At 39.9% G+C, this 57,671-nt stretch carries 37 protein-coding genes and 3 tRNA genes (2 of these 40 only partly in view); 29 read left to right on the top strand and 11 right to left on the bottom strand.

From position 1 onward, the window contains the following. Together dnaE and R2Q80_RS11870 are read left to right on the top strand one after the other, a co-directional pair. Window positions 1-194: the 3' end of a DNA polymerase III subunit alpha gene (dnaE, locus tag R2Q80_RS11875; RefSeq protein WP_316799821.1), read on the top strand. 2,806 nt of this gene lie to the left of the window's left edge; 194 of the gene's 3,000 nt are visible here — the last part of the coding sequence; its start codon lies off the left edge, out of view; the stop codon is at window positions 192-194. Between the two features lie 53 nt (window positions 195-247). Beyond that, window positions 248-766 (top strand): YdeI/OmpD-associated family protein, encoded by a 519-nt coding sequence (locus R2Q80_RS11870; RefSeq protein WP_316799820.1) that lies wholly within the window; start codon window positions 248-250, stop codon window positions 764-766. Here the strand turns inward: R2Q80_RS11870 and R2Q80_RS11865 are convergent. The 7 genes from R2Q80_RS11865 to R2Q80_RS11835 all read right to left on the bottom strand — a co-directional run bounded on the left by R2Q80_RS11865 (window position 755) and on the right by R2Q80_RS11835 (window position 8,141). Then, window positions 755-1,495 carry a polyprenol monophosphomannose synthase gene (locus R2Q80_RS11865; protein WP_316799819.1) on the bottom strand — a complete coding sequence of 247 codons (741 nt, stop codon included), beginning with the start codon at window positions 1,493-1,495 and terminating at the stop codon, window positions 755-757. The two genes, R2Q80_RS11870 and R2Q80_RS11865, sit on opposite strands and share 12 nt — an antisense overlap. Window positions 1,496-1,610: 115 nt before the next feature. After that, entirely contained in the window at window positions 1,611-3,092 is a 1,482-nt protein-coding gene (locus R2Q80_RS11860) for a peptide MFS transporter (RefSeq protein ID WP_316799818.1), read from the bottom strand. Window positions 3,093-3,158: 66 nt separating this feature from the next. Continuing rightward, on the bottom strand, window positions 3,159-4,754 hold the full coding sequence (locus R2Q80_RS11855; RefSeq protein WP_082120746.1) for a peptide MFS transporter: 1,596 nt from the start codon (window positions 4,752-4,754) through the stop codon (window positions 3,159-3,161). Between the two features lie 146 nt (window positions 4,755-4,900). Next, the gene (locus R2Q80_RS11850) at window positions 4,901-5,794 is read right to left on the bottom strand and encodes a hypothetical protein (RefSeq protein WP_316799817.1); all 894 of its coding nucleotides are present in this window, start codon (window positions 5,792-5,794) and stop codon (window positions 4,901-4,903) included. Then, window positions 5,795-6,973 carry an acetyl-CoA C-acyltransferase gene (locus tag R2Q80_RS11845; RefSeq protein ID WP_316799816.1) on the bottom strand — a complete coding sequence of 393 codons (1,179 nt, stop codon included), beginning with the start codon at window positions 6,971-6,973 and terminating at the stop codon, window positions 5,795-5,797. It lies immediately after the preceding gene. A gap of 102 nt (window positions 6,974-7,075) precedes the next feature. Continuing rightward, window positions 7,076-7,249, bottom strand: coding sequence for an Arc family DNA binding domain-containing protein (locus tag R2Q80_RS11840; RefSeq protein ID WP_082120747.1), 174 nt, complete (start codon window positions 7,247-7,249; stop codon window positions 7,076-7,078). Between the two features lie 34 nt (window positions 7,250-7,283). Then, the gene (locus tag R2Q80_RS11835) at window positions 7,284-8,141 is read right to left on the bottom strand and encodes an SPFH domain-containing protein (RefSeq protein ID WP_316799815.1); all 858 of its coding nucleotides are present in this window, start codon (window positions 8,139-8,141) and stop codon (window positions 7,284-7,286) included. Between the two features lie 190 nt (window positions 8,142-8,331). Between R2Q80_RS11835 and R2Q80_RS11830 the strand changes: the two genes are divergently transcribed. The 13 genes from R2Q80_RS11830 to R2Q80_RS11770 all read left to right on the top strand — a co-directional run bounded on the left by R2Q80_RS11830 (window position 8,332) and on the right by R2Q80_RS11770 (window position 26,902). After that, window positions 8,332-10,338, top strand: a complete 2,007-nt coding sequence (locus R2Q80_RS11830) for an HDIG domain-containing metalloprotein (RefSeq protein ID WP_316799829.1) — start codon at window positions 8,332-8,334, stop codon at window positions 10,336-10,338. 81 nt (window positions 10,339-10,419) lie between these two features. Next, window positions 10,420-10,506, top strand: a tRNA-Ser gene (locus tag R2Q80_RS11825). Window positions 10,507-10,607: 101 nt separating this feature from the next. Beyond that, window positions 10,608-10,681 (top strand) — tRNA-Pro (locus tag R2Q80_RS11820). Between the two features lie 50 nt (window positions 10,682-10,731). Then, a tRNA-Pro gene (locus R2Q80_RS11815) sits at window positions 10,732-10,805 on the top strand. Between the two features lie 276 nt (window positions 10,806-11,081). Beyond that, window positions 11,082-12,308 (top strand): site-specific integrase, encoded by a 1,227-nt coding sequence (locus R2Q80_RS11810; protein ID WP_316799814.1) that lies wholly within the window; start codon window positions 11,082-11,084, stop codon window positions 12,306-12,308. A 906-nt stretch (window positions 12,309-13,214) separates the two neighbouring features. Continuing rightward, a complete protein-coding gene (locus R2Q80_RS11805; RefSeq protein WP_316799813.1) occupies window positions 13,215-14,087 on the top strand; it encodes a sialate O-acetylesterase in 873 nt (290 codons plus the stop codon). Window positions 14,088-14,540: 453 nt separating this feature from the next. Next, complete coding sequence (locus R2Q80_RS11800) at window positions 14,541-16,247, top strand: hypothetical protein (protein WP_316799812.1); 1,707 nt, start codon at window positions 14,541-14,543, stop codon at window positions 16,245-16,247. A gap of 329 nt (window positions 16,248-16,576) precedes the next feature. Then, window positions 16,577-17,146, top strand: a complete 570-nt coding sequence (locus tag R2Q80_RS11795; RefSeq protein WP_316799811.1) for an RNA polymerase sigma-70 factor — start codon at window positions 16,577-16,579, stop codon at window positions 17,144-17,146. A 111-nt stretch (window positions 17,147-17,257) separates the two neighbouring features. Further along, window positions 17,258-18,349: a FecR family protein gene (locus tag R2Q80_RS11790; RefSeq protein ID WP_316799810.1), complete on the top strand. Its 1,092-nt coding sequence runs from the start codon at window positions 17,258-17,260 to the stop codon at window positions 18,347-18,349. A 255-nt stretch (window positions 18,350-18,604) separates the two neighbouring features. After that, complete coding sequence (locus tag R2Q80_RS11785) at window positions 18,605-22,213, top strand: SusC/RagA family TonB-linked outer membrane protein (protein ID WP_316799809.1); 3,609 nt, start codon at window positions 18,605-18,607, stop codon at window positions 22,211-22,213. Window positions 22,214-22,304: 91 nt separating this feature from the next. Continuing rightward, window positions 22,305-23,717, top strand: coding sequence for a RagB/SusD family nutrient uptake outer membrane protein (locus tag R2Q80_RS11780; RefSeq protein WP_316799808.1), 1,413 nt, complete (start codon window positions 22,305-22,307; stop codon window positions 23,715-23,717). 100 nt (window positions 23,718-23,817) lie between these two features. Continuing rightward, entirely contained in the window at window positions 23,818-25,803 is a 1,986-nt protein-coding gene (locus R2Q80_RS11775; RefSeq protein WP_316799807.1) for a TlpA disulfide reductase family protein, read from the top strand. A 1-nt stretch (window position 25,804) separates the two neighbouring features. Further along, window positions 25,805-26,902: an alpha/beta hydrolase family protein gene (locus R2Q80_RS11770; RefSeq protein ID WP_316799806.1), complete on the top strand. Its 1,098-nt coding sequence runs from the start codon at window positions 25,805-25,807 to the stop codon at window positions 26,900-26,902. A gap of 535 nt (window positions 26,903-27,437) precedes the next feature. Here R2Q80_RS11770 and R2Q80_RS11765 read toward each other — a convergent pair. After that, window positions 27,438-28,316 (bottom strand): AraC family transcriptional regulator, encoded by an 879-nt coding sequence (locus R2Q80_RS11765; RefSeq protein WP_316799805.1) that lies wholly within the window; start codon window positions 28,314-28,316, stop codon window positions 27,438-27,440. A 526-nt stretch (window positions 28,317-28,842) separates the two neighbouring features. Between R2Q80_RS11765 and R2Q80_RS11760 the strand changes: the two genes are divergently transcribed. The 10 genes from R2Q80_RS11760 (at window position 28,843) to R2Q80_RS11715 (ending at window position 44,437) form a co-directional block, all read left to right on the top strand. Continuing rightward, window positions 28,843-30,792 carry a glycoside hydrolase family 97 protein gene (locus R2Q80_RS11760; RefSeq protein WP_316799804.1) on the top strand — a complete coding sequence of 650 codons (1,950 nt, stop codon included), beginning with the start codon at window positions 28,843-28,845 and terminating at the stop codon, window positions 30,790-30,792. Window positions 30,793-30,830: 38 nt separating this feature from the next. After that, window positions 30,831-32,477 (top strand): alpha-L-fucosidase, encoded by a 1,647-nt coding sequence (locus R2Q80_RS11755; protein ID WP_316799803.1) that lies wholly within the window; start codon window positions 30,831-30,833, stop codon window positions 32,475-32,477. A gap of 80 nt (window positions 32,478-32,557) precedes the next feature. Further along, window positions 32,558-33,805 (top strand): L-fucose:H+ symporter permease, encoded by a 1,248-nt coding sequence (fucP, locus tag R2Q80_RS11750; RefSeq protein WP_316799802.1) that lies wholly within the window; start codon window positions 32,558-32,560, stop codon window positions 33,803-33,805. Window positions 33,806-33,822: 17 nt separating this feature from the next. Continuing rightward, entirely contained in the window at window positions 33,823-34,164 is a 342-nt protein-coding gene (locus R2Q80_RS11745) for an L-rhamnose mutarotase (protein WP_316799801.1), read from the top strand. Window positions 34,165-34,389: 225 nt separating this feature from the next. Further along, complete coding sequence (locus R2Q80_RS11740) at window positions 34,390-37,410, top strand: TonB-dependent receptor (protein ID WP_316799800.1); 3,021 nt, start codon at window positions 34,390-34,392, stop codon at window positions 37,408-37,410. 16 nt (window positions 37,411-37,426) lie between these two features. Further along, window positions 37,427-39,079, top strand: a complete 1,653-nt coding sequence (locus R2Q80_RS11735) for a RagB/SusD family nutrient uptake outer membrane protein (RefSeq protein ID WP_316799799.1) — start codon at window positions 37,427-37,429, stop codon at window positions 39,077-39,079. A 53-nt stretch (window positions 39,080-39,132) separates the two neighbouring features. Beyond that, window positions 39,133-40,656 carry a glycoside hydrolase family 28 protein gene (locus R2Q80_RS11730; protein WP_316799798.1) on the top strand — a complete coding sequence of 508 codons (1,524 nt, stop codon included), beginning with the start codon at window positions 39,133-39,135 and terminating at the stop codon, window positions 40,654-40,656. Window positions 40,657-40,809: 153 nt separating this feature from the next. After that, window positions 40,810-42,354: an alpha-N-arabinofuranosidase gene (locus tag R2Q80_RS11725; RefSeq protein WP_316799797.1), complete on the top strand. Its 1,545-nt coding sequence runs from the start codon at window positions 40,810-40,812 to the stop codon at window positions 42,352-42,354. A 56-nt stretch (window positions 42,355-42,410) separates the two neighbouring features. Further along, window positions 42,411-43,421 (top strand): aldo/keto reductase, encoded by a 1,011-nt coding sequence (locus R2Q80_RS11720; protein ID WP_316799796.1) that lies wholly within the window; start codon window positions 42,411-42,413, stop codon window positions 43,419-43,421. Between the two features lie 2 nt (window positions 43,422-43,423). After that, window positions 43,424-44,437 (top strand): zinc-binding alcohol dehydrogenase family protein, encoded by a 1,014-nt coding sequence (locus R2Q80_RS11715; RefSeq protein ID WP_316799795.1) that lies wholly within the window; start codon window positions 43,424-43,426, stop codon window positions 44,435-44,437. Window positions 44,438-44,722: 285 nt separating this feature from the next. Here R2Q80_RS11715 and R2Q80_RS11710 read toward each other — a convergent pair whose 3' ends face one another. After that, window positions 44,723-46,156, bottom strand: coding sequence for an arabinose isomerase (locus tag R2Q80_RS11710; RefSeq protein ID WP_316799794.1), 1,434 nt, complete (start codon window positions 46,154-46,156; stop codon window positions 44,723-44,725). Window positions 46,157-46,393: 237 nt separating this feature from the next. Between R2Q80_RS11710 and R2Q80_RS11705 the strand changes: the two genes are divergently transcribed. The 4 genes from R2Q80_RS11705 to R2Q80_RS11690 all read left to right on the top strand — a co-directional run bounded on the left by R2Q80_RS11705 (window position 46,394) and on the right by R2Q80_RS11690 (window position 52,803). Next, window positions 46,394-47,272 (top strand): AraC family transcriptional regulator, encoded by an 879-nt coding sequence (locus tag R2Q80_RS11705; RefSeq protein WP_316799793.1) that lies wholly within the window; start codon window positions 46,394-46,396, stop codon window positions 47,270-47,272. 785 nt (window positions 47,273-48,057) lie between these two features. Further along, a complete protein-coding gene (locus R2Q80_RS11700) occupies window positions 48,058-50,982 on the top strand; it encodes a TonB-dependent receptor (protein ID WP_316799792.1) in 2,925 nt (974 codons plus the stop codon). A gap of 25 nt (window positions 50,983-51,007) precedes the next feature. Continuing rightward, the gene (locus tag R2Q80_RS11695) at window positions 51,008-52,633 is read left to right on the top strand and encodes a RagB/SusD family nutrient uptake outer membrane protein (RefSeq protein WP_316799791.1); all 1,626 of its coding nucleotides are present in this window, start codon (window positions 51,008-51,010) and stop codon (window positions 52,631-52,633) included. Between the two features lie 23 nt (window positions 52,634-52,656). Next, window positions 52,657-52,803 (top strand): hypothetical protein, encoded by a 147-nt coding sequence (locus R2Q80_RS11690; protein ID WP_316799790.1) that lies wholly within the window; start codon window positions 52,657-52,659, stop codon window positions 52,801-52,803. Between the two features lie 1,137 nt (window positions 52,804-53,940). On the opposite strand, the gene R2Q80_RS11685 is transcribed toward R2Q80_RS11690, so the two are convergent. Then, window positions 53,941-56,781: a M16 family metallopeptidase gene (locus R2Q80_RS11685; RefSeq protein WP_316799789.1), complete on the bottom strand. Its 2,841-nt coding sequence runs from the start codon at window positions 56,779-56,781 to the stop codon at window positions 53,941-53,943. Window positions 56,782-57,001: 220 nt separating this feature from the next. Then, window positions 57,002-57,671: the 3' portion of a TlpA disulfide reductase family protein gene (locus R2Q80_RS11680; protein ID WP_316799788.1), read on the bottom strand. Its footprint extends 479 nt past the window's final position; 670 of the gene's 1,149 nt are visible here — the last part of the coding sequence; its start codon lies off the right edge, out of view; the stop codon is at window positions 57,002-57,004.

Below are 57,671 nucleotides of genomic sequence, written 5' to 3'. Positions count from 1 at the left end.
GCACTTTTATAGATGATCAGGGCGATTTCTTTGATACCACCCATTTTCCGAATACTACACCATTGTATCCTTTTAAAGGAAAGGGCTGCTATTTGATCTTAGGTAAAGTAGTGGAAGATTTTGGTTTTCCAAGTATTGAAGTTTTGAAGTTTGCAAAGCTTGAGATTGATCTGAATCCGGTAGCAGTTCGCTAATATCAGCCGATTAATTCATATCTTGGCTCTTGTGATATCCTTGAGATTTAGTCATGATTTACCTTAAAGCAGAAATAGAGCGCTTCGCGCAAATGGGCGAAAAAACAGGATGGAGTTATGTATTCATTCCTGCAGATACGGCAAATGAAATAAAAGCAGGTTGCAAAGTAAGCTTTAGGGTAAAAGGAAAAATTGATGCACTTGAAATAAGCGGCCTGGCAACCATTCCAATGGGCGGGGGGGATTACATCATTGCGCTGCGGTCTGAGCTCCGTAGAAAGCTTAAAAAAGAGGCGGGGGCTGCTATTGAGTTGTGGCTTGAAGAGGATAAAACATTTAAAATCGAAATGCCCGAAGATCTGGAAATGTGCCTTGCCGACGGGGAAGGACTATTAGAGCATTTTCTAAGGCAACCGAAGTCACATCAAGCCTATTTTATTAAATGGATAAATGAGGCTAAAACAGAAGTTACCCGAACTAAAAGACTAACCATGACCATTAGTGCAATGGAAAAAGGGCAGGACTATGGAGCAATGATCAGAGCATCGAAATCCAGGACTTTAGATGGATGATTTCCGGTTATAGTCCCTGAACCAGCTACTTACTTTCATCTGGATGACACCTAAAAATGCTTCACGGAAAATTCGCGTGCTCATCTTTGATGTCCCTTCAGTCCGGTCAGTGAAGATGATGGGTACTTCTACCACATTGAAACCAAATTTGATGGCTGTAAATTTCATTTCGATCTGAAAGGCATAACCCACAAACCGGATTTTGTTCAGTGGAATAGTTTCCAGTACAATCCTGCGGTAGCATTTGAAACCGGCAGTGGCATCCTGAATGTTTATTCTGGTGATAAACCGAACATACATCGAGGCAAAATACGACATCAGCACCCTGCCCATAGGCCAGTTTACCACATTAACACCTTTTACATATCTTGATCCAATCGCTACATCCGCACCTTGTATACAGGCATCACGCAAACGGGCCAGATCGTCCGGATTATGTGAGAAATCCGCATCCATTTCAAAGATGTATTGATAATCCCGTTGCAAAGCCCAGTTGAAACCATAAATGTAGGCTGTGCCCAGTCCTTGCTTCCCCGACCGCTCTTCAATGAACAAATGATCCTGATATTCACCTTGCAGAGATTTTACAATTTCAGCTGTGCCATCAGGCGAGCCGTCATCAATAATTAAAACATGAAAAGGCTGAGTCAAAGAAAATACCTTTCGGATAATCTTTTCTATATTTTCCTTTTCGTTGTAAGTAGGGATGATAACTAAACTGTCTGACACGGTTATTATTATTTTAAACGAAAGCCATTGTAGCTTTCAAGCTGCGAAAGTAAATATTAAAAGTGAATAATCCGTATCCGGAAGTCCAATACGGATTAAATCTTTGCTATAAAGCTTAACGAACCTCGCCCATCAATTTTTTAACCAACTGTGAAAATACAATCAGTCCAACTCCGGCGATTAACGAGTACAATGCTAAAACCTTATACCCTTCAGTGTAAGCTACCAGTTTGGCCATTAATGAAGCATTATCAATACTCGACATTTCTGCGCCTAGTTTCCCTGCTGCCAGCTGCCCGAAGGCACTCGACAAAAACCACAAGCCCATCATCATACCAAACATCTTTTTCGGTGAAAGTTTGGTGATGATCGACATGCCGATAGGACCCAGGCAAAGTTCTCCGAGGGTAAGCAGGAGATAGGCTAATGTGAAAATATTTAATGAACTAATGCCTTCAGCATTCGCAAAGAAACGCGTGGCATAAAAAACGTAAAAGCTTAGTGCCAGCAGCAGAAAACCGATGCCGAATTTAACAACGGTATTAGGCTCTATCTTCCGCTTATGCATGCCAATCCACAAAATACCAATCAGAGGGCTGAAAATAATCACAAAGAGTGAGTTTACACTGTTGTTGACCACGTTAGGGTCGATGTTGAGGAAAACAAGACTATGATCGAGGTTATCTTTTGCAAAAAGAGACAACGAGCCGCCGCTTTGCTCAGATATCGCCATAAAAATAAAATAACAGAATATAAAAATAAAAGCAGCAATCAGTTTATATTTCGCCTGCAGTGTAGGTACCATTGCTGTTTCATAGATGAAATAAATCAGGGCTATTATGCCGATGGTGTACATAAAATAATCTGTATAATCTGTATTCTTCACCATGATGAAGATCAGGGGGATTGATATTAAAGAGCCGATGTAAACTGCAATTTCATAGATCGTACGCTTTTTTTTATCAAGATTAAGCAGAGGAGAATCTCCGATCGGGCCTAAGTATTTTTTGGTAAAGATAAAGGTTCCCAAACCGAACATCATCACCAATGCTGCTGACAGAAAGCAATAGTGCCAGTTGTAATACTTGCCCAGGTAAATACACATGGCGCCTCCCAGCAAACCGCCGATATTTATTCCCGCGTAGAACAAACCATAGCCTGCGTCTCTTCTGTTATCTTTTTCGTGGTAGAGTTCGCCAACCATGGATGAGATATTGGGTTTAAAAAAGCCTGTTCCGATGATCGAGAGCGTAATGCCCGCATAAAAGAAATCGTGCGGAGAAACGGCGAGGATGAGGTTTCCCAAAATCATGAGTGAACCACCCCAGAATAATGATTTTTTGAAGCCTAATACTTTATCGGCAAAAATACCACCTATAAAAGTAAAAGCATACACAAATGCTTGTATTGCGCCGTATTGCAGATTTGATTTCTGGTCGCTCAAACCCAGTTGCTCCACCATGAAAAAGGCGAGTACACCGCGCATACCGTAAAAACAGAATCGCTCCCACATCTCTACAAGTGACAGGTACCAAAGTTGCTTTGGATATTTACCTTCAAAATTCTGAATCTGCGCTAATGTTATTTCTTTTTCCATTACAAGTTTTTAACAGAAAAACCCACCAGTAGTGGCGGGTTTTTAAAAATTAGATTATTTTATTTCCTAGTGTACGCCATGCATCCATTTACGCAATATCGGACTAATAGCAAACATCACGAATCCGGCCACTACCGGAATAATAGTGAATATTAAGAAGAAGGTTGATATAGAATATTCTGCACTGATTTTATCGATTAAAGAACCGGTTGCACCTGCAAGGTAATTTCCAATCGCTGTACAGGTAAAGAAAACGCCAAACATCAGGCCTACCAGATTGGGAGGGGCAAGTTTACTCACGTAAGATAATCCGACTGGGGAAATGCAAAGCTCACCAACAGTATGGAAGAAATAAGCAAAAATTAACCAGAATAAACTTACCTGGGCTGAAGTAGCGCCCTGAGGGATATCTGATCCACCGTAGGCTAAACCCGCAAAACCGATCCCTACAAATATTAACCCTAAACCAAATTTCACCGGACCGCTGGGGTTAAATTTACTCTCCCAGAATTTGGAAAAGATTGGTGCAAGTGAAACAATGAAAAAGCTGTTTAAAACGCTGAACCATGAAGCAGGAACCTCTGTGCTTACAGAACCTAACTCTCTGTCTACTTTCCAGATGGCAATAACCCAGATGATAACAAAGCTTAACAGGGTAAACAGAATGGTTGCCGGATATTTTTTAAATATTTTAGAAGCTAAACTGGCCAATACTACAGTTACCGCAACCAAAGGGAAAATGGTTAAAATACTGTCAATCCATTTAAAAGTTGTCGCTGCACCCCCGGTCAGGTTTCTCAACGTATAATCCTTGGCGAAGATTGTCATAGATCCGCCAGCCTGTTCGAAAACCATCCAGAAGAAAATAGTAAATATAGAAAGGATGGCGATCACCCATAAACGCTGACTTCTCACATGTTTAGGGATTTCAACAACAGTCGGGTCTGCTTTTTCTACTTTTTCGGTTTTATCAACAGCAGCACCGATTACACCGAATATTTTTTGTGCAAAGTAAAACTGGAGCATCCCGAAAAGCATGAAAACTCCCGCTAATCCGAAACCATAATGCCAGCCCACTTTTTCGCCAATATAACCGCACATTAACATACCTATAAAGGCACCTGAGTTGATACCCATGTAAAAAATGGCGTAGGCACTGTCTTTTTTATCGCTGATAGGAGGGTAGAGTTTACCTACAATGGAGGAAATATTTGGTTTAAAGAATCCGTTTCCGACGATAAGCAGTAGTAAACCTAAATAAAAGAAATTGGTACTGATTCCTTCCAGAGCCATTGAAGCATGTCCAAGGGTCATGATAGCAGCGCCAAGGATAACAGCCTTTCTGTAACCTGTAAATCTGTCGGCGATTAATCCGCCCAGTATTGGCGTAAAATAAACAAGTCCGGTATATAATGCATAAAGTTGCAGGGCTTCCGGACGAGGCCAGCCCCAGCCATTTTTACTTAGATCACTGATTAAAAATAAAACTAAAATGGCACGCATACCATAGTAACTGAAGCGTTCCCACATTTCAGTAAAGAACAGTACAAATAAACCTACGGGATGGCTAAATAGTTTCTCACTTGATACGCCCTGACTTGCTAAATGGAGGTCTAACTCCTTATCATGGTCAATGCTAGTCGTTTCACTAGATGTTTGCATAAAACGTTTGTTGGTTTTAGTTTATGAATTCAGAATTTGTGTGTTGTTTAAGCTAGTTTGCAGGGCGCAATATAGTCAGTGATTGGCAAACTCACAAATATTTAGTATACCCGGAAGGTAATGAACTTGTTAGGTGATCGTAAAAATTAAAACTTCCTGATGGGCTTTAGATTTTTCTTCGGATCGGCATAGAGTTCATCCATTGCATTGGCTTCATTCGTCAATTCTACTTCTTCCTGTAATTTCAGTCTGCCTCCTATAAACTTAAAGCCATCGAAAGTGCCGTCAGATCCGTAAAACTCGGGCCTTCCCACCATTTCTGGGTCAAAAGGAGCCAGGTGGTCGAACACAATCATTCCTGCCTTCTGATCGGTTTTAAGAACCATAGCATTCGATTTAGCATACTCGAAAATGATTCTGTTTTTACCCTTCAGTTCTTTGCCATCAAAAACAGGCGCACCAAAAACAAGGTTATCTTTTTCAAATGTCAGTATTTCGATGACTTTTTTTGTGGTGGTTTCGTTGTTCCCTTTCCAGCCCAATAATACATAATAAGGCAGGTGGTTCCCACTCTTAACCGGCACAATTTCATAATACCTGGAGCCATACCATCTCTGGTTATTGTTAATGGCATTTGCATCAGTAAAATTGTCTGTCTGATCAATTAAAGGATAAAGTTTTAGAGCCCCGTTATTCGTATTCATCTGTATCGTTCCGTAATAGCGGTAAGTGCCATTACTTTGCTTCAGGTACCAGCTCAGTACTCTGAACGCTCGATCTGGCGATTGAATGACCGATACATTTTTCAATAAGTCGAATGGATAAGAGAAGGAATTAGGGATTTTTAAAGCCTCTACAAGTGTTTTTACAAAACGCCCGTTAATTTCGGTTTTTACCTCGTCACTTTCAGCAGCAACTGCGGCTGTGGAAATCTTAATAAGGGTATCCTGTAAACTGTTGAGTTTAAGGTCGTGTTGCTGAGCCTTTACTTCAACGATCAGCAACGCCAATATAATGAAGAGATAATATCTGATATTCATTTAATACATTTTCTCAATAACCAGTGCACTGGCACCACCGCCGCCATTACAAATTCCGGCAACACCTATTTTCCCGTTGTTTTGTTCCAGCACCGATAACAAAGTTACAACAATTCTGGCACCAGATGCACCCAACGGATGGCCTAAGGATACTGCACCGCCATTAACATTTACCTGTTCGGGATTGAGATTCAGGTTCTGGTTATTAGCAATCGAAACGACAGAAAAAGCTTCATTGATTTCAAAGAAATCCACAGACGCCAGAGGTGTGTTTGCCTTTTGCAACGCTAAGGGAATGGCTTTTGACGGCGCTGTAGTAAACCATTCCGGTGCCTGTTGCGCATCAGCATATCCTAAAATTCTGGCTATGGGTTTTAAACCAAGTTCCTGTGCTTTTTCTAGGCTCATCAAAACCAATGCTGCAGCCCCATCGTTTAGTGTCGAAGCATTTGCAGCTGTTACAGTTCCATCTTTTTTGAATACAGGTTTAAGACTTGGTATTTTGTCGAACTTCACAGCATAAGGTTCATCGTCGGTATCTATTACAGTGATTTCACCTTTTCTGTCTTTTACTTCAATCGGAATGATTTCTCCTGAAAACTTACCCGATGTTTGCGCAGCTTGTGCCCTTCGATAGGATTCAATAGCAAAATTATCCTGATCCTCGCGGCTGATGTTACACTCCGATGCACAAAGTTCTGCCGCGGAGCCCATATGGTAATCGTTATAGACATCCCAAAGCCCATCTTTTACCAGACCATCCGTTAGCTGACCATGCCCCAGGCGATACCCATTTCTGGCCTTATCCAGGTAGTAGGGTACATTACTCATGCTTTCCATGCCGCCTGCAACAACAATATCCTGATCGCCATTGCCTATACTCTGGGCAGCAAGCATAATGGCTTTTGTGCCTGAAGCACAAACTTTGTTGATGGTAGTGGCGGGTAGGTCAGGAAGTCCGGCAATTTTAGCAGCCTGTGTAGCTGGTGCCTGTCCTAGGTTTGCCGAAAGCACATTGCCCATGTATACTTCCTGAATTTGTGCGGGTTGTAAGCCTGCCTTTTCAATAGCAGCCTTAATGGCAAAGCCTCCAAGCTGTGTAGCCGAAAACTGAGATAATGAACCTCCAAAACTTCCTATGGGGGTTCTGACTGCCGATACAATTACAACTTCTTTCATGAATTAAAAATTTTATGAACTTTTGGTTAGGCTACTAAGTTATATATTTTTTTATCTTCAACTAACGGGTGAAAAGTCATTTTAGCATACCAGTTCAATCGGTTATACCTTGTCCTCTTTTGATTGCCCTCTTTTTCTCAATTTCAAAGCCTGCGTAAGCAAAAATTCAATCTGCCCGTTAGTGCTTCTGAATTCATCAGCAGCCCAGGTCTCAATATCCTTTAGTAAGGCAGGGCTTATTCTTAAAACAAATGCTTTTTTATCTTTCTCCCCCATAGCTATTGCTTAAAGTTTCTCCCGGAAATGCATACTAATTATATAAGGTTCCGGTATTAACTACTGGCTGCACGTGTCTATCGCCACATAGCACTACCAGCAAATTGCTCACCATTGCCGCTTTGCGTTCCTCATCCAATTCCACGATCCCTTTTTGCGATAATTTTTCGAGCGCCATTTCGACCATTCCCACAGCACCCTCAACAATCAGCTTACGTGCAGCAATAACTGCCGTAGCCTGCTGACGCTGCAACATGGCACTGGCAATTTCAGGAGCATAGGCCAAATGCGAAATCCTGGCTTCCAGAACTTCAATACCAGCCCTCGACAGCCTTTCGTTCAACTCATTTTCCAGTAGCTCACTTACTTTCTCTGCCCCGTCTTTCAGCGTGATACTGGTCTCTTCGCCTTCGGAATGATCATAAGGAAAAATATTGGCCAGGTGCCGTACGGCAGCTTCGCTTTGAATGTTTACGTATTGCATGTAGTTTTCCACCGAAAACACTGCTTTAGCGGTTTCATTAACTTTCCATACTACAACAGCAGCAATTTCGATCGGATTACCCAATTTATCGTTTACCTTTAACTGCTGGCCGTTCAGGTTATTGGCTTTTAGTGAGAGTCTTCTTTTTGCCGTTAAAGGATTCACCCAGAAAAAACCATCAGCCTTAACCGTTCCCGTATATTTTCCAAACAAAGTTAAAACCATCGATTGATTGGGATTGATGATTAAGAAACCTGGAAAAATTAAGAAGATATTGATGGCCAATAGGATACCTCCCCAAAGAAAGACTTCTGTAAAAAAACAAAAAACTGATGCACCTAAAAGTGCCAGACTTAATACGAAGGTTAAATAACCTGAGGGCGGACTAATGATTTTTTCCTGATACATGATTGATATTAATTTGATATCATAAAGTAAAATATAAAATGCGGTAAATCCAAACAAAACACTTAAAACTTATATTAGATAAAAATGTTAATTTTGAAAGCACAATAATTCTATCGCTTTGGCCAAAATCAAAAGAAATTCTCATAAAATACTGTACCGCAAATATTCATCAAATCTCAAATATCTGATGATGATCTTTACGGTTTTCATCATTACGCTTTTCCTTCCAAAACAACCCCGCTTCAGGTACGAGTTTGAAAAGAATACAGTATGGAAAAATAAAGACCTAATTTCTCCTTTCAGTTTTGCTATCCTGAAAACTAATCCGCAGGTAAGTACCGATAAGAAGAATGCGCTTAAAGATATTTTGCCCGTTTATCAATATCAGCGGGAAGTAACCAACAATTCGCTTGAAGAATTTTCGAATGAATTTGATATTAAATGGAAATCAACCCAGCTTGGTGAAAAAGACCGGATGGAGTATAAAGCTCAGGCTTATAAAATTCTGCAGTCTGTTTATGATAAAGGAATCATTGGCCTCAACGTCAAACATCAGGCAGGGGGTAAAAATTACGATTTTTCGCTGATGGAGAATAATGTGGCCAGGGAGGTGAATACACAGGATGTATTTACAGTTGAAACCGCATTGGATTATTTTAAAGCCAATTTCAAAGCGCCGAATCAGGTGGTTGTAGATTTAATTGTTAATCTGGCGCTTGATCATATTTCCCCGAACATCGTTTTCGACGAACGCTTAACCCAGACGATTCAAGAAACGACCCTGAATAATATTTCTACAACAAAAGGAATGGTGCAAAAGGGCGAGTTGATTGTCGCTAAGAATGATGTCATTGATGATGATATCTATCAAAAGCTTGAATCCTATAAGTCAACTTACGATGCGCAAACCAAAACCATTGGCAGCCGCGCGCTGGTATATCTCGGGCAGGTGGTATTGGTAAGCTTTATTTTAACCATACTCATGTCGTTTTTGTTCCTGTTTCGTAAAGATATATTTGCCGATAACCGTCAGCTTTCGCTATTGTTGATTGTGACTACCGGAATGTTACTTGCGCTTACCTGGGCGATAAAAATGGAGATCCCAAGCTTATATTACATACCTTTCTGCGTCGTCCCTATTATCATCCGGATTTTATTTGATACCCGACTGGCACTTTATCTCCACATGCTGGTTATCCTGGTTGCCGGTTTCTTCGTAGCCAATAGTTTCGAATTCGTGTTTTATCAGGTTACAGCAGGTATGGTCGCTATTTTTAGTATTAAGAACTTTGTAAAGCGTGAACGTTTTCTGGTTTCTGCCTTATATATCCTGATGTCATATTTTGTAGCCTTTGTTGGTATTGCACTTTTGCGCGAAGGTTCCTTTAGGGAAATTGAATGGATCAACTTTGTGCCCTTTATATTTAGCGTACTGTTATCATTGCTGGCTTACCCTTTAATTTATTTGTTTGAACGTATTTTCGGTATCACATCAGATGTGGCCCTGATCGAACTCACCAATACCAACAATAAACTTTTACGGGAACTGGCTTTTAAAGCACCTGGAACCTTTCAGCATTCATTGCAGGTGGCAAACCTTGCAGAAGCGGCAATATTTAAGATAGGCGGTAATTCTGTATTGGTTAGGGCAGGAGCACTCTATCATGATATTGGTAAAGTAGATAATCCGCAATACTTCATCGAAAACCAAAATACAGCCATTAGTCCGCATGATAAACTGCCATACGAACAAAGTGCGCAGATTATTATCCAGCATGTTCATAAGGGAATAGAGATTTTAAGGAAAAATCAAATGCCTGAAGTGATCATAGATTTTATCCGTACGCACCATGGAAATACCCGGGTCGATTATTTTTATCAGTCGTTTTTAAAAAATACACCGGAAAAATTTGTTGATGAAAACATTTTCAGATACCCCGGACCGATACCTTTTAGCAAAGAGCAAGGGGTGTTAATGCTTGCCGATTCGGTAGAAGCTGCCTCCAGAAGTCTGAAAAATCCCGATGCGCAGAATATAAATGATATTGTTGAAAGGATAATTAATTACAAACTTGAGCAAAATCAGCTCGATGACTGCGATTTGACATTAAAAGATATCGAAACTATCAAATTGATATTCAAGACGATGCTCATGAGTATCTATCATGTGCGCATAGATTATCAACAAATTTTGTAATTTTTTTTTGTAGAATAGGTTGTTTTACTATATTTGCACACCTCAAAACAAGGTCGGTATGACAAAATGATTGAGGAAAACGGAGAGGTGCCTGAGTGGCCGAAAGGAACAGTTTGCTAAACTGTCGTACTGGTAACGGTACCGCGGGTTCGAATCCCGCCCTCTCCGCAAATTGAAATAAAAAGGCAAAAAATAATCGTTTTATAAATTATAAAACATATCTTTGCCACCCCTTGGAGAAGGGAAGTAAAAAAAGAAGATACCAAGTTCGGGATGTAGCGTAGCCCGGTATCGCGCCTGCTTTGGGAGCAGGAGGTCGTAGGTTCGAATCCTGCCATCCCGACAAAAGTTTTAACCTACTTTAAAAAGGTTTACAAAAGGTGATACCTTGTTCGGGATGTAGCGTAGCCCGGTATCGCGCCTGCTTTGGGAGCAGGAGGTCGTAGGTTCGAATCCTGCCATCCCGACAACTACAGATACAGTTTGTATCAAAAACCCTCTAAATGGTGAATTTAGGGGGTTTTGTTTTTTTAGGTGGGGCAATATGGGGCATTATATATCAAATATTTTGCAACCAAATCGTAACCAAAAGTTAACCAAAATTTTCTTTATAAATTTGTGATCTCTTCAAAACTGAAATTTTCTTGTAATTAATTTTTTTTAAAACAAAAAAGCTAATCAAGTCCGCCACGTTTTTTGCTGTTTTTGGTTACGATTTGGTTGCAAATTAAGGAGAAGATTTTATGAAATCTAACCACAGTTTTAGCGTCACTTTCTTTGTTAGACGCAATAGGGAGGCCTTTGGAAGGGCTCCAATTTATGTTAAAATTACTGTTGATGGAAGCAGGGTTTTTATTCCAGTCAAACAGACAGTGGAAGTAGCGCAATGGAACCAAAAAGCTCAAAAGCTAAAGGGGAATTCGTCTGAGAACATTGCAGCTCGTGACCGAATGAGGCAGATATTAAATGAGATTAATCAGGCTTACGATGAGTTACGTTTTCTGAAAGAGGTAGTCACAGCTGAAAAGATCAAGATCAAATTTGAAGGTGAAGATCAGGGTAAGACATTAAAAAACTTGATCAAATATCACTTTGATCAGCCTGGCAAACTTTTAGCCCCTGGAACACTCAAAAATTATTATTCGACTGAACGATTCCTTTTGGAGTTTTTAAAAAGAAAAAAAATATCGGACATTCAATTGGGAAAAATTGATTTCAAGTTTATTACGGATTTTGGAGTCTATCTTCGAACCAAATCTCCAGATAAAGGCCAAAGGCCTTGCACCAATAACACAGTAATGAAGCATATGGAACGGTTTCAGAAGTTGATGGGGCTTGCCTTAAAATTTGGTTGGATAGTACGCGATCCATTTATTCATTTCACTAGGAAATTGATTACCAAAGATAGAGAAGTATTGGATGATCTAGAAATAGCTTCACTCCAAAGCCTGGACCTTCCAAATCATGTAGAGGCAATTGTGAGAGATATGTTTGTGTTTAGTTGCTATACAGGGCTTTCCTATAGTGAAATGAGTACACTTTCCGCGCATCACATCACTACAGATAATGACGGTGGGGTTTGGCTTGTAATGAAACGAAAAAAAACGCTTACAACCAACGAGAAAAGTTTTCATGTGCTAGTTCTTCCAATAGCTCTAACACTTATTCAAAAGTATAAGTTATCGCCGGAGGCAATCAATAGGCAGACTATCTTTCCGTGTCCTTCAAATCAGTATACGAATAGAAGTTTGAAGATAATTGCAAAAAAAGCAAGGATTGATAAAAAGATTTCTTTTCATATTGCACGACATACCTTTGCCACTACTATTACATTGGAAAAAGGAATTTCAATAGAAAGTGTATCACATATGCTGGGACATTCAAGTATTCGTACAACACAGATTTATTCTAAAGTAAAACAGAAAAAGGTCGCAATGGAAATGAAATCTCTTTCTATGGGGCAGCGTTAAGCGGCGGGTTAGTGATTAAATGCTTTCCAATATATAATAATACATTAAATATTGGAAAGCTTAAATCCAGTCAATCTTCCCCATGAAGAAATGATACTTATACCTGGCCTTCTCTATTACTTAACTGAAACATTATGAGTCTATTGTTTTCTATAGGTAACCATATAATATTTAATGTGTATAATTTATCTGTTCAATCTTGAGTGTTGCTCAAGTTTTATTTAATTATGATTTTGAAAGTGTGAGGAATTACCGTTTTTGCCCTTCCATCCTATGATGTAAACAAGACGTTATAAATTAACGTAAATGGTTCTGTTTGGAGAAATCGATTTGAAAATACATGTATACAACGCTTTTCTCAATATCATTAATCTTTCAGGAGAATAGAAATTTTAGAATTTTATCTGGCAAAACTACCATCTATAGGTTAGTGTCTCGTTGGCTATTGGATTTGGCTGAAAAGCAGGGTGAAATTCGATAGAATCAAAAGTACAGGTATAAGAGGAACTTTTAAGTTAGATTTTACAGCAAATACTTTGGTACCTCTCCTGTGTACCTTAGAGTTACAGTGTATGGAAAAATGTTTTGTTTCGCTCAAAAAAATCTCAAGACTAGTTACAGTTTCACCAAAAAGCTCAACATTTTAAGTGTTACATTGGGACAATGCCATTCTGAACAGGACGCGGCAACCAATAAATTAATTTTACGCAGCTTATTGTGAGTATTAGATGCAGTGAATTACCGCTAAAACAATTAAATGTAAAGCTGGAATGAATAAAATTGTTAATCATTAGTTTTAAGTAATTGTAGTTTTTGTATAACAATTAGTCTGATTTGTATAATATTTATCATTAATAAAATCAGAGCTTTAACTTCAAATATTTTTGGAATAACCTTATTTGAATAATGAGATTTTTTTTGTTATGTTTTTTGTTTACATTTTTCAATGACTACCTAAATGCGCAAGAAAAAATTGAGGTTTATCTAATTGGCGGACAATCAAACGCGACGGGACAGGGATATGTCTCAAACTTTAGCGAAGATATGAGAGTGGAGAGCAGTGTCCTGATTTTTCATTCAGGTCCCCCTCATTTACAGTGCGGTTTCGCTTCATTATCGTGGCACCCACTACATCAAGCATCAGAATCTCCAGATCGATTTGGTTTAGAATTAGGCCTGGGGTATAAACTTCATGAGCTTCGTCCTAAAGCAAAAATAGCAATTATAAAACATGCCCATTCAGGAACAAACCTATATAGCCAATGGGATCCGGGTCGTAGTGGAAAAGACTTTTCCGGGCAAGGTGAGCAATACCAAATTTTTATAAAAACAGTAAAGATTGGCTTAGATAGTCTAAGAAAAAAAGGGTATCTACCTGTAATAATCGGAATGGCGTGGCAACAGGGAGAATCGGACGCAGATAAGGGAGGAATCGCGAGCAGTCGATACGGTAAAAATTTAAAAAGATTTATACATCGTGTCAGGAGTGATCTGAATGCAAGAAAAATGCTGTTCGTTTATGGTCATGTCTATCCACCTCCAAATCTAGGAAAGGGTATTTTAGAAGTTCGAAAGGCTCAGAGGGATATCGATCAACAAAGTGGATCATCTTTGGCTACTAAAGGTGCATTCTTAGTAAGCACTGATGGCTTAAGTTTTAGAGCGAACGATAGAAATACGAAGTATCCCAATGATTTCGTCCATTTTGGGACTTCTGGTATTTGGAAACTTGGGTTACGCATGGCTACAGAAATGAATAGACATTTTACGATGCAGTAGTCTGGCAACACTGAAATCAAGTTCGATGTTACAGAGATCACCAAGCATTATTTTACTTTGATAATTTACACTAGGACACACAACGAGTGTTAAAGCAATTTAAATATTCCATTAATTAGGTGGGAAACTTAAGTCACATGAGATCTCCCTGAACTACAAGTCTGATAATCGTGCTTAAAGCATTCAGGTATATAATTAGGAATGTCGGATTTGTATAATAAAAAGTCTTATCTGTTGGGTGTTCATCGTTTGATGAACCTATAACTTTGCTACATACATCATTATCGTAACTAACCAAATATGCATTACTCCGTTATTTCGCTTTCAATAAGAAATCTCCACCGCCTTTCAACCATTGGTACCCATGATTTATCGGTGAGATCTAGTGTAATGATATGTATAATTTCGAATTTGTTGTTGTGCCTTGCAGGTATCTCTTTACAAGCTCAACAGATGCCCCTTGTTTCCAGTAAGCCCCGTTATATTCTAGACATGGTTCATAACAACCCGGGGGAGAAACCTTTCCAAACAAAGTATAATAGCCCTGAGTATCTTAAATCACAAGGTTTTAACGGGATGGTTGCTCACTGGCCGGTGAATTGTGCAATAGTATATCAAGAAGCTGATGGTCACTTATCCTCGGATAGTAACGAACAACTCTGGATTCAAAATAAGGCTAAAGAAATAGACGCAAAGTTATCTGAATGTGTCCTTAATGGTATTGAAGTTTATCCTTTCACGGATTTTCTGGTGTTTCCAGAGTCAATATGGCGCCGCTATGGAAATGAAATGGTTTCCGAGACTGAATTACTAGCCAAACGTCAAGGGCTCAAAAATCGAAAACCGGATATGCAACGCAAACGAACTCAAAAGTTATTAAGGGCACAGATTTCCGGAATATTCAACCGATTCCCATTACTCGGCGGATTAACATTACGTTTTGGAGAAACTTATCTCCATGATACACCCTATCACTCTGGAGCAGGACCTATAAGAGACGGACAGTTAGGTATAGCAGACCATATTACGATGCTCAATATACTTCGTGAAGAGGTGTGTGTAAAAAGAAATAAAAAATTATTTTACAGAACATGGGATTTTGGTTTCAACTTTCACACAAATCCTGAATATTATTTGGCAGTGACGAACAAGATCGAACCTCACCCAAATCTTTTTTTTGTGATTAAATATCAACAGGATGACTTTCACAGGATGACCCCTTTCAATCCCACAATAGGCATTGGGAGACATCAACAATTGATTGAGTCCCAATCAAGGATGGAAGCCTATGGAAAAGGTGCCCACCCTTATTACGTAGGTAAGGGGGTAATTGATGGCTGGCCTGAGACGAAATTTGTAATCGACCGCACAAAACACTCTTTCACGGGGGGCTTTACCAACCAAGGATCTCCAAGAGGACTAAAAGACATTCTCAGTAAGGGATTATTTGCTGGAGTAATCACCTGGTCAAACGGCGGGGGATGGGATGGTCCGTATATAAAAAGTGAATTATGGAATGACCTTAATACTTATGTCGTCGCTAAATGGGCAATGCAGCCGCAGAAAAAAGAGGAGGAAATCTTCGATGAATACACATCAAAGATAGGCCTAAAGGGCTATCAGGCAGATCTCTTCAGGGAGTTATGTTTGCTTAGTATTGAAGGTGTAAGGAAGGGTCAGCTTAATAGTTATGTTTCTAATGCAGTTTGGTGGTCAAGAGATGAATACTTTTCCGCATCAGATAATGAGGGGGTTTTGGCAGAAGCTCTGCAGTTAGGTAAAGTGGATAGGATTTTAAGTGAAAAGGCTGAATCGACTGCGATTTGGTTGCGTATTGAAGCAATCTCTAAGCAGATTTGTTTAAACAGGAAGGAAGATCAGGAAGCTTTAGAAGTATCTTGCCATTATGGAAGAATAAAGTATAGTTTAATAGAGCAGATGTGGATACTGATGTTCCAAAAGGCTTCTGGTGGCTATAAAAAAGAATCCGGTAAAAAGATTGTCGCTCAGTCGATTCGAGAATATGATCGGCTATGGACCGAATGGCATGCACTTAAAGGATCAAGTGAATACTGTGCAACCCTTTACACAGATCTAGCCTTCAGAAAAAAACGCAAGGGAAGTATAGGTGAGTTTGTAGATCTAATGAGGAAATACTAATTTTGATAATAGCAAATATCATTAAAGTGTCTGGTCATTTATCTACTCTCACAAAGCTAAAGTGGAATCCTCTAGCGATCGCAGAAACTTTGTATTGTAAGTATCTCCTTCACCCAACTTTAAGTATTATTGCGTGGCATAAGTATAATGTGATAATGACATAAACAATAGTCATCAGTTAAAAACAATTAAATACAGTACGTAATTAAGATTTGCGCTGCGCTTATGGATGACTACTGTTAAATTAGATACATCACGGCCTTTCTCGCAATCGTGGTCTTGATATTTGAAAATTAGTTTTTGTACCTTTGCTCTGTAAATGACCAATATTGGAGATTAAAACCTACACTGATGAAGAGCTAGTTTCCTTGTTTAACAATGGAGACGAATCGGCATACGAAGAAATTTATCGCAGATATTCTACCATCCTATACCTTTTTTCGCGTCGTCTCCTGAACGAACAAACTGAGGCGAGGGACGTTGTACAGGATGTGTTTATGAATTTATGGGCCCTTTCAGGGAAGTTTCAGATTGAGCATTCATTATCTGCTTTTCTATATGCAGCAGTGCGTAACAGGATCCTGAAAATTTTTCGCAGAAATAAAACCTATCAGAAATATATCGACTCCCTTGATCTTTTCATCAGTTCCGGCGTTTCAGTCACCGATCACTTAGTAAGGGAGCGGCAATTGTCAGAATTAATTGAAAGGGAAATTGCTCTTCTTCCTGAAAAAATGCGCGAAGCTTTCGAACTAAGCAGAAAACACAATCTTAGCCACAAGCAAATAGCTGAACGGATGAATATTGCGGAAAACACAGTTAAAAAACAGATAAGTAACGCCTTAAGAATTCTCAAAGGGAAATTCGGCGTGTGGATCTACTTTTATCCTTTTTTTTAAAAAAAAAAGTAAAATTCTTATACTACCTCGGTTGTAGTTGCGGTTCTTAACATTATATCCCCTAGGAATAATATGAATAAGCGACGTGCCGATTATCTAATACAACGTTATTTGGGCCATACCTCAGATGAATCTGAACAGGCCCTGATTGAAAGTTGGTTCAATCAGACAGCCGCCAATACACATCATCACATTCACGATGATGATCTGGAAGCAGTTAGGGAAGAAGTTTGGTTGAATCTATTGAAGACAAGAAGGCAGACCGCCGCCTCGGTGAGATTATGGATAAGCATAAGCGCAGCTGCGGTAATTCTCTTTTTCGTTTTATTTGGAATAGTAAGGCAACTTTCTAAGATAGAGCAGCAGCCTCTACCACTTGCACAAAACATCCGACCGGCTGAAAACACTGCAACACTAACCTTGGGCAATGGCGAAAGGATCACGCTAGAAGCGCAAGAGAAGACCGGTGTAGCGCAAAGGATAGCTAATAACCTAAGCCTATCAGCAGGAGGTGTCATCGTATATAATTCTGATCATGCCCAAAAACGAGGGAAATTGGCCAAAACCCAATATAATACATTAGCAACACCCATTGGAGGCCATTATCGTGCCGTTCTGCCTGATGGAACCAGGGTGTGGTTAAATGCTTCTTCTTCAATTAGATATCCTGTAGTATTTAATGCAAGAGATAGATTGGTAGAGTTGGATGGTGAAGCATACTTCGAGGTAGCTAAAGATGCCGAACATCCATTCAAAGTGCGTACTGCTCTACAAGAAATATCAGTTTTGGGAACTCATTTTAATGTAAACAGTTACCGCGATGAACCTTATACAACAACCAGTCTTCTGGAAGGGAACGTCAAGGTCTCTTCCCTGAGGGGTCATCAGGTTAATGAATTAAAGCCCGGAGAGCAACTATTATTAAGCGATCAGGACATATTGCAGTCAACAACGAATGTTCAGTATGCGGTAGCTTGGAAAGAAGGTGATTTCAGGTTCGATGATGATTCTATCCAAAGCATTATGCGTATGCTTTCAAGATGGTACAATATTGAGGTGGTGTTTGAAGGTAGCCCGACGAAAGAACGCTTTAGCGGGAAGATATCGAATACCAAAAATATTTCAGAGGTGTTAAATATGTTGCAAAAAACCAAGTTAGTTCATTTTAGAATTGAGGGAAGGAGGGTAGTAGTTATGGATTAGCGCTATCTGATAACTGTGGCTTAGTAAAACAATCCGGGTATCGACGCCAATCGAAACCCGGGAGACAGGTCCGGTAATTTATTCATGATCAACTCATATGCAATACCCCATCAGTCAAACAGGTGGTATTGCCCTAAACCAGCAGCAAATACATGTTGACGTAAATGCTGCAACAACCAAACCAAGCAAATGTACAATATTTACACAAACAAACTTCTGCCCTTTCTTCGGCAGTTAGCAAAATGCATCATAATTATGAAGCTGACCACTCTGATTTTGATATTAGCCACCTTACAATTATCGGCTAATTCTTTCGCTCAAAAGATTACCCTTAATGAAAGGAATACTCCTTTAGAAAAAGTTTTTGAAAGAATCAGCTTACAGACTGGTTTTGACTTCCTGTATTCAACGGCCGATGTAAGGAAAACAAACCCCGTCAGCATTGCGATCAAAGATATGGAACTAAAAAAAGCATTAGCTCAGATTTTGGGTGAACAACCACTTGAATTTTCTGTGGGTAATAGATCAGTCGTTATCAGCAGGAAAGAGAAGAATGTTTTTGATCGGATAGCTGCGATCTTTTCAGCTATAGATGTAAAGGGACGGGTGGTAGATGAAGAAGGGAAGCCGTTACCTGGGGCAGTTATTCGGACTCAGGACCGTAAAATATCCACAAGTACAGATTGGAACGGATATTTTGAAATGAAAAATGTGGAGGAAAATACTACTATCAATATTTCCTATGTCGGGTTCAAAATCAAGCAATTAATAGTCAAAAGCGACATGGGAAACATCAAAATGGAGATAATTACCGGACAGCTTAATGATGTTTCTGTTACTGTAAATACCGGATATCAAAGTATTTCTAAAGATAGAATAACTGGCGCTGTGTCCGTAATTACGGCAAAAGACCTTGAGAAAATGCCCTCTCCAAATATTATACAAAGGATTGAAGGTATGGCATCTGGTCTGCAGGTTAATATAGTGTCGGGGGATAGAAGTTTTGCATATGCCTCTGGGAGCACCCCCTCTACCACGCAATCGCTCAGCTCGGGAACTAGAACAATAGGAGCCAATGACTATAATATTGCGATAAGGGGGACAGGTACATTACAGGCTGAAAAATTCCCATTAATTGTCGTGGATGGCGTCATTACTGAATTTGATATCTCTACGCTCAATCCGAATGATATTGAAAATATCAGCATATTAAAAGATGCGGCAGCAGCATCAATTTGGGGTGTTCGAGCGGCAAATGGTGTAATCGTAATCACAACAAAAAGAGGTAAGGCTAATGCAACGCCATCTATCAACTTTAACACCAGTTTTATGGTGGCTGATAAACAAAAGCTAAATTACATGAAGCTTATGAACTCCTCCCAGACATTAGCGTATGAAAAAGAATTGGTCGATCGTAACTTCCTTCCTGCATTTTCTCCCTCAAGTTATTTCATCTCAAGCTATTATTTCTATTCTGCTGGAACCTACCTTGCTCAAAAATTAAAAGCAGGAACTATTACCCAAGCGCAATACGACGCACAAACAAGTCAATGGAGTAATCTTGACAATCGGTCCCAGATCAGCGATTATATTTTGCAGAATCCAAATAACCAGCAATACAATTTTTCTGTAAGTGGCGGTACAGAGCGATCAACTTATTTTTATTCTACATCCTATAGCAAAGAAAATTCTGGGACCGTTGGCAACTCGGGCAGGCGGATTACCGCCACTTTGAACAATGATTGGAAGTTATTTAATTATGCTACGTTGTCCACCAGTTTCAAGGGTACATTTTTCAAATATGGCTTCAATAGTATTGGCCTGCAAAGTATCTACTCGAATGATAAGTTTGCTTTGATGCCCTACCAGATGTTGGCTGATGACCGCGGAAATAGTTTATCATATAACCGCATCAACCCGGATTACACTAAAAATCTGTCATCCGCTTACAAAGACTGGACCTATAATTACTTGAATGAGCAACAAAACTCAGATTTTTCGCAAAATGATTATAATTATCAGGCCAGTGTCAATCTAAGGATTCCAATCTTAACAGGACTAACCGCCAGTGCAATATATAACCTGGAAAATTCAAATAGCGACATGAGGACATATTTTAACCAAGCTACATTTAAATTCAGAGATCTGGTAAATTACTACACCTTCGGTTCTTCAAGTTCCAATAGTTTAGGAATCAGCAATGGAGGAATTTTTCAGCAGACCAAAACTTCTCAGAATAACTATAGCTTGCGTGGACAGTTGGATTTCGAGCGGACGTTTAAAAAACATCAGATCGTAGCACTTGCAGGTGCCGAAATCAGGGAAACAAATATTGGACAGGGTTCAGGTACACTTTTCGGATATAATCCACAGACAGGATTGACCAATAGTAGTATAAATTTTAGTTCTACACCTACCTATGCGTACATTGATGGTACCTCAGCAACTTCTTACACTACATTTAACGGAGGTGGGTATCCAACACAAGCGGATAAAGTAAGGCGATTTTTGTCTTATTATAGTAATGCCTCGTATACCTACGATGGAAAATATGCAATATCTGGAAGCGTTAGGTATGATGACTATAATAATTTTGGCTTGGACCGTTCTTACCGAGCTACCCCTTTATGGTCATCAGGACTGAGGTGGAACGTCAGCCACGAAAACTTTATGAAGCCTGTCGGCTGGGTAGATAAGCTAGACATCCGCGCCACCTATGGTGTAAATGGAAATCTTTCACTCAGTACCTATCCCTATACCAATATCGGGGTGGGATCAAATGATCTTGTAACTGGCCGGGATTATGCATCTATTATCGCACTTGCAAATCCTGAGCTGAAATGGGAGAAGGTGTATGAGACTAATATTGGTATCGATTTCAGTTTATTCCATAGTAGGCTCAACGGAAGTGTAGATATCTATCGAAAGGATTCGAAAGACCTATTATATAGCTTTCCAATAAGTGCTGTCTATACCGGTAATATTGGTGCAGGCTATCTGACAAGAAATACTGCCAGCCTAAAGGGAAAAGGTCTGGATGCAAGCTTGAATGGAATGATTTATAGTAATGAGAATTTTTCCTGGACAGCAGGATTCAATTTTTCTTATAACACCAACCGGGTTACTGACAGTCGACTGCTGGCGGCAAACTATTCGAGCAATTTTGGTAATTATCCGCTGGGGATTGGTTTTGTGAATGGAGATGCTGCCGATAGACTCTACGTATACCGTTATGCTGGACTTGATGCCAATGGCCTAGCGCAAGTCTATGATCAAAACAATAACATCATTGCCGCTTCAACATCAACAATAGCTTCAATTGAAGTTTTTAAAAATGCAGGCAGAACGACTGCTCCATATTATGGAGGTTTTACTACCGGGGTAAAATATAAGCAGTTCACCCTCGCCGCCCAGGCTACCTACCAGTTCGGAAATGTATTTCTCAAACCGAGTATACAAAGTTACATTACCGGGACACGTACAGTAAGCTATGATCTAAGTGCAGACATTGCCCAGAGGTGGATAAAATCGGGAGATGAGTCTAATACCGATGTACCTGGCTTAAATGGTACGGCAACTGCCGTGACTAATAGTTTAAATAGATACAAGTATTCTGATATCAATGTCTTGAAGGGAGATTATATCCGGCTAAGACAGCTAAGCCTGAATTATCAGCTGCCACAGGAGCTGATTGGTAAACTGAAGATCAAAACAGCTCAAGTTGGGATGTCCGTAAATAATATTGGGTTATTATGGACTGCAAACAAAGAGGGATATGACCCTGACTTTGCTAACTATCCAGGTTCCAACAGAAGTCTGCCAGCACCGGTTTCTTACAATCTTACCCTAAACCTGAATTTTTAAAATGACTAGATGCTCGGAATTATTATGTTCTTAGATAACACATGGTGAGAAATCATGATAATCCTATCATCTCTAAATCAATTGATATAACATGAAAATAAAAAATATTTTACACCTCCTTTCAGTCGCAGTAATTCTGGGGTTACCATCATGCGAAAAATATGTTGATATTAAAACCCAGGGTAACCTGGTTCCGGGTGATATTGCCAATTACAGGGCTTTGCTGAACGGCACTTCTTCTTTTGAAAATGGTCCGCAGATCGGCGATCTTTCCTCTGATGATGTTCAACTCGTCGACGGAAGTACCCAGCAGATCACTCTGTCTTCTGATACCTATACCTATTGGAAGAGCGCCTATAGCTGGCAGCCCGTTTTATATCCTATCGGTTCTACAACCTTACAGACTGATAACAACTGGAACCAGATGTATAACGCAATCGCTTATTGTAATACCATTATAGGGGAACTTCCCACCGCTACTGGAGGAGAGGCTGAGAAAAAAGCTTTGACCGCGGAGGCTTTAGTGCACCGTGCCGATGCTTATTTGATGTTAATGAACACTTATGCCCAGCCTTATACTGCATCCACGGCCGGCACTGACCTAGGGGTACCAATGGTACTGACGCAGACGGTATCTCAATCTTTAAAAAGACCCTCTTCACAATCTGTCTATGATCAGATTCTGAAGGATCTGAAAACGGCAGTTGGTAACCTGCCTGCTGCACAAGCTTTTAATACACTTCCTTCTAAGGCATCGGCTTATGGAGAGCTGGCAAGATGTTATCTATACATGAACGATTATAGCTCGGCAAACAAATATGCCGATAGTACTTTGGCGATCCGCAGTACGTTGAACGATTTAAGTTTGTTAACGACTATTAATTCTGCAACCTACCCGATAAGGCGTAGTGATCCGGAAATATTGTTGTCCAAAATCGCTGTTGGAGGAATAAGTTCATTTGCCCCCACTGTTATGCGCTTGAGTGATGATCTGTTAAATATTTTGGGTACCAAAGATCAACGGTATAGTTTATTTACCGTTCCCGCTTCAACAATCTCCTCCAATTATGTCCTCGCCTCAGGACGATACTTTTTCCGCGACAGGGCAATGAATGAGGCACGTAATATCGGGCCGAATGTTCCTGAAATGATGTTAATAAAAGCGGAATATTATGCTCGTAATAACGATCCTTCCTCGGCCATGCTTTGGGTAAACAGTTTACGCAAAAAACGCTTTAAAGCACTTGATTATGCAGAGCTCGTGGCAACAAGCGGATCAGAAGCACTCAAAGTGGTTATAGAAGAACGAAGAAGGGAGTTTTTCTGCCGCATGTTGCGTTGGTGGGATATGCGTCGTCTGAAAAGCGAAGTACCGTTCCAAAGAAACTACACAAGGGTATTCTCAGGTACAACATATACACTTTCCCCTACAAGCAACCGTTACACTTTCCAGATTCCACCTTATCAAATCCAGTTGAGCCCTGAAATAGAACAAAATCCTTAGATACACACACATGTTTTAATGTTTACGGGTCTGAGTACCAGTAATTTTTTTCCACCCGATGCCGCATGAACATTGCGGACAAAACTGTAATTATAATCAAATGAAATTTTTAAACAGAAGCTTTCTTTTCCTTACCATGGTCCTCACCGTATCATTCGCCAATGCTCAGGAACCGAATCATTTAACAATACTCCCTCAAAAAGCTTATCCGGGCCAACCCGTAGAACTTAGCTATAATCCAATAGGAACTCCTCTACAAAACAGCAGAACTGTCTCCGCCATAGTCTATCAGTATATCAGATATGATTGGAAAGCCTCAAAACTCAATTTTAAAAGAACGGACAACAACTTTGAGGCAACCTTTACCCCAGACTCACAGGCCACGCTGGCTGCACTTAAATTTATGGCCGGCGAGGCAACGGACAACAATAACGATAATGGATATTTTATTATGCTCTACAATAAGGATAATAAAAGCATTAACCTTCCTGGGACGTTTGCTGCATGGGGGCTGCTCCGCTATCCCACATTTGGGTACGGGGTCCCTAACTATTTCAAAAAGTATTCAATAAGCGACACGGCTCTTACTTTTAATCTTCAACAGGAATTAAGGTACCACCCCCAGGAGTCTGGTGTTCCTTTGGCGCTCACGATGGCTAAATGGATCAATCTCAAAAAACAGCCTGGATCACAAGAGCGCATAGAAAAAATTGTTTCCTTTTTGAAAAAGAATGGAACTGAAGAAGCACTATGGAGGGCATGGAAAATCGAGGCATCTGTTTTAATGAACAAACATAACGCTGACTCCCTTAATAGTGCTATTTTGGCAAAATTCCCCAAAGGTAACATGAAAAAATTGCTGGATTATACTTCCATGTTAGCAGAACGAGACCAAAAGAGAAAAAACCAACTTGCTACTGCATTTATCAAAGATTATCCACAACAAAATACTGACCAAACTTTCGACAAGGAAAATTATATCAAATATCCTACCATATATTTGGCCATAGTTTTAACTTCTTCCGATCCCTTACCGGCTATGGAATCTTATCTGGATGAACTTCCTTACGCGACCTTGATTGACCTATATTATAAATTGATACAGATTGCTCATTCCCGAAAGGATGTTCCCGATGAAAGACTTTACCCATACTCTCTGAAAATAATTAAGCGGCTGGAATTCTTGAAAAACACTGTTCCCAATGAATTCTGGTATATGACTCCATACGAATGGGAAGAGAAATTCAGTCATGATTTTGCGATGATTCCTTTGATCAATCACGTTAATATTGCCAGAAATACTAACCATCCTGACGAGGCCTTGAGGTATGCTGAACAGGCCGAAAAAATTTTGAATTTCACAAAAGCGAATTTGAACGACGATTATACAGCGCTGTTGAATGCCAGTAAAGAATATGCCAAGCTTCACGAGGCACTTGAAAAAAGTGTGTTTCAAAATCAGAGTACCGAGGCGATGCTAACGCTTCTCAAAGCGGACTACCAGCGCAATAACAAAAGCATGTCCGGCTTCGAGGAATATTTTAACAGGCTTAAAGATTCTGACCGGCTAAATAGGGAAAAGGAGCAGATTGCAAGTACGGAAGTAAGCAAAAAAATGCCTGATTTTAGTATGGAGAGCACGACCGGCAAACGGGTTAGTCTATCCTCGCTAAAAGGAAAAACTGTCGTACTCGATTTCTGGGCAACCTGGTGTGTGCCGTGTAAGGCTGCATTCCCTGGAATGAAAATAGCGGTTGATCATTATAAAAACGATCCAACTGTCGCGTTTTATTTTGTAGATACCGAAGAATTCAAGGAGGGTTATCAAGATCAGGTAGCGAAGTTTATCATAGAGAACAACTACCCTTTCAACATTCTTTTCGATAATAAACTACCTGGGGGTAAGCAAAATGATGAAGTTTTCAAAAAAATCTGTGAAACATTTACACTTTCGGGAATTCCCCTTAAACTCATTATCGACGCGAATGGTACACTCAGGTTTATCAGTACTGGCTATAATGGCAGCCCCACAGGATTGGCGGACGAAATTATTAATATGGTTGAATTAGCAAAAAAAATAAAATAAGATGAAAAGTTCAGTTAGATTTTTACTATTAGTAATAGCATTGTTGTTTTCTGTCCAGCTATGGGCTCAACAAAAACTAAGTTATAAAACTGACAGTATTCAGTTCGTTGGCACTGCAACAGGACTCACCTATGGTGGAGATATAACGCTACCAGTAATAGAAGGTAAAAAACTGCCAGCAGTGATCATTATGTCAGGTACAGGAAGTCAGGACCGAGACGGGAAAATGGCAGGACACAGAATTTTTGCTGAGATAGCTGATTATCTTGGACAAAATGGGATCATCGTCTTGCGCATGGATGACCGGGGGGTTGGTCAGACTTCAGGCAACTATGATGAGGCAACTACAGGTGATTTTGCCAATGATGCACTTGCAGCTGTCAACTATCTTAAGTCACGACCAGAAGTTGATGCTGCAAAGATTGGGCTCGTGGGACATAGTGAAGGGGGAGCAAGTATTTCCATTGCTGCTTCCAAAAGTAAAAATGTTGCCTATCTGGTTAGCATCGCTGGTCTATGTATGAGTGGCTATGATGCGCAGATTAAGCAGAATCAAGATATTGTAAGCCAGGCAAAATTGCCGGATTACGATAAGAAACGCTCAAATGAAGTGAATAAGCTTATGTTTCAAACTGCATTAAAATATGCAAATTCCCCTGATATGGAAGAGATGCTAACCCAAGCTTATACCTCCTGGAAAAAACAGGACTCCATTTATTTCAATTCCTTGAATATCAAATTTGACCATTTCAGATTTCCAGCCCATCGGTGGATTCCCATGGCTGCAGGGAAATGGTACAGATATTTTATTCAATATGATCCTGCAAAAACCTTGAAAAAAGTAGATATTCCTATTCTGGCATTTAATGGTGATAAAGATTTGATGGTTTCCTGTGAAGAAAACTTGAGAAATTGGGCAACTTTTCCCAAGGCGGCGAAGCACAATAGGGTGAAAATAGTGAGACTTAAAAATGTTAACCATCTACTATTACCCTGTGAATCATGTGTTCCCACAGAATACAGCAAAATTACAAAAGGCGTTTCCAGGGAAATGTTGGTAACCATGGCAGATTGGATAAACTCATTGAAGAACAACTAGTTAGTGATGATTGTAGCAGGGGGCGGATGCTCCCGCTATTTTCTTGGGTTTTAATTCAATCTTGTCCTGGAGCAGAAGAGGTGTCTAATTTTTTGTTGCTTCATGTTTGAGCATATCTGTCCCTTATAAGCTATCTTCCAAAAAGGGATGATCCTAAGATTATTGGTTGATATTTTCCAGCTTATGGAGTTCGTAGCGATTTTTAATATGTCATGTTCTTAGCCGCCTCTTTAGTTTTAATATTCCTTCTCGAAACAAAAAGATCTAAGAAATATATTAATAAGTTTGTATTTCAGGAAGGGGAAGGAATTTTAACTCCATTTGGGTAGCAGACAAACATTCGGGTGATGATAGTAGTGATATGTTATGGTAACCAGAAAACTGCTATTTGTTTATTCAATAAACTATTTTTACGACATATTGCTGAATAATGAAAAGCTAATTATCATAGTTTTACTGAGGTTGACGATGGCTTGCATATCAAAATCAAACTAGGGCTAAGACGAAAGATCATTTTTACCTTTGGTTAAAATATCTAATTAATCAGTTCACTCTGTTTTTTGTATCTTCCAGGAGTCGTACCAGTAATTCTTTTAAACAATTTTGAAAAATAGAAAATGTTTTCAAAACCAGTTAATTGCGCTATTTCTGTAAAGCTCATTCTTGTAGTAACTATCAAGTACTGAGCCCGTTCAATGCGCTTTTCGTGGATATAATCAATAGGGCTTCCACCAGTATACTGTTTAAACAGACGAGAAAAATAGTCGCCATTTAGGTTTGCCCGATCGGCAAGAGACTTAACTGTAAGTTCATTACTTATATTTAGCGAGATATAACTAATGGCTTCCATAATTTTCGTTGGGATCTGCAGGAGTTCTTTAGGCCTGAAATTTATCGAAGCCACAAATCTGGATATCAATTGGAGAAGCAGGCCTTGCGTCTCAAGAAAAACGGAAAGATTTTGCTGATCGTTTAAAGCCTGATATTCCTTATAAAAGATGTTTTTCTCATAAACCTTGGGATTATCTGATCTATTGATCCCCCTTCCCGGATTGATTTCAAGAAGCCGTTTAAAATTCGCAATATCTATATCCAGTGCTCGAACCTTCATTATTGAGCGATTGTTGAAGAAAAGGGAAATGCCATCTGGAGATTCTTCAAAAAACTGCACAAAATACTGACTTAGCTGATCCGAGCAGCAGAGGTTGCATAGGGTGAAGCTCGGGATGGCATAAAGATGTCCTGGTTCTAGTCTAAGCGTTTTTTTTACATCGGATATCTCACCTGCACCCTCGTTGATATAATATAAACGAAAATAAGGACTGATTACATTTATGTAATTCCACTTTTCTCCGAGATATACATGGTCAACGTTCATCAGTGAGAAGGTATGCTTCAATATTCTTTTTGACATGCCATTATTGGTTTGAATTGTGCTTTTGGCCTAAATCCTCAGCTTTTTTATGCAATATCGAAAAAAAAATACAAAAATATTCAGGTAATGTCGGATTTGTATAAAAAAAAGTCTCTTTCAATCAAATGTAGCGAAAGGTAATTCTACTAAATTTGAATGTTGGTATTACTGGTGAATACACTTGATTATTGACAGCTGTTTCAGGAAACATATTGCAATGATTCTGTATTTTAATTTAGCATTAGGATCTGTAATGTGGCTTAGACCAGAAAGCAACTAACCAAATATACATGATTAATCACCCAGTATGGTCATCGTGGTATGATCGAATATATTTTGTAGTTCCCTGTGTCGATCATCAATTAGTTTGCGACCGTTGGAACGCATTGTTATGCAAATCCAAAGCAGGTTTTATTCCCTCCATACTGGGACGATTAAAATCATTGGGCAAATATTGTGCGGTTTTCAATTTTGATAGTCATCATCTTTTAATGAGTAGTCGATAAATTATAATGAAATTTTAAAAATGAAAGCAGTTACGGTCATCATCATATTTCTAAATTTTTTTTTGAATCTACACGCGCAGCTTTATCCAATTCCTTCTCCTTCTGGTGAAATAAAATTATTGTTAAGTACCTCCGGTTACCTAAATTTTACTATCACTAGGAAAGGAGAAGAGCTGCTACAGGTTAACAAAATGGGATTTTCCTTTAAAGGTGAACCTGATATGGGCGCAGATCTGACTGTTCTTTCAAAAAATGAAAAAGAGGTCAATGAGAGTTGGAATCCGGTTATAAAGTCGAAACATGAATTGGTTAAAAATCATTATAAAGAAGTTGTTTTTAAAATGATTGAAAGATCAGACTTGAAAAGAAAACTGGATCTGGAAATTAGGGTTTTTGACGATGGGGTTGCATTTAGATATCGACTTTACCGATCAGGGATCATTGGCTCACGGGAGATTACATCCGAACTTACAACTTATAGCCTTCCAGCTGAAGCAAAAGCATGGGTAGCAGATTATAAAAGCTATTCATCTGGGCAGGAAGCTGAATTTAAGCCGTTACTCCTTAAAGAGCTTAAATCTGGTGTAAAAGCTGGTCTTCCCTTATTGATTGAAAAAAACATACAATCCTATCTTGCCATCGCAGAGGCTAAGATCGTGAACTATCCCGGCTTTTACTTGGGCCTCGATATTAATACCACTTCCGGAAAAATAGCATTGAATACCCTGCTTGCACCGTTAAAAGGTGAGGGAGATAACGGCGTCAAGGCGAGATTTGCCACTGAAATTACGACCCCATGGAGGGTGATCATGGTAGGGAAACAGCCTGGGCGCTTGATAGAATCAGAAATTATTCAAAATCTTAATGATTCCTGTACATTAAGCGATGTGTCATGGATAAAGCCTGGAATAAGTGCGTGGGATCATTGGTGGAGTGGAGAGGTAAAGATGGACATGCCAACAATTAAACAATATATAGATTTTGCTGGCATTCAGGGGTGGCCTTATATGCTCATCGACTGGCAATGGTATGGGAAATTTAATAGTCCCGAATCGGACATTACGAAAGCAGATAGCAAATTGAATATGCAGGAATTGTTAGACTATGCACGCGATCGAAGAGTGAAGCTCTGGCTCTGGTTATATAGTAATGATGTCAACCGTAATAGCGCTTTCAAGGATGCATTTGCACTATATGAAAAATGGGGTATAGCTGGTGTAAAAATCGATTTTATGGAGCGTGATGATCAGGAAATGGTTAACTGGTACCGAGAAATCATTGAATCTGCAGCCCAACATCACTTAATGGTTGATTTCCACGGCGCTTTTAAGCCTGATGGCATCATCAGAACCTTTCCTAATATGATCACTAGGGAAGGCGTTCTTGGAGAAGAGTTTTCAAAGTTTTCCAATCGGGTGACTGCTGACCATAATCTTACTATTCCATTTACCAGAATGCTTGCCGGTCAGATGGATTATACACCAGGGGGCTTTCTAAACGTTACACGAGAAGCTTTCAAGAAACGCTCTCCGACCGAAGTGATGAATTCCAGAGCCGCGGAACTTGCTAAGTTCATAATTTATGAAAGTCCCTTCACAGTATTTTCTGATCATCCGGATCATGTTCTCGGTCAGCCGGGTGCAGATTTCTTAAAGTTGGTTCCAACTGTATGGGATGATATTTATGTTCCTTCTGGCTATCCCGGTGAACATGTAGTAATGGTTAAACGCAGCGGTAAACAATATTTTATTGGTGCTATGAATAACTCCACACCCAGGAAGTTGATGCTCAACTTGGATTTTCTTCCGAAAGGAGTTTATGAGCTAACTTATTGGTCTGATGCCTCAGACGCGGGGAAATTTCCCACACATGTTATTAAGCGAAAACTGATTGTTACAACTACCTCATCAATTAAAATTAATATGAGTTCTGACGGTGGTTATGTCGGTATACTAAATTCCATCAAGTGAACCTGTCAAGTATAAGCAACCATACAATTTAAGTAATCATGAAAAGACGAACCTTATTAAAAAACCTTGCAACCATTATCCCATCATTATGGCTATCTGATGCGGTTGCTAAAGGTAACATTTTCCTAAATCCGGATGGGTCTTCTGCTCACATCCGTGTTCCGTTTTCTCCAACCTGGGAATCTCTATCTACATATAGTGTACCAGATTGGTACCGTGATGCAAAATTTGGTATCTGGGCTCACTGGGGGCCACAATGTCAGCCTGAACGCGGGGATTGGTACGCGAGAGGGATGTATGAAGAAGGTAGTGATCAATATAAATACCATCGAGAGAAATATGGACATCCATCGCAATTCGGTTTTAAAGATGTCATCAATGTCTGGAAAGCAGAAAAATGGGATCCTGAATATCTAGTCGGATTGTACAAAAAAGCTGGTGCAGAATATTTTGTAGCACTTGCCAACCATCACGACAATTTCGATCTCTATGACAGTAAATATCAGTCTTGGAATTCGGTAAAAATGGGGCCGAAAAAGGATATAGTAGGAGGATGGGCGAAAGCTGCAAAGAAACACCAAATTAATTTTGGTGTAAGTGTCCATGCTGCCCATGCCTGGAGTTGGTTCGAAACTGCACAAAGATCGGATAAAAAGGGGGATATGACAGGCGTTCCATACGATGGCAAATTAAAGAAGGATGATGGAAAGGACAAATGGTGGAACGGTCAGGATCCTCAGGAATTATATGCTCAGAATCATCCACTCAGTGAAAACAGTGCTGATAATGGAATGATTCATAAACAATGGAACTGGGGGAATGGTGTTGCTGAGCCAAGTGTAGCCTACAATGAAAAGTTTTTTAAACGTACCATAGATTTGATAGATAAATACCATCCGGAACTTATTTATTTTGATGACACTGCTTTGCCGATGTGGCCAGTTAGTGATGTTGGATTAAAGATAGCTGCACACATGTATAATTCCAGTGTGAAGAGAACTGGCCAGCTGAAAGCGGTGATTAACGGTAAAATTCTTGACGAGCAACAACGTAGGTGTATGGTTTGGGACATTGAGCGGGGACAGAGCAACCAGATTGAACCACTGCCATGGCAAACCTGCACGTGTATCGGTAGCTGGCATTACGACCGACGTATCTTTGAAAACCGTAAATACAAAACGGCTAAAGCTGTTGTACAAACACTTGCTGATGTAGTGAGTAAAAATGGTAACCTTCTGCTCAGTGTTCCGCTTCGTGGAGATGGAAGCATTGATTCCGAAGAACTTGCTGTAGTGGAAGAAATTGGCAGGTGGATGTCTATCAATAAGGAAGCCATATTCGGGACACGTCCTTGGTCTATATTCGGTGAGGGCCCTTCCACTTTGGATCTTGCTCCCTTGAAAGCACAGGGCTTTAATGAAGGGAAGAACAAACCGTTCACTTCACGAGATGTGAGATTCACAAAAAAAGGTGCTTTTCTTTATGCAATCGTTCTTGGTTGGCCAGAAGATGGAAAGCTGATTATTAAAAGCCTAGGCAATTCAAGCGGTATTTCAGTAAAGAAGATTGAATTGCTGGGCCATGCGCAAATTGATCAATTTAAACAAAACAATTCAGGCCTATCGATTGATTTGCCTGGAAGCATACCAGATTTAAGCTACGCTTACGTTTTGAAAATTAGTTGATCAATTATTTAAAACTGAAAACGATTAGTCGCAATGCCTAAATCTCAAACTTGGAGCCGCTACAAGTAAAAATTATTCAAATGAAAAATCATACTTTCGCAATAGTACTCATAACTTCTTTGTTCTTTTTGTGGGGTTTTGCCCATAATTTAGATCCTATACTTATTCCGCATTTAAAAAGGTCTTTTACCTTAAGTATGACACAGGCCACTTTGGTTGACTCTGCAGTATTTATTGCGTACTTTTTAATGGCTATTCCTGCGGGTATGATCATGAAGACTCTTGGTTATAAAACAGGTATTGTCAGTGGGCTGGTTGTTTTTGCAGTAGGTTGCTACCTTTTTATCCCTGCAGCTAATGTGCAGTCTTATAGTTTTTTTCTTGCCGCTTTGTTCGTCATCGCCTGTGGCCTGACAATACTTGAAACAGCTGCTAATCCGTATATTACCGCATTAGGCCCTCCAGAATCTTCGGCATTTCGTTTAAATCTCGCCCAATCCTTCAATGGACTGGCTACATCAGCAGCTCCGATCTTAGGCGCAAAGTTTATTTTGCTTAAAGGCGTAACAGAAAAAGAGTTAAGTCATATGCCACAATCGCTTAGAAAAATTACGCTTGCCGCTGAGGCCTCCTCTGTAAAAATACCTTACCTGATTTTAGTTAGTCTCCTGCTTGTTATAGCTTTGATATTTCTCTTCACCAGACTTCCTGAAATTGCTAAGGGTAACAGCGGCCATAAAAACACCGGAAAGAACATCTTTCAGACGCTGAGACATCAGCAACTATCATGGGCTGTGACAGCTCAATTTTTTTACGTCGGTGCACAGGTTTCTGTGTTTAGTCTCTTTATCCTCTATGCGACCAAGTCAGCTGGCATTACAGAAAGTCAGGCTGCCAATTATCTTGGCATCTGTGGTTTAGCATTTTTAATAGGGAGATTTTTTAGTACCTATCTAATGCGCTATTTCCAGCCCGAACTTTTACTATGGGTATATGCCGGATTCAATATTTTTCTTTGTCTAATTGCCATTATCGCTACAGGGCCAATTACCCTTTATTCCGTTATCGGAATCTGCTTTTTCATTTCCATCATGTTTCCTACTATTTTTGCTATTGGGATCCATGAACTAGGCGAGGATACCGAGTATGGAAGCAGCCTTTTAATAATGTCCATAGTTGGAGGAGCAGTTATACCTCGAATATTTGGTTACATCAGCGATGAAACATCCAATATTCAGTTTGGCTATATCGTTCCTCTTTTCTGTTTCTGCATAATTTGTGTTTTCGGATACTCAAGACATAGGCTTAAAAATAAATTAACCAAGTAAATCAAATCGTATAGAGCATGCCTAGACACTGTTTCGCACTGGATCTTGTGGATGATCCAAATTTAATCGCTGAATATGAAGCTTATCACCGTAATGGTTGGCCAGAAATTAAAACAAGTATTATAAAAGCCGGAGTAACTAACATGGAAATCTATCGGACAGGGACGAGATTGTTTATGATCATGGAAGTTACTGGAGATTTCGACTTCGACCGTAAAGAAATAATGGATGCCCAGAACCCCAAGGTTCGGGAATGGGAAAAATTGATGTGGAAATATCAGCAGGCTATTCCATGGGCAAAACCTGGAGAAAAATGGGTACTGATGAATAATATTTACAGCCTGAACAATTTTATTTGATCAGCTTGTATTTATACAACAAACCGATTCCCCCATCACGTTAACACAAATGTTTCTGAACTGTCAGAATGATCAACACTGGCCAAGGTTTTTGGGAGGAAAGTTTTACACAAAACCAAAACCTCGTCAGGAGCAAAGTTTGTATAGCTAAAAAAATCAATGTGCCTTGCGCGAAATTGGCCGGCGCCAATAAAATTGAAAATTTTAATAATAACCAAATATAAGATGAAAATCAAACTTAAATTAATCACCATACTGGTATTTTATCAGTATGTTGCCTTCGGACAAAGCTTACCGGTCAAAGGAAAAGTAAGCGGAAAAGATGGTAAGCCTATTCCAGGAGTTAGCGTCAAGATGAAAAACCTAACTGTTGGTACAACAACAGACGTTAATGGTGTTTATTCGATAAATGCTACTAAAGGATCGACCATAGTATTTTCTTCAATTGGGTTTATTTCCAAAGAGTTGCCCGTAATTGACAACACATTAAATGTCGTTTTGGACGACGACAGTAAGGGTTTAGATGATGTGGTCGTTATTGGTTATGGAACCAAGAAGAAACGCGACCTTACAGGTACTGTTGCCACTATTGACAATGCCGAAATTGTTAAATCCCGTGCGACAAATGCACAGGAGGCGCTTCAAGGCAGGATGTCTGGTGTTGATGTTAGGAAGACATCAGGTAAACCTGGTGCTGATATGTCTATCGAGATTCGTGGGGCTAATTCTATAACAGGTAATACACAACCGCTTTATGTAGTCGATGGAATTCCTACTGGAAATATCAATGATATTAATCCTGCTGATATCGAACGTATCGATGTGTTGAAAGATGCCTCGTCAACTGCTATATTTGGTTCGCGTGGTGCAAACGGGGTGGTGATCGTTTCCACCAAAAGAGGTTCTAGAGGTACTACACGGATCAATTATGATGCCTATGTGGGAGTTGTGAATGGATATCATTTACCGGAAATGATGAATGGTGAGCAGTTTGTCGCCTATGCGAGAGAGTTCTATGATACAAAAGCCCGATTGAATGCTACTGCTGCCAATCCTTATACACCAGTACCTGATAATCAGATTTTTTCTCCTACAGAAATCGCCAACATAGCAACGGGTAATTATACAGATTGGATCAAGCTCATAAAAAGAAATGGCCTTCAAACTAACCACAACCTCAACATCGCAGGGGGTGACGATAAGACCAGCTATTTTCTTTCTGCAGGATACCAGCTTTATCAGGGGACACAGATGGTGGAAAACCTTAAAAAATATACGTTGAAAGTGGGGATGGACCGGAACTTTGGAGGAGTATTTAAGGCTGGCGCTTCAATTTATTCAGCTTTTACTGACAACAATCCTAGTTCTTTGGAGGCCTTTAGAAGTGCCTATCGCCTGAGGCCTACCGGAAGTGCATACAATACCGACGGTTCCAACAGATTTTTTACATATGAGACGGAATCGCAAATTACAAATCCCCTCTTTGATTATGACAATGAGATCAGAAAAATACAAAACGTAAGGTTGTTTCCTAATGTCTTTGCAGAACTTACTCCGGTAAAGGGTTTGAAAATCAGAAGTTCATTTACGCCCGATATCACTTTTCAGCGCTATGGAGCTTATTTTGATACTTTTACTAAAATCAGGGCGGGTAATAGGGCGGCACAAGGGCAAAATGGTGCCAAACATTATTTCAACTATACGCTGGATAACATAATCTCTTATGAGAAAGAACTAGGAAGGCATAAGTTTGACGCAACTTTCGGCCAGTCGCTCAATTATTATCAATATGATGATAATTTAATTGATGTTCAGGGACTTCCATACCGCTCTTTATGGTATAATGTTGGTACAGCCACTACCGTAACGGTGAACGGAACTACCCTACAGCCAGTAACTGCAGTATCTAGTAGTTACAACAAGCAAACATTGGCATCTTTTTTTGCCCGTTTTAATTATACCCTTGATAACAAATATTTGTTTACCCTGACAGGGAGACGTGACGGAAATTCAATACTAAATGAAGACCGTAAATATGGATTTTTTCCCTCTGCCGCTATTGCCTGGATCATAAGTAATGAAAAATTTATCAAAGACATTTCCTTTATTGACTTTCTCAAGTTGCGCGTAAGCTATGGACGCTCAGGAAATGCTAACAGAAGCTTCTATCTTGGACCTTATGTTACTCAATCAACTATTGGAAGTACCCAGTATGATTTCAACGGTGTTATAGCTAACGGGTTTGCACCGACCGCTCTTATCGATAAAGGTTTAACTTGGGAAACGACAAACGAGTACAATGGGGGTATTGAGCTTACGATGTTAAAAAGTAGATTGTCCTTGCAAGTAGATTATTACCATAAAACGTCGAAAGGTTCTATTCTACTGCAACAAATTCCTGCGGCAAATGGATTCAGTACCGTGGTTACCAATCTCGGCTCAGTTTTAAACAAAGGTGTAGAAGTCAATCTGAACAGCACCAATGTTAAAAGCGGAGACTTCAGTTGGGTAAGTTCAGTTAACTTTTCGGCAAATCACAATGAGATCCTTGATCTCTATGGAGATGGGAAAAATGATGTGGGAAACTCAAGGTTTATAGGGGAAAAATCAAGGGTAATCTATAATTATAAAGTGTTAGGCGTTTGGCAGAATGATGAAGCTGCTCAGGCAGCCTTATATGGTCAGATTCCAGGGCAGTATAAAATAGAAGATGTGAATGGAGATAAGAAGATTACCACTGATGATCGTCAGGTATTAGGAAGTGATATTCCAAACTGGTTCGGTGGGATAACAAATACTTTTACCTACAAAAACCTGGATTTGGGTTTCACCCTTTATACGCGTCAGGGAGTAACCCAGGCGAGTGCTTTTACAGGTGCGTTTGTAAATGACGATCAGGGTCGCGCGAGATTTAACGTACTTAACCGGGCGTATTGGACACCAACAAATAATGCAAACTATTGGGCAAATCCAGCTTTGGAAACCGATGGTAACAGAAAGACAGCTAGAACATTCATGGATGCCTCTTATACCAAGATTAGTAATATCACGATGGGCTACACTTTCTCGAAAAGGTTGACATCAAAGCTTAAAGTCAGTAGTTTACGGCTTTATGCGACGGCAGTTAACCCATTCATCTGGACTGATTTTATTGGTTGGGATCCGGAAACGGCTGATCTCAGCACGTTTGAACTCCAAAATTTTCGTACCAGAACTTTCCTGTTTGGATTGAATATTAGTCTTTAGAATAAAAATAATCATCATGATATATATATATAGAAATATTATTTTGGCAATCACCATAATGGTGATTCTAAGCGGATGTAAAAAATACCTTGTGGAAGAAAATCTTGGGGGCCGTACAGCAGAAACATACTATAATACAGCCTCTGGTTTTGAAGATTTGGTTAAATCCAACTATTCTCCCTTACGCACAACAGTAAACTACAGTAGTTTATACGCACTAGGTACAGATATTTTTAGTTCATACAACACCACAGATATCAATTTTTTGAATCTGTATAACGCTTCTCTGAATTCTGCTCTCGGAGATGTAGACGGATATTATAAACACCTTTATTATTCTATCAACCTGGCTAATAATGGCCTATACTGGTCAACCCAAGTCCAGGGACTCAATCCGGTTACGCTAAATGCGCGGATAGGTGAACTCAAAACCTTGCGTGCCTATGAATATTTTTTACTCACGGAGACTTTCGGGGCGGTACCATTAATACTTCAGCGTTCTACTGCGCCAAATTATGAGCTTACCAGAACACCAGAGCAGGATGTATACAACCAAATCATCGTTGATTTAAATGATGCCATAGCAATTTTACCAGTTTCTGCAAGTGACTTTGGAAGAGTAACAAAAGGCATGGCTCAACATTTACTTTCAAAGGTCTATCTCACAAGGGGATATAAAAGCTATGGAGTATCTACAGATTTTAGTAACGCGGCATCGTTGGCTGAAGGCATTATCAATTCTGGTACATATGCACTTAATATGGATTTTGCTAGTCTTTTTGATCCTACAATAGCTAATTTTCAGGTAAATAAGGAAGTGATTTTTTCGGTACAATACAGCTCCACTACTCAAAGCAATGGTGCAGGCAATAGTTTGCACCAGTATTTTCTGTGGGATACCCAAAGTATCACTCCGTTGGGCAGAAGCGGCCTTTATGGAAAACCAAATTACCTGGCCGCTCCAACGCCCTTTTTCTTTGGGTTATTTGATAAATTAAGGGACAGGAGATACTCAGCTACAGTACATAATGCATTGGTTGCCCAAGTTGCTGGGAATTTTAATGGAAAAGCCTTTTCTGTGGGTGATACAGTGATCTACTATCCTGATATCGCATTTACCACGGCTCAGAAGGCAGCTAGAAAATATCTCGTTGTTAACCCGTCAGAATATCGTAATCCTGTGTTAAGTATCTCACGATCTTATCCGGAATTTAAAAAATTTAGAGAATTAAATCTAGCCTACGGCGACAATCAGGGTATAAGGGATACCTATGTATTTCGTCTAGGAGAAACTTATTTAATTGCAGCAGAGGCTTTTTTAAAAGCTGGCAATTCTAGTAAAGCAATCCAATATTTCAATATTCTCCGCACACGAGCGGCAAAAGCGGGAATCAATCCACTGACCGGATCAAGTTATTCAAGTGAAATGCAAGTGACAACTCTAAGTATTGATGATATTCTGGATGAGCGTGCTCGTGAACTCGTTGGTGAAGAATTTCGATGGTTTGAGTTAAAAAGAACAGGTAGACTTTTTCCTCGCGTGTTGCTTTATAATGAGGAAGCAAAAGCGGCCAATTCATCAATAGACAGTCATTTCCTGTTGAGGCCGATCCCACAAAGTCAAATTGATCTTAACCGCATTCCTTTTCCGCAAAACACCGGATACTAATTTTTTCCTGCCACCTCAAGGGTGGCAGATTTTGATTATCTTTTTATTATTTTATGATGTTCAGAAAATGGTTATTGTTTATCTTTATTCTGCTCTCTTGTACCTGTTACGGCAAAGCAAAAGACTTTAACATTCTAAATTATGGTGCAAAAACAGCTATGGGATTTAATAACGCGCCGGCAATCCAGGCTGCAATCAACGCTGCATCTGCAGCTGGTGGTGGCAGGGTTCTGGTACCTGTAGGTAGGTTTACAACTGGTCCGATAGAGCTGCGATCAGGTGTTGAGTTACACGTTAGTTCCGGAGCCGAACTATTAGGTAGTACGCATCGTTTGGACTATGGTAAAGAATGGATTACTGCTTTAATATTTGCCCGTGGTCAATCTTCGATTGCACTTAGCGGCTCAGGGATTGTTAATGGCCAGGGCCGTGAAGTAGTCAAGGACCTAATTAGCCTGCTTCACGATGGTATTCTCCAGGACGAAACCTGGTCATTCAAGCGGCCCTCCGAACGGAACCGGCCAAGACTAATTGCTTTCACGGATTGCGATAAGGTTAGCATTAAGCAGATAACCTTGAAAAATAGTGCAGGATGGGTACAGGATTTCGTTGGATGCAATGGTGTAAACATAGATAGTATCAGAGTAGAAAGCACAGAATACTGGAATAATGACGGAATTGACATCGTAAACAGCAGGGACGTTCGAATTACTAATTGTGATATTGATGCTGCGGATGATGGCATATGCCTGAAGTCGGAAGGAAAGCCTGGCATATGTGAAAATGTGTATGTCGAAAACTGCGTTATAAGATCAAGTGCCAGTGGGTTCAAACTGGGTACGGGCTCATTTGGAGGATTTCGGAATATAATGGTACGGAACATTACGGTATACAATACCTATCGTTCTGCTATTGCGCTTGAGGCAGTTGACGGTGGATTTATCGAAAACGTTGACATAGCTGACGTTAAGGTAAAATACTCGGGCAATGCAATTTTCATCCGATTGGGACACCGCAATCAGGACGAGAGGTATAGCTCGATTAAAAACATTCGAATTTCAAAATTGACGGCTGAGATTCCTAACGAGAAGCCAGATGCGGGATACCCAATTGAGGGACCTTTACCCAAAGTCGCTGCCCACAATCTCATTCCAGCATCTATAACGGGTTTGCCTGGACATAATGTTGAAAATGTGGTTATTGAGGATATTTCAATTATATATGGTGGTGGAGCTTTGAAATCAGTTGCCAATATCCCCATTGATAAAATTGATAGCATTCCTGAAAATCCAGCTAATTATCCAGAGTTTAGTATGTTTGGTGAACTGCCTTGTTGGGCAATCTATTTGCGTCATGTCAAGGGCGTAACACTTAACAATGTCAGATTCTCTTATAAGAAAGAAGACTTTAGACCTGCAATAGTTCTGGATGATGTCCAGGCTGCTGTATTTAAAAATGTTGAAGTCAAATCAGGTGTCAACATCCCGGTATTGGTGCAAAAAAATTGTAGCCAGGTAACTTTAAAAAGTATTAAACTACCGTTCAAATCAGACAAAGCCATTATGATCAAGGATTAGGCCGGCTTTTAAACCTTTGTATCCCATTTGGATAAGGTTACTATTGCATTGAGAATATGTAATGAGTTTCCTGCTAACCGCTGAAGGTTTACTTATCCTTTGCCTGACAAAGAAACTTATCGGTTATAATTTGACACCCAAGAAAAATTTAAAATGAAAAAAATACTTTTAAGCATTATTACTGTCGTTTCGGTTTATTGCGCAGATGCGCAGCAGATTGCAAGCCTGACACTACGGGCACAGCCTTCAGATCCAGTCATCATCAGTAAACATATTTATGGACACTTTTCTGAGCATCTGGGACGCTGCATATACGACGGTTTCTGGGTTTCTCCCAATTCTACTGTTCCAAATAAGGGCCGGATACGTATGGACATCGTGGCGGCATTGAAAAAGATCAATATACCTAACTTACGCTGGCCAGGCGGGTGCTTTGCGGATGAATACCACTGGAGAGATGGTATTGGCGCTCCGAAAAAGAGACCAAAAATGATCAATACAAACTGGGGCGGTGTAACGGAGGATAACAGTTTTGGTACCCATGAATTTCTTGAACTTTGTCAACTTCTCCGAGCTGAGCCATATATCTGTGGCAACGTAGGAAGTGGAACGGTTGAAGAAATGAGCAAATGGGTAGAGTATCTTAATTTCAATGGTGATAGTCCTATGACCCGACTTCGGTCTAAAAATGGCCGTAAAGAACCGTGGAAGGTTAGTTTTTGGGGGGTTGGCAATGAAAATTGGGGATGTGGAGGCAATATGAAAGCAGATTATTATGCATCCTTGTATAACCGTTATGCTACATTCGCCAAGAATTATCCTGGAACGAATTTAAAGAAAATTGCAGGTGGCCCGAACGTTGATGACTACAATTGGACAGAAACGCTGATGAAGAATATCTCTAACAATAGAATGTGGGGTATGTCTTTACATTACTACGTCGTTCCTGGAGTTTGGAAAGATAAAGGGTCAGCTACTCAATTCGATGAACGGCAATATTTTAGTGCCATGCAGAAAGCAATCAGGATGGATACCCTAATCCAGCGTCACAGTGCAATCATGGACAAGATTGATCCATCGAAAAAGGTGGCTTTGGTTGTAGACGAGTGGGGGATATGGACAAATGTGGAGGCCGGGACTAATCCTGGGTTTCTATACCAGCAAAATTCTATGCGTGATGCGCTCATTGCGGGTGCAACTTTAAATATATTTAATTCGCATGCAGACCGTGTGAAAATGGCTAATCTTGCTCAAACAGTTAATGTGCTGCAAGCACTTATTTTGACAGAAAAGAATAAGATGCTGTTAACACCAACTTATCATGTTTTTGACCTATACAAAATACACCAGGACGCAAAATTGATTCCAGTTGCATTGATTTCGCCTCAATATGAATTCAATGGACAAAAAATAGACGCAATTAGTGTTTCTGCCTCTATTGATTCACTTGGTGTAACACATATTTCACTGGTAAATATGGATTCAAAAAAGTCTATTTCATTACGTACGGTGGTAGAGTCTTCGGACTGGAAAAATGTAAGTGGTCAGATCATTACCTCTTCTGAATATACCGATCATAACACCTTTGAGCAGCCGGATAAAATAGTTCCAAAAATCTTCAATGGTGCCAGCAAAAAAGGAGATCATCTTGAGATTATCCTTCCACCGTTGAGTGTTGTGGTATTAGCCTTAAATTAGCGTTGAACTGTGGAAAATTACAGATTAAGATTGGGTTTAATATAATGGTAAATAAAATGGATAGTAGAAAAAATGTTTTGCCTCGGGTGGTTTTCGGCACTAGTAGCTTGGGGAATCTTTATAAAGCGCTGCCCTATATGGTCAAGAAGGAAATTATAAAGGAAATTATTGATTGCAGTTCCGACGGTATTTTATTTGACACGGCAGGGAAATATGGTGCAGGCCTGGCTTTGGAAGTTCTAGGCAAATGTCTGGAGGAACTTGGTGTTAATGAAGCTGAAATAGCCATTAGTAATAAACTGGGTTGGTATCGGGTTCCTTTGACTGGCAAAGAACCAACTTTTGAAAAAGGGGTCTGGGCTGAAATCGATTATGATGCTGTTCAGCGCATTAGTTATCGGGGAATACTTGAATGTTTCCATCAGGGCAATGAATTGCTTGGGAAATATCAGGCTAATATGGTTTCCGTACATGATCCTGATGAGTATTTGGCAGCAAGTACCAGCGAGGCTGATCGCATTAAACGGTTAGATGATATTTTTGAAGCTTATAGGGCCTTAAAAGAGTTGAGGGATGAAGGAAAAGTTGATTCCATTGGCATTGGTGCCAAAGACTGGAAAATAATTGAAGAAATTTCATCTCGGGTATCCCTCGACTGGATCATGATTGCCAATAGTCTTACTATTAAGACCCATCCAATCGAACTGATCGAATTTATTAATTCGGTGTCATCAAAAGGGGTCAGGGTGATCAATTCTGCTGTATTTAACGGCGGCTTTTTAATTGGAGGGGATTTTTATAATTATCAATTGGTCAGTAAAGGGAGTGCTTACGGCAGAAAACTTTTTGAATGGAGGGATTCATTTTTCAATCTCTGTAAGAAATATGAAATTTCACCTGCAGAAGCTTGTTGTGCCTTTGCACTACATTTTCCTGGCATATCATCCATAGCACTGAGTAGCAGTAGACCGGAAAAGGTAGCACAGAATATTAAATTAGCTCAGTCAAGGGTTTCTGCTCAATTCTGGGAAGAAATGGTAGAAGAGGGATTAATACAAAACTACTAAAAATGAAATCAATTGTATGCATAGAACCAGGTAAGTTTTCTATAAAAAAAAGTGATATGCCCGTTCCATTACCTGGACATTCCATTTTAAGAATAAAACGGATTGGTATTTGTGGGACTGATTACCATGCCTTTGCTGGCAATCAACCATTTTTTAGTTATCCCCGGGTGTTGGGACACGAGATTTGTGCAGAAATTTACCAGAGTGACAATCAGATTTTCACTCTCGGGCAGCAGGTCACAGTTAGTCCTTATATTTATTGTGGAGAATGTCTCGCCTGCAGAAATGGAAAAACGAATTGCTGTATTTCCATAAAAGTAATGGGTGTTCATGTTGACGGGGCAATGAGGGAATATATTTCGGTACCTGATGCACTTATTATCGATGGCGGAGGCTTACCTACAGATCATCTGGCCCTGATAGAACCCTTAGCTATCGGCGCTCATGGTGTCTCCAGGGCATTCATTTGTCCGGGTGAAACGGTGCTGGTCATCGGCGCTGGACCAATTGGTCTGGCCACGGCAGATTTTTGCAGGATCGCTGGCGCCCATGTGATTATGATGGATGTTAATAAAACACGCCTTGCATTTTGTGAGCGTGAATTGGAAATATTAGGTACTATCAATCCCCTCAGCGAAGATCCGGTAACAAAGATTCTGCAATTTAATTCTGGTAATCTACCGACAGCTGTATTTGATTGTACGGGTAACCTCAATGCAATTGAGCGTGCATTTCCCATAATTGCTCACGGTGGACGGATGGTAATGATCGGTCTCCAAAAAGCTGATATCACATTTTCTCACCCCGAATTTCACAAGAAAGAAGGCACTTTGATGAGTAGCAGAAATGCCCTTCCTGCAGATTTTCTCCACGTCATGCAATGTATAAAAAGCGGTTTGCTAAATGTAGAAAAATACATTAGTCACCGTGTCCCATTTGAAATGTTGATTGGTAAATTTGATGAACTTTCCGCAATAGATACAGGAGTGATTAAGGCAATTGTTACCTTCGATTAGCTTAATTTCTGCTTACGTCTGGCATTACATCTCGGAAGTTGATAATTTAATTTTCTTCCGAGTTTGTTCCCGCTGATTGTTAGCTGATGGAGAATATTCTGATTGTTTCAATGTTATCTACCAACAAGAAAACTGGTACGAATGGATGCCATCCAATACAAACTTATCAAATCCTTTTTTAAGGGGTCGTGGTCAATGTGTCAAACGTAAAGCTGTTTGAAATATATTAATATAGGTGAGTTAAATAAGGGGACAGTGTAGTTTTTAGCATTGTGGCTGAGGTCGTCAGCAAACTGTGACGGTATTGATTTTTAATATGCAGCCCAATTTTTTTATTTTGGAAGCTAGATGTCCGCTCCCTACCGCGCAATGATGGGCAGGTCCATGGCTGTTCCATTGCTCTACAAAGTTTCTTGCGCCGATTGCAAAATGGTATCGCGAGTTTGTGTTTCCTATTTCAAGAATCTCTCCTTTTACGGATTCAGCCTCAGCAAGCAGTAGTTTAATTGTTCCATCACCATTTTCGACTACTGAGAGCAGGGTTACAGGGCCATGTGCAACAGACATCTCCACCGATAGTCCCTGGCCTACTTTTCCATGATAAACCTGAAGGGGCCGCACCTTGATTTTTCCAGCTGAGATCTTGGGATGGCAAGGTCCATCATGCCCCATAAGGACAATATCATCCTTGTAATCCATGGCGTAGTATTCTGTGAACGACCCACCTGCGCCAAAACTGTCAATGATTTTCATCGCGTACGCATTTTTTATCTCAAACTCGCCTGCTACCGGAATATTTTTGCTGGTAAGTATGGAATTGCCAATAATTACTGAACTCGCTGTGTTTTCATTTGCCTTATTACCTGTGCCCTTGTGGTAATAAGAAATAGCACCGATGTGATATTTTGAAACCATTTTATCTAGTGCCACAGAAGTAACAGCTGCCCGATATAGTTCTTCTTCAGAACAATCCGGCTGGACTTCAAAAAGGTTTTCAATTTCTATTCTTTTTTCTTTTATCTCTTCTAACGTAACCAGCTCACTCAGGGCCGAAAGCTCATCAGTCTCAATCACTTCTATATGTCCGCCGAAGGTAGCATTCAAAGCCGTAAGATCACTGTAAATATCCATCATACCACCATAATAATTACCCATTACGCCCAATCGGTTGTAATATAAGGTTTTGGCTACTGAAGCTGCTTCCACCCATTCCCGTATTTCCATTTCCACATGCGGATCATCTTTGAGCATACCGGTGATCTGAAAAAATGGAATTTTACATCTTTTGAAAACGTTGGCGATTTCTGGTACCGAACATGATGAGCAATGAGCCAGCCACTCACCAGTCATTTTCGTACGATCACCGGTTTGATTGAATGCCTGGTAGTCGATGCTTGCCTGAGGCGAAAGATTGAGCACTATTACAGGGACGTTGGCTTTTCTTACTACCGGGAGTACTGTTGCAGAAAGAGCATAGGTTGAAACATACAGGAAGATAAGGTCGACGTTCTCAGTTTTGAAATAGTCTCCTGCCAAGAAAGCTTTATCCACATTATCAATCAGACCAAGATTCAATACCTCTGCATCAAATAATTCCAATTTTCCAGCGATAACATCAAGATAATCTAGAAGCCGGTTTTCCAGGCCTTCAAACTGCGTCCAGTAGGCATCAAGGCCAATGCCGAAAAGTCCGATTTTTAGTTTTGGTTGATTACCCATATAACAAGTACTTTATGTTAAAAAATAGCATGACGCTTACAAACTTATAGAAATGTTTTTCGCAAGAAAATGTCTGATTTGATAGAACACATGCATAATTTGGTTCGGGAGAATAATTATTAGCCTTTTTTCAAGTCTTACATGATGAGATAAATGGTATTTATATATCTTTACTTTTATTGCTCTCCAATGTGCTTTGGATTTTGATATAACATTTTTTCGTTTTTTTAGTTCATTATGATCGACTTTTTTAAGTACTTGCCCCTTAGCCAAAATGATCAGGATTGGGGTTTGTCTGTAATTAATGCCGGACGAACCAATATCAAGCCTTTCACCAATTACCCAAATGTGGTTCATCCCGGACACCATCATTTCAACTGGGAAAGATGGCGTGTGTTAGATGAATATCAGATCATCTATATTACCAGTGGGCAGGGCATCTTTGAATCTGACAGTTGTCCTCAAATCCAGATTCAGGCAGGGACTATTATCATTCTTTTTCCCAATGAGACACATCGGTACAGACCCAGCTATCTCACTGGCTGGCAGGAACAGTGGATTGGTATCAAGGGAACTGTAATTGATAAACTCGTAGCTTCAGGTTATCTGAGCGTTTGCTCCCCCTGCTTTAACGTTGGGTTCAATGAAAAAGTGATGGATTTGTTTGAGGTCATTATTGAAAATGTTCGGAATGAAAAGCCAGGTTACCAGCCTTTAGTTTCAGGAGCTGGTCTTTATCTGATCGGCATGTGTCACGCAGATTTCAGGCAAAATCAATGTTTAGGCAAGGAGGAAGAGGTGCTTATGGAAAAGGCCAGGTTATTATTACGTTCAAATATTTGCAACGTCTATTCTATCCAACAATTAGCCAGCGAATTAAATGTAGGTTATTCATGGTTCAGAAAGTTATTTAAGCTTCACGGCGGCTTATCACCCGGTCAGTATTACCTTCAATTAAAAATAGCAAAAGCAAAAGAGTTACTACTTGATCAGCATCTTGCTATTAAGGCAATATCTTCAGAACTGAACTTCAAATCCAGCTTCTATTTCTCTAGAATTTTTCGAGATAAAGTTGGCCTGAGTCCTTCAGCATTCAGAAAAACGCATTGCCCTTAACCTCCAATAAGTAAGCATTCATTTTAATACGTGCTTCTTTAAAATTTAGTTGAGACATTTTTTAAAGCGTAACTGTTCAATGCACTTTTGCTAACAATCGTTTTTGGTATGGGCCATATGCGATCTTGCGGATGGGAATCCGAAAACCCGGAATTAATAATACTAATTGCTTGTTAGGCGTAAAAAGGCCTGCTAAAAAGCAGTTTGTTGAGCTTCAGTTTGCCTCAATTTGATTAGGAGAGAGTGAGTTTATGTTTTTTACATGTCTGAAAAATATAAAAAAATGTCAGATTACAATAAAAATAGATACAGATTCGCTACATATATTTGACCATGCCCTTTATCTAGTAAAGAAGGATATAACCAAATATTTTACTGCCATGCAAAAGCCCGTCTTTGTTTTGATGATCTTGCTTAGACCCGATCTGTAATTTGAAAGCACAGTTGTTAGCGACACAAACATCAATGCCCAATGGGCAAGACTTGAAACGTTAAGCTAACAAATTAGTAGTAATTTACTTTTTGTATGCTTAACGGACCTGAATAATCAGGCAAGGGAATGCTTTTGCCAGAATTTTTAAACACCTAACTAACCAAATATGGAAATAAATCCAAAGTCGCCGCAATTCTGGCGAAAAAAGTTGATAATCTTGGTCACCTGTTCACTACTGTCAACTGTAAGCATGGCCGGTGAACTCACTGTCAGAATATCAGGCCTAGTCGGTAGGTTCGGCACGCGGCCGTCTGTGGGACATGACGACCGAGTTCCTCCAAATCCCATAAACATGGATATTACTATTAAAGGAAAAGTAACCGATTTAAAGGGAAATGCAATACCGGGGGTAGTAGTAAAACACAAAGAGTCAGGAAAAACAACACAGACAGATTTGCAAGGTATATATGCGCTGGCGATTCCTGTGGCCAGGGGAACATTGGTTTTTTCCTTTATTGGTTATACTACTCAAGAAGTAGTTGTGGGGCAGCAAACCGGAATCAATATTCAGCTGGCTGATGATAATAAAAAACTGGATGAAGTAGTGGTTGTTGGGTACGGAACCCAGAGAAAAGTGAACTTAACCGGGTCAGTCAGCACTGTTTCTTCAAAGAACTTAGACAATAGGCCGATCACGCAAGCTTCTCAGGCATTGTCTGGACTATCTCCGGGAGTTCAGGTACAGCAGGGTGGTGGACGGCCGGGAAGTGATGGAGCGAGTGTGATTATAAGAGGGGTAGGTACCTTCAATTCAGGGAGCAATCCGTTAATACTGATTGATGGGATCGTTGGATCTTTGGATGATGTAGCACCGGATAACATTGGCAGTATGACAGTATTAAAGGATGCGGCTTCAGCAGCTATTTATGGAAATAGAGCAGCAAATGGAGTAATATTGATTACCACAAAGCGTGGACAGAAAGGTAAAACGGCCATCGGTTATAATAACTACCTTGGATGGGAAAAAATTACCAGCCTGCCTGATTTTGTGGATTCATGGACTTATGCTGAACTTACTGGTGCGAATGCTGATGTGGTTGCGAAATACCGCAATGGATCGGATCCGGACAACTTTCCAAACGTGTTCCACCTTAAGGATCTGTTAAATACTGGTTCAGGATTCCAGCAGTATCATAATATAAATATTTCCGGTGGTGAAGGCAATAATGTCTATTACCTGTCTGGTAGCTATCGTAATCATAATGGACTGACTGCTGAAACCAGCAATAAACGATATGACATCCAAGCCAACATAGATACACGGATTAAAGATAATCTAAGTTTGAAAACGAGCATCTTAGGTTTTTCTCAATTACAAAACCAACCGCAATCAAATGTCTCAGGTATCGGAGGAATTATAGGTTACGCAGTACGTGAGCCAAATACGCTTGCAGGACTGAAATCTGATGGTACTTACGGACGTCAGGATTTTTATTCCCCTGAAGCCTGGTTGGCCAGTGAGGGATTTAATAGCTTGCGTGCTAAAAATTTTTATGGGAATACGACTCTTTCCTGGGATATTATACCGGGCTTAAATTTAAGCGGCACCGCAGGTTATCATTATTATACCAGCGTAAATACCACTTACATCGCCGACATCAATATTGACAGAACTACTTATGTAGGTCCTAATAGTTTAAATGTGGGTAATATCGATGGAAATGAAGTTACCCTCAATCTGCTTGCGAAATACAACAAAACTTTTGGTAAAAACAATTTTTCCATATTGGGTGGTTATCAGCAAGAGGCACACCGTGATAATTTTACAAGGGCTTTCCGGGATAATTTCCCCAATAATTTGCTTTTCCAATTAGATGCGGGCGCAACAACGAACCAGCAGACTTCCGGAAGCGCAAATGAATATGCTTTTCAGTCTTACTTTGCCCGTTTAAATTATGATTTCAGCGGGAAGTACTTATTTGAGGCCAATGTGCGATATGATGGATCATCCAGGTTTGCGCTGGATAATCGCTTCGGCATTTTTCCAGCAGTTTCGGCAGGTTGGAGGCTTTCCGAAGAAGCTTTTTTAAAAGATCATGTTCATTGGATCAATGAATTAAAGATTAGGGCTTCTTATGGTTCCCTGGGCAATGCCAATATTGCCAATTACCCTTATCAGTATATTATTAGTACAAATGTTCGCTATAATTTTGGCGGGGTAATTGCACCAGGTGCAGCTGTAACAGCGGCAGCTAATTCCGATATTAAGTGGGAGACTACTACCACCGCCAATATCGGTCTGGACTTTTCGCTTTTTGGTACTCAGCTAAGTGGTACGGTGGATGTCTATGACAGGACAGCCAAAAACATTTTGTATCAGGTGCCAGTATCGTCGACGCTTGGTCTGACTGCGCCCATTCAGAATGCAGGTTCTATTCAGAATAGGGGGGTGGAAGTAAGCCTGTCTTATAACGCTCAAATATGTGGCGTCAAAGTTGGAATATCCCCTAACTTCTCATACAATAATCAGAAAGTAATTAAAATTGCAGGGGATATTCAAAGTGTAATTCCAAATTTCTTTTTGGGCCAGCCATTAAATCCGATATACGGCTTTGTTGCGGACGGACTTTTCGTTGACGCTGCGGATGTGGCGGCTTATCCGACACAGCCAAATGGAGGGGCGCCTGGGAATATTCGTTTTAAAGACATCAGCGGGCCAAATGGAGTTCCTGATGGGAAAGTAGATGCCACTTATGACAGGCAGATTTTAGGAAATACAAATCCTAAAATATCATATGGACTAAATCTCAATGCATCTTATAAAAGTTTTGATTTTTCAGTGTTGTTTTCTGGTTTGGGAGATTACACCGTGCAAATGGGCTCCTATCAAGCCTACGCACTTTATAATGGGGGTAACGTGCAAAGGTGGCAATATGAAAATGCCTGGACTCCAGCTAATCCTGACCGCAACGCACTCTATCCTCGCATCACAAATCTAAGTCAGGGAAGTGCAAATGTACAGCGAAATTCATACTGGAACCGGTCAGGAACATTCTTGAGACTTAAAAATGCCCAAATTGGCTATACCATTCCAGCTAAGCTGATCGGCAAAATCGGATTGGATAGGTTGAGAATTTTTGCTGGTGGGCAAAATCTTTTCACCCTAAATGATTTTTACGATGGCTGGGACCCTGAGAATAGCCAGGGTTCAGGCGATAATCCCAATTTTTACCCACTTACTGCAATTTATACTTTTGGTGTGAATGTAAAGCTTTAGTCGGTTAATCTTTAAATAAAATAGCATGAAAAATTATAAATATAGATATACAATATGTACCTGCCTTACCATTTTATTTTCATTAAGCGGATGTAAAAAAGATTTGCTTGACACTCAACCACTTTCTTCAATTTCTGACGCCACTTTCTGGCGGACGGCAGGCGATGCCACCCTTGCACTAAATGGCGTTTATGATAGTGGCGCAGGCTTTACAGGATATAACTTTTGGGCGGCAACATCGATGGTCAACCTTGATCTAATGGCCGGTAACGGATCAGAAAAGGAACTCATTCCTGATAACTTCACCAATGGCACGCTAAATTCCACTTATGGTTTTGTCGGTTTATATTATACGCAGGCCTATAACCAAATAACACGGTGTAATAATTTCTTGGCCAATATCGACCGCGTAACTATGGATGCTGGCCAAAAGGCGGTCATGATTGGTGAAGTGAGGACAATCAGGGCTTATGATTATTTCAATTTGGCTTTATATTTTGGAGATGTTCCCTTAGTTCAAAAGCTGTTAACAGTTGAGGAGGCAAATTCGGTAGTGCGTACATCAAAATCTCAAGTCTGGTCATTTTGTGAAGCTGAGCTCAAGGGTGCTGCGGCCGTCCTTCCCGTTTCAGTAAGTGCAGATCGCCTCGGCCACATCACTTCAGCGGCAGCATTGGCCATTTTAGGTCGCTTACAGCTCGCACAAAAGAAATGGGCTGATGCTGCGGCAACCTATAGATCGATTATTGATTTCAATTACTATTCAATTGATCCCAGGTATCGTGAATTGTTTTTAAATGCGGGTGAAACAAGTCGCGAGATTATTATGTCAATGCAATATATAAGGGATACATATAATCATGCACTGCTACAATACCTTACCCCGGAGACATGGGGCGGCTGGCACCAGTATTCACCATTTAATGAACTGGTAGAAGCATATGAATGTAAGGATGGCAAAACCATTGGCGAATCTCCGCTTTATGACAAAAATAATCCTTATCAAAATCGCGATCCAAGAATGGATTTCAATATCATGATCTCTGACCGCACTAGTTTTCGTGGACGTGTATACTCTGCAAAGCCAGGAACCACGCTTCCCGATCGGCTCAATCAATATCCAGGGGTGTGGAGTGGTTATGCGATTTATAAATTCTTGGAAGATGATCCGGCAGTGGCTACCACTAATAATACTGGTAATAATTTTCCTCTTATAAGATATGCTGAGGTGTTACTTGGCTATCTTGAATCACAGCTAGAAGCAGGAAATGCAATAGACCAGGCAATGTTGGATGCGACAATCAATAAGGTGCGAGGACGTGCAGTTGTATCTATGCCAGCAATTACTACATCCGATCCGGTATTACTCAGGACCATTATACGCAGGGAAAGAAGGGTGGAATTTGCTTTTGAAGGAATCAGATATTTTGATTGTTTGCGATGGGGCATCATCGGGTCGGAAAATAACCAGCAGTTTACAGGGATGAAACTGACTAATGATCCTTCTAATTACAAAGATTATCCAGTGAATGCTGATGGATATTATATTTATAAAAAACGTAATTTCATTATTGGAAAAAATGAACTTTGGCCGATTCCCCAGTCTGAACGAGATCTAAATAAAAATCTAACACAAAATCCTGGCTATTGAGTGTCACGAACAACAATCATCTAATGAAAGTTGATGCTGTTCAGAAAATGAGGAACGGCCCCTCGGAATCGGCTTACAGAAGCGGGTTTCAAACTGCCGCTAAGCTGCTTTGGTTAAGTGCCTTGGTAGTAAGCGTTAGCGGAAAAGGCATCATTAAAGGTGTCAAGTGAGCGCTAAGAAGGTGAACGCAAGTGAACCACCGATGAGGCGTAGAAAGGATTAGATGATGTCGAAACCGAGGTACAATAGCACTGCGGCACAAGCAGAGCGATCACCTGTTTATTGGCTCTGCGGCATCCGGCGTATAGGCGGCACGAGCTTAGCACAGGCTTCTGAAGGGAACGTGAGAACCTGTCACCACGATGTTAAGGGAAAACCTCAAGTTGAAGACACTGCAAGGGGGAAAGTACCGATGGGTGGCACAGGGGCGGAACGTCTAGTAGTAGTGTTGAAGTTCCTGTAATGGGAGTGGAGCGAAGGGTGTGTATTAACACGCTTTCTATATCTGGCGTGAAACTGATTAGTCAGGAGGTAGCAAAAGGTGAAAGTAAAACACTATTGCCTAGGTCGGTACTGGTGTATTAGTTAATAAGAGCCATATGATGGGAGACTATCAAGTACGGTTCTATGAGGGACTTGGAGTGAAATTCCCCGGTCTACTCGACGAGTGGCACGATTGTTAGTTTTTACCAAGCAATACTGGATTAAAGATGAGGGTGGGATTCTCGGTTGGGCATACATTTGCTGCAGCTAAACCACCATTAAATTAATGTTGTAAAGAGCAATAGTGTCCAATTTAATGGAAAAAGGATCGTAAGAGCAGTTAGTTCCGTAGAGATGAAAGCAATACAACATTCTCTAGATTGGTACTGGTGTAATAGTTGATCAGACCAATACAGGCTTTAAGATGATATCTCAGGGTTTAGCTAATAAGTGAATATTTTCTGATAAGGGAGGTTATTATGGTTAATAGGTTAGTTAAGATTGGCGTCATTCCCTAGGGAATGGCGTTTTTTATTGGTAGTCAGGTAGGAATTTTATTTGTTATGGTGAGATGATGGATATTAGTAATGATCTAATTTCCCTGAGGGAAATGTTACTAGTGGGTTATGTTTGAATGGTAAAGATAAAACTATTAAATGGTTTGTTAATTATTGCCTTCCTGAGATAAATTAGCTCTAGATATTGTGGTTTGGTTTAGGAAAATGCCTCAGGTTAGCAACTTTAGTCGTTTTTCTTATTGCTTTAAGATTATCAATGTTACAGGCACTTAATCTTTTGGGATTAAGTGCCTGTTTATCATTATACTATTTGGAAGTTTTTGGGTACAGGATGAATTTAAGTAAATTTTCGCCACTTAGATATTTTTTAGCGTCATCTCTTAAGCCCGCAGCTGTTAAATCTGAAATTTCCTTTTGGTAGGAATTAACATCATTTGTATTTTGATTGTTGCTTATTTTGCCTAGAAGGTAGCTCGACCAATAATCATTGGTACGTTGTTGAGTTTCGAATTCTCTGGTTTTTTCAGCTTTGAATTTATTAAGATCATCATCCGAAATTCCTTTCGATGACAGCGATTTTATTTCCTGCATTGCTGCGCTGGCAAGCTTTTGCGCATTTTCCGGAGAGCATATAAAGGTGATGTCAAATGCATAGTTGCTTTCGGGATATTTGTTAAAGCCTACATTAACTTGAGGTGTGTATACCCCTCCCTCTGTTTCTCTTAGTCTCTGGGTTAACCGAAATTCGATAATGTCTGAGAGGGCAAGTAGGCTGAGATTGTTAACCTGAGAAAATTTGTACTCGCCGCTTAAAACTAACTTTACCGTTGATCTGGGATTGCTGCCCTGGTAAACTAAATGTTCTTGCATCCCTTTAGGTATTCTAATACCCAGATCCACAAAATTTTGTTGTGTTCCTAAATTCGATGGAAGGCTACCTAAATATTGTTCACATAGGGCAATAAGCTCCTGGGGCTTAAAGCTACCTGTGAATATAAAGGTAAAACCGTTTGCATTACTAAAGTTAGACTTATAAAATTCATATGCCTGATCTAAACTAAGTTTTTTCAGGGTTGATGTATCTGGTGTAATTCTTCGGACGTTGAAATTGCCCAATACCGCAGCAATCGTATCGGAAAATATTGCATCTGCATTATTGCTTCGGCTAGACAAGCTTAATTTAGTGCGACTTATTATGTTATTAAATTTTGCCACATCTTTCCGGGGTCGGGTGGCGTAGAGGTGGATTAGTTGCATTGCAGTTTCCAAATCGTTAACGCTGGATGAGCCTGTAAATCCAGCATACAGTTCGTTGATATATGGGCTAATATTTACATTTTTACCGTTTAGTAATCTGCTCAACTCATCTAGGTTAAAGTCGGCAACCCCACCAGCTGCTATTATGCTTGATGCATTGGATGCGGAGATATAATCATGATCACCAACTAGGGAGGTTCCGCCTGCTTTGAATGCCCGGATCAAAATCTCATCGTTTTTAAACTGAGTTGGTTTCGATACAATCTTGATCCCGTTGGAGAGAGTATATTCCGTAGCGCCTGTTCCAGAGATATCTTTTTTAGAAATTACTGTTCCCGCAATAGGCTTTTTATTCATTAATTTAACAGGTGTGTTATTGGCAACGTAAGCTTCTGGCTTCAATAAGTCAAGTTCCTTGATCCATTTGATAATAGTGGTTTGGCTTGGAAGATTTTCTTTTGCATTTTCCGGTCCCGTAACTATAATATCCTGATCAGGAAGGTTAATCAGTGATTTTGCCATGGAATTAACCTCATCCAGGGTAATTTTTGTAAGTGCATTTTTGCTCATTTGATACTCTGTATCAATGCCAGGTGCAGCTTCGTTTTTGGTAAAATAGTTAACATATTCTCTTACATAATTTGCTGACGGTGTCTTCTCCTTTTCTTTGAGCATATTGTCCAGGCCTGAATAAAAAGATGTTTTACAAAAGTCCAATTCGGCTTGAGTAAAACCATCTTTATTAATCCTGATAATTTCTGAATAAGCATTTTTGAAGCCTGCCTCAAGTTGATCAGGTTTGAGTGTCGCTGAAAAATTAAATACGTCTAGATTCGCCAGGTAGTTTGAGCATACTGCATTTGCTGAGATATAGGGTAAATTAGCTACTTGTTGCAACTTACTAAACCGTGAAGCAAGCATTTGATTAAATATATTTCGAACAACCGCACAATAATACTCCTGCTTAGTCTGAACCGGTTTCCCGTTAAATTTGTTCAGGATTTGAATCTGTATAAACTGGGCTTCCGGATCTGTAAAACTGATAAACTGTTTTTTTCCGCTCAAGGGCACTGTAAATATTGGTCGTCTTTGTTCATTTACAGGGTTTTTTAGATCAGAAAATAATGATTTGACTTTAGCTTCCATTTCAATTGGATCAATATCACCTACAATAATTACTGCTTGGAGATTAGGTCTGTACCATGTATCATAGAATGCCTTAATTTCGTTGGGTTTAAAATTTTTAATAACTTTTTCAGTACCTATGGGCAGGCGTTGAGAATAAATGGAATTATTAAGCAGAATAGGAAATGTCTTTTCCATTACCCTTTCCTGCAGGCCGATTCTAGATCTTTTTTCTTCGAGAATCACTCCACGTTCTTTGTCAATCTCAACGGGATCTAATGTGGCGCCATGTGCCCAGTCTCTGATAATTTGCAATCCATTTTTTAAAATTTCAGGATTATCTGAGGGTAATGGCAGTTGATAAATAGTTTCATCAAATGCAGTATATGCATTTAGGTCTGCGCCGAACTTGACTCCGGACTTTTCTAAGTAATCTATCAGTTCATTTTTTGGAAAGTGCGTTGTGCCGTTAAAATTCATATGCTCTAAAAAGTGGGCTAAACCACGCTGGTTTTCTGTTTCCAGAATCGATCCTGCTTTTGTGGCCACATAGAGCACAACTCTTTTTTCAGGATAGTTATTTTTGCGGATAAAGTAAGTTAGACCATTTGCAAGTTTTCCTGTTTTTACTTCAGAGTCAAGGGGAATAATTTCTGTTCCTGGTAAGCTATGATTTTTTAGCGGGGGGGCTTGCGCAAAAGAACCATATTGAGATAATGAAAGCAATATGAGTGAGAACAAGAAGGCACGTATTTTGTGTGTCATGGAATAGCTATTTTGATGAATAATTTTGTAATATCGAATGAAATTTATGGAATGATAATGTTTCAGTTAGGTGAAAAAGAAATCATATTAATAGGTTTTATCACGGTTATGTTTTTAACACATATCTTAATGGAAATAAGTATGACATTGAAATATAGTTGTGAAAGCATCAAAATTTTGATTTCATTCACCTGTAAGAAATCATCGAGTAATCACCAAATTATTGATTGGGCGTTGCTTTTCTGAAAATTTCGCTTAGTTTCTTTTCTAAGTCATCGCCTCTTAAATTAACAGCAACGATTTTGCCATCTGGATTAATCAGAAAGTTTTGTGGGATTGACTGAATTCCGTATAGTTTTCCAGCTACATTATCAAAGCCCTTTAAATCAGCCAAATGTGTCCATCTACCGACTTTATCGTCACTAATTGCTTTCAACCAAGCCCCTTTAGCTTTTTCTGAATCCATAGACACGCTCAGGATCTCGAATTTGTTAGCTTTAAATTTTTCATAAGCTTTAATGAGATATGGACTTTCTTCTCTGCACGGATGACACCAGCTTGCCCAAAAATCTAATAGGACGTATTTACCCCTGAAAGATTTCAACGAAACAACCTTGCCGGATGTATCTGGCTGTGAAAGCTCAGGCGCTGTTTTTCCTATCGTTACCCTTGCTACCTCATCCAGCTGCGCTTTTATTGCGATTGCAGTAGGTAGTTTCTTGAATGCCGGCGCTAGGCTGTTATAAATAGAATCAACACCGGGTAATCCAAAACCTGCATATTGTTGCATTGCGAAAACACTTAATGCAGATGTTTTGGCGTGCGATTTCGCATAGTTTTTGTAAACGCTGACTGCTATCTGACGATTCAATTCAAAAATTTTATCTGCA

It is taken from the genome of Pedobacter frigidisoli (assembly GCF_032678525.1).
GTDB classification, from domain to species: Bacteria; Bacteroidota; Bacteroidia; order Sphingobacteriales; family Sphingobacteriaceae; genus Pedobacter; species Pedobacter frigidisoli_A.
This window is presented reverse-complemented; position numbering and strand designations above follow the sequence as displayed.

What these genes read in the sequence shown, in the direction of transcription:
- R2Q80_RS11695 (WP_316799791.1), top strand. Translation starts at nt 51,008, where the DNA reads ATGAAAAATTATAAATATAGATATACAATATGTACCTGCCTTACCATT.
- R2Q80_RS11685 (WP_316799789.1), bottom strand. Translation starts at nt 56,781, where the DNA reads ATGACACACAAAATACGTGCCTTCTTGTTCTCACTCATATTGCTTTCA.
- R2Q80_RS11725 (WP_316799797.1), top strand. Translation starts at nt 40,810, where the DNA reads ATGAAAAAAATACTTTTAAGCATTATTACTGTCGTTTCGGTTTATTGC.
- R2Q80_RS11715 (WP_316799795.1), top strand. Translation starts at nt 43,424, where the DNA reads ATGAAATCAATTGTATGCATAGAACCAGGTAAGTTTTCTATAAAAAAA.
- R2Q80_RS11730 (WP_316799798.1), top strand. Translation starts at nt 39,133, where the DNA reads ATGATGTTCAGAAAATGGTTATTGTTTATCTTTATTCTGCTCTCTTGT.
- R2Q80_RS11740 (WP_316799800.1), top strand. Translation starts at nt 34,390, where the DNA reads ATGAAAATCAAACTTAAATTAATCACCATACTGGTATTTTATCAGTAT.
- R2Q80_RS11775 (WP_316799807.1), top strand. Translation starts at nt 23,818, where the DNA reads ATGAAATTTTTAAACAGAAGCTTTCTTTTCCTTACCATGGTCCTCACC.
- R2Q80_RS11780 (WP_316799808.1), top strand. Translation starts at nt 22,305, where the DNA reads ATGAAAATAAAAAATATTTTACACCTCCTTTCAGTCGCAGTAATTCTG.
- R2Q80_RS11760 (WP_316799804.1), top strand. Translation starts at nt 28,843, where the DNA reads ATGAAAGCAGTTACGGTCATCATCATATTTCTAAATTTTTTTTTGAAT.
- R2Q80_RS11690 (WP_316799790.1), top strand. Translation starts at nt 52,657, where the DNA reads ATGAAAGTTGATGCTGTTCAGAAAATGAGGAACGGCCCCTCGGAATCG.
- R2Q80_RS11810 (WP_316799814.1), top strand. Translation starts at nt 11,082, where the DNA reads ATGAAATCTAACCACAGTTTTAGCGTCACTTTCTTTGTTAGACGCAAT.
- R2Q80_RS11710 (WP_316799794.1), bottom strand. Translation starts at nt 46,156, where the DNA reads ATGGGTAATCAACCAAAACTAAAAATCGGACTTTTCGGCATTGGCCTT.
- R2Q80_RS11745 (WP_316799801.1), top strand. Translation starts at nt 33,823, where the DNA reads ATGCCTAGACACTGTTTCGCACTGGATCTTGTGGATGATCCAAATTTA.
- R2Q80_RS11785 (WP_316799809.1), top strand. Translation starts at nt 18,605, where the DNA reads ATGAAGCTGACCACTCTGATTTTGATATTAGCCACCTTACAATTATCG.
- fucP (WP_316799802.1), top strand. Translation starts at nt 32,558, where the DNA reads ATGAAAAATCATACTTTCGCAATAGTACTCATAACTTCTTTGTTCTTT.
- R2Q80_RS11705 (WP_316799793.1), top strand. Translation starts at nt 46,394, where the DNA reads ATGATCGACTTTTTTAAGTACTTGCCCCTTAGCCAAAATGATCAGGAT.
- R2Q80_RS11845 (WP_316799816.1), bottom strand. Translation starts at nt 6,973, where the DNA reads ATGAAAGAAGTTGTAATTGTATCGGCAGTCAGAACCCCCATAGGAAGT.
- R2Q80_RS11805 (WP_316799813.1), top strand. Translation starts at nt 13,215, where the DNA reads ATGAGATTTTTTTTGTTATGTTTTTTGTTTACATTTTTCAATGACTAC.
- R2Q80_RS11850 (WP_316799817.1), bottom strand. Translation starts at nt 5,794, where the DNA reads ATGAATATCAGATATTATCTCTTCATTATATTGGCGTTGCTGATCGTT.
- R2Q80_RS11855 (WP_082120746.1), bottom strand. Translation starts at nt 4,754, where the DNA reads ATGCAAACATCTAGTGAAACGACTAGCATTGACCATGATAAGGAGTTA.
- R2Q80_RS11830 (WP_316799829.1), top strand. Translation starts at nt 8,332, where the DNA reads ATGATCTTTACGGTTTTCATCATTACGCTTTTCCTTCCAAAACAACCC.
- R2Q80_RS11870 (WP_316799820.1), top strand. Translation starts at nt 248, where the DNA reads ATGATTTACCTTAAAGCAGAAATAGAGCGCTTCGCGCAAATGGGCGAA.
- R2Q80_RS11755 (WP_316799803.1), top strand. Translation starts at nt 30,831, where the DNA reads ATGAAAAGACGAACCTTATTAAAAAACCTTGCAACCATTATCCCATCA.
- R2Q80_RS11765 (WP_316799805.1), bottom strand. Translation starts at nt 28,316, where the DNA reads ATGTCAAAAAGAATATTGAAGCATACCTTCTCACTGATGAACGTTGAC.
- R2Q80_RS11700 (WP_316799792.1), top strand. Translation starts at nt 48,058, where the DNA reads ATGGATATTACTATTAAAGGAAAAGTAACCGATTTAAAGGGAAATGCA.
- R2Q80_RS11720 (WP_316799796.1), top strand. Translation starts at nt 42,411, where the DNA reads ATGGATAGTAGAAAAAATGTTTTGCCTCGGGTGGTTTTCGGCACTAGT.
- R2Q80_RS11840 (WP_082120747.1), bottom strand. Translation starts at nt 7,249, where the DNA reads ATGGGGGAGAAAGATAAAAAAGCATTTGTTTTAAGAATAAGCCCTGCC.
- R2Q80_RS11860 (WP_316799818.1), bottom strand. Translation starts at nt 3,092, where the DNA reads ATGGAAAAAGAAATAACATTAGCGCAGATTCAGAATTTTGAAGGTAAA.
- R2Q80_RS11835 (WP_316799815.1), bottom strand. Translation starts at nt 8,141, where the DNA reads ATGTATCAGGAAAAAATCATTAGTCCGCCCTCAGGTTATTTAACCTTC.
- R2Q80_RS11735 (WP_316799799.1), top strand. Translation starts at nt 37,427, where the DNA reads ATGATATATATATATAGAAATATTATTTTGGCAATCACCATAATGGTG.
- R2Q80_RS11800 (WP_316799812.1), top strand. Translation starts at nt 14,541, where the DNA reads ATGCCCCTTGTTTCCAGTAAGCCCCGTTATATTCTAGACATGGTTCAT.
- R2Q80_RS11770 (WP_316799806.1), top strand. Translation starts at nt 25,805, where the DNA reads ATGAAAAGTTCAGTTAGATTTTTACTATTAGTAATAGCATTGTTGTTT.